Source organism: Shewanella sp. 10N.286.51.B7 (assembly GCF_002873615.1).
GTDB classification, from domain to species: domain Bacteria; phylum Pseudomonadota; class Gammaproteobacteria; order Enterobacterales; family Shewanellaceae; genus Shewanella; species Shewanella electrodiphila.
In genome coordinates, this window is the sequence record NZ_MCUF01000031.1 from 1 (window position 1) to 57671 (window position 57671).

General features: G+C 41.0%; 48 protein-coding genes and 1 tRNA gene (1 of these 49 running past the window's edge). 18 read left to right on the top strand and 31 right to left on the bottom strand.

Annotated features, from left to right (window positions below; genetic code table 11):
• Positions 1-379 precede the first annotated feature (379 nt).
• Complete coding sequence (locus BCU84_RS09150; RefSeq protein WP_102527789.1) at positions 380-829, top strand: DUF4124 domain-containing protein; 450 nt, start codon at positions 380-382, stop codon at positions 827-829.
• Between the two features lie 111 nt (positions 830-940).
• On the opposite strand, the gene BCU84_RS09155 is transcribed toward BCU84_RS09150, so the two are convergent.
• From BCU84_RS09155 to rluD, 4 genes are all read right to left on the bottom strand, one after another.
• On the bottom strand, positions 941-1255 hold the full coding sequence (locus BCU84_RS09155; RefSeq protein ID WP_102527790.1) for a hypothetical protein: 315 nt from the start codon (positions 1253-1255) through the stop codon (positions 941-943).
• 183 nt (positions 1256-1438) lie between these two features.
• A complete protein-coding gene (gene clpB, locus BCU84_RS09160; protein WP_102527791.1) occupies positions 1439-4012 on the bottom strand; it encodes an ATP-dependent chaperone ClpB in 2574 nt (857 codons plus the stop codon).
• 141 nt (positions 4013-4153) lie between these two features.
• Positions 4154-4915 carry a peptidoglycan editing factor PgeF gene (gene pgeF, locus BCU84_RS09165; protein ID WP_198589555.1) on the bottom strand — a complete coding sequence of 254 codons (762 nt, stop codon included), beginning with the start codon at positions 4913-4915 and terminating at the stop codon, positions 4154-4156.
• A 23-nt stretch (positions 4916-4938) separates the two neighbouring features.
• Positions 4939-5913, bottom strand: a complete 975-nt coding sequence (rluD, locus tag BCU84_RS09170) for a 23S rRNA pseudouridine(1911/1915/1917) synthase RluD (protein ID WP_102527792.1) — start codon at positions 5911-5913, stop codon at positions 4939-4941.
• A 125-nt stretch (positions 5914-6038) separates the two neighbouring features.
• Between rluD and BCU84_RS09175 the strand changes: the two genes are divergently transcribed.
• Positions 6039-6800 (top strand): outer membrane protein assembly factor BamD, encoded by a 762-nt coding sequence (locus tag BCU84_RS09175; RefSeq protein WP_102527793.1) that lies wholly within the window; start codon positions 6039-6041, stop codon positions 6798-6800.
• A gap of 172 nt (positions 6801-6972) precedes the next feature.
• Here BCU84_RS09175 and BCU84_RS09180 read toward each other — a convergent pair whose 3' ends face one another.
• Genes BCU84_RS09180 through BCU84_RS09190 form a run of 3 tightly spaced genes read right to left on the bottom strand, consistent with a single transcriptional unit; the run spans position 6973 to position 11005 of the window.
• On the bottom strand, positions 6973-8034 hold the full coding sequence (locus tag BCU84_RS09180; RefSeq protein WP_102527794.1) for a 3-oxoacyl-[acyl-carrier-protein] synthase III C-terminal domain-containing protein: 1062 nt from the start codon (positions 8032-8034) through the stop codon (positions 6973-6975).
• Positions 8025-8798, bottom strand: coding sequence for a hypothetical protein (locus BCU84_RS09185; RefSeq protein ID WP_102527795.1), 774 nt, complete (start codon positions 8796-8798; stop codon positions 8025-8027). Before BCU84_RS09185 ends, BCU84_RS09180 begins: the two co-directional genes overlap by 10 nt.
• On the bottom strand, positions 8795-11005 hold the full coding sequence (locus tag BCU84_RS09190) for an MMPL family transporter (protein ID WP_102527796.1): 2211 nt from the start codon (positions 11003-11005) through the stop codon (positions 8795-8797). The genes BCU84_RS09185 and BCU84_RS09190 overlap by 4 nt, the downstream gene beginning before the upstream one ends.
• A gap of 292 nt (positions 11006-11297) precedes the next feature.
• On the opposite strand from BCU84_RS09190, the gene BCU84_RS09195 reads away from it, so the two are divergent.
• Positions 11298-11373: transfer RNA gene (locus BCU84_RS09195), tRNA-Phe, on the top strand.
• A 132-nt stretch (positions 11374-11505) separates the two neighbouring features.
• On the opposite strand, the gene recJ is transcribed toward BCU84_RS09195, so the two are convergent.
• The 4 genes from recJ to brnQ all read right to left on the bottom strand — a co-directional run bounded on the left by recJ (position 11506) and on the right by brnQ (position 16563).
• Positions 11506-13230, bottom strand: a complete 1725-nt coding sequence (gene recJ, locus BCU84_RS09200; RefSeq protein WP_102527797.1) for a single-stranded-DNA-specific exonuclease RecJ — start codon at positions 13228-13230, stop codon at positions 11506-11508.
• Between the two features lie 91 nt (positions 13231-13321).
• Entirely contained in the window at positions 13322-14050 is a 729-nt protein-coding gene (gene dsbC / locus BCU84_RS09205) for a bifunctional protein-disulfide isomerase/oxidoreductase DsbC (RefSeq protein ID WP_102527798.1), read from the bottom strand.
• A gap of 165 nt (positions 14051-14215) precedes the next feature.
• Positions 14216-15118 (bottom strand): site-specific tyrosine recombinase XerD, encoded by a 903-nt coding sequence (gene xerD / locus BCU84_RS09210; protein ID WP_102527799.1) that lies wholly within the window; start codon positions 15116-15118, stop codon positions 14216-14218.
• 101 nt (positions 15119-15219) lie between these two features.
• Positions 15220-16563: a branched-chain amino acid transport system II carrier protein gene (gene brnQ, locus BCU84_RS09215; RefSeq protein WP_102527800.1), complete on the bottom strand. Its 1344-nt coding sequence runs from the start codon at positions 16561-16563 to the stop codon at positions 15220-15222.
• A 476-nt stretch (positions 16564-17039) separates the two neighbouring features.
• On the opposite strand from brnQ, the gene BCU84_RS09220 reads away from it, so the two are divergent.
• From BCU84_RS09220 to BCU84_RS09245, 6 genes are all read left to right on the top strand, one after another.
• Positions 17040-17891, top strand: a complete 852-nt coding sequence (locus BCU84_RS09220; protein ID WP_102527801.1) for a methyltransferase — start codon at positions 17040-17042, stop codon at positions 17889-17891.
• A gap of 91 nt (positions 17892-17982) precedes the next feature.
• Complete coding sequence (srmB, locus tag BCU84_RS09225) at positions 17983-19206, top strand: ATP-dependent RNA helicase SrmB (RefSeq protein WP_102527802.1); 1224 nt, start codon at positions 17983-17985, stop codon at positions 19204-19206.
• Between the two features lie 294 nt (positions 19207-19500).
• Positions 19501-20703 carry an efflux RND transporter periplasmic adaptor subunit gene (locus tag BCU84_RS09230; RefSeq protein ID WP_102527803.1) on the top strand — a complete coding sequence of 401 codons (1203 nt, stop codon included), beginning with the start codon at positions 19501-19503 and terminating at the stop codon, positions 20701-20703.
• Positions 20703-23843 carry an efflux RND transporter permease subunit gene (locus tag BCU84_RS09235; RefSeq protein ID WP_102527804.1) on the top strand — a complete coding sequence of 1047 codons (3141 nt, stop codon included), beginning with the start codon at positions 20703-20705 and terminating at the stop codon, positions 23841-23843. Before BCU84_RS09230 ends, BCU84_RS09235 begins: the two co-directional genes overlap by 1 nt.
• 304 nt (positions 23844-24147) lie before the next feature.
• Positions 24148-24840, top strand: a complete 693-nt coding sequence (locus BCU84_RS09240) for a TatD family nuclease-associated radical SAM protein (protein WP_102527805.1) — start codon at positions 24148-24150, stop codon at positions 24838-24840.
• Between the two features lie 109 nt (positions 24841-24949).
• On the top strand, positions 24950-27181 hold the full coding sequence (locus BCU84_RS09245) for a PAS domain-containing protein (RefSeq protein WP_102527806.1): 2232 nt from the start codon (positions 24950-24952) through the stop codon (positions 27179-27181).
• A 360-nt stretch (positions 27182-27541) separates the two neighbouring features.
• Here the strand turns inward: BCU84_RS09245 and BCU84_RS09250 are convergent, their stop codons facing one another.
• From BCU84_RS09250 to tkt, 9 genes are all read right to left on the bottom strand, one after another.
• The gene (locus BCU84_RS09250) at positions 27542-28933 is read right to left on the bottom strand and encodes a hypothetical protein (protein WP_102527807.1); all 1392 of its coding nucleotides are present in this window, start codon (positions 28931-28933) and stop codon (positions 27542-27544) included.
• An 84-nt stretch (positions 28934-29017) separates the two neighbouring features.
• Positions 29018-29572 (bottom strand): hypothetical protein, encoded by a 555-nt coding sequence (locus tag BCU84_RS09255; RefSeq protein ID WP_102527808.1) that lies wholly within the window; start codon positions 29570-29572, stop codon positions 29018-29020.
• Positions 29565-30323 (bottom strand): hypothetical protein, encoded by a 759-nt coding sequence (locus BCU84_RS09260; protein ID WP_102527809.1) that lies wholly within the window; start codon positions 30321-30323, stop codon positions 29565-29567. The genes BCU84_RS09255 and BCU84_RS09260 overlap by 8 nt, the downstream gene beginning before the upstream one ends.
• A 446-nt stretch (positions 30324-30769) precedes the next feature.
• Positions 30770-31510, bottom strand: coding sequence for a DUF481 domain-containing protein (locus tag BCU84_RS09265; protein ID WP_102527810.1), 741 nt, complete (start codon positions 31508-31510; stop codon positions 30770-30772).
• Positions 31511-31636: 126 nt separating this feature from the next.
• Positions 31637-32980, bottom strand: a complete 1344-nt coding sequence (locus tag BCU84_RS09270) for an MATE family efflux transporter (RefSeq protein ID WP_102527811.1) — start codon at positions 32978-32980, stop codon at positions 31637-31639.
• A 316-nt stretch (positions 32981-33296) separates the two neighbouring features.
• The gene (gene fba, locus BCU84_RS09275) at positions 33297-34361 is read right to left on the bottom strand and encodes a class II fructose-bisphosphate aldolase (protein ID WP_102527812.1); all 1065 of its coding nucleotides are present in this window, start codon (positions 34359-34361) and stop codon (positions 33297-33299) included.
• Positions 34362-34618: 257 nt separating this feature from the next.
• Positions 34619-35794: a phosphoglycerate kinase gene (locus tag BCU84_RS09280; protein WP_102527813.1), complete on the bottom strand. Its 1176-nt coding sequence runs from the start codon at positions 35792-35794 to the stop codon at positions 34619-34621.
• Between the two features lie 86 nt (positions 35795-35880).
• The gene (epd, locus tag BCU84_RS09285; RefSeq protein WP_102527814.1) at positions 35881-36903 is read right to left on the bottom strand and encodes an erythrose-4-phosphate dehydrogenase; all 1023 of its coding nucleotides are present in this window, start codon (positions 36901-36903) and stop codon (positions 35881-35883) included.
• Between the two features lie 130 nt (positions 36904-37033).
• Positions 37034-39028: a transketolase gene (gene tkt, locus BCU84_RS09290; RefSeq protein ID WP_102527815.1), complete on the bottom strand. Its 1995-nt coding sequence runs from the start codon at positions 39026-39028 to the stop codon at positions 37034-37036.
• A 579-nt stretch (positions 39029-39607) separates the two neighbouring features.
• Here tkt and metK point away from each other — a divergent pair.
• A complete protein-coding gene (metK, locus tag BCU84_RS09295) occupies positions 39608-40759 on the top strand; it encodes a methionine adenosyltransferase (protein ID WP_102527816.1) in 1152 nt (383 codons plus the stop codon).
• Between the two features lie 212 nt (positions 40760-40971).
• On the opposite strand, the gene BCU84_RS09300 is transcribed toward metK, so the two are convergent.
• Both BCU84_RS09300 and BCU84_RS09305 read right to left on the bottom strand, forming a co-directional pair.
• A complete protein-coding gene (locus BCU84_RS09300; protein ID WP_102527817.1) occupies positions 40972-41535 on the bottom strand; it encodes an MAPEG family protein in 564 nt (187 codons plus the stop codon).
• Positions 41536-41648: 113 nt separating this feature from the next.
• Positions 41649-42248, bottom strand: a complete 600-nt coding sequence (locus BCU84_RS09305; RefSeq protein ID WP_102527818.1) for a flavin reductase family protein — start codon at positions 42246-42248, stop codon at positions 41649-41651.
• Positions 42249-42587: 339 nt separating this feature from the next.
• Between BCU84_RS09305 and BCU84_RS09310 the strand changes: the two genes are divergently transcribed.
• Entirely contained in the window at positions 42588-43337 is a 750-nt protein-coding gene (locus tag BCU84_RS09310) for a GNAT family N-acetyltransferase (RefSeq protein ID WP_102527819.1), read from the top strand.
• A gap of 34 nt (positions 43338-43371) precedes the next feature.
• Here the strand turns inward: BCU84_RS09310 and BCU84_RS09315 are convergent, their stop codons facing one another.
• Genes BCU84_RS09315 through BCU84_RS09325 form a run of 3 tightly spaced genes read right to left on the bottom strand, consistent with a single transcriptional unit; the run spans position 43372 to position 44615 of the window.
• On the bottom strand, positions 43372-43791 hold the full coding sequence (locus tag BCU84_RS09315; RefSeq protein WP_102527820.1) for a hypothetical protein: 420 nt from the start codon (positions 43789-43791) through the stop codon (positions 43372-43374).
• 51 nt (positions 43792-43842) lie between these two features.
• Positions 43843-44403: a GNAT family N-acetyltransferase gene (locus tag BCU84_RS09320; RefSeq protein ID WP_102527821.1), complete on the bottom strand. Its 561-nt coding sequence runs from the start codon at positions 44401-44403 to the stop codon at positions 43843-43845.
• Positions 44400-44615 (bottom strand): hypothetical protein, encoded by a 216-nt coding sequence (locus BCU84_RS09325; RefSeq protein WP_102527822.1) that lies wholly within the window; start codon positions 44613-44615, stop codon positions 44400-44402. The genes BCU84_RS09320 and BCU84_RS09325 overlap by 4 nt, the downstream gene beginning before the upstream one ends.
• Positions 44616-44789: 174 nt before the next feature.
• Between BCU84_RS09325 and BCU84_RS09330 the strand changes: the two genes are divergently transcribed.
• Complete coding sequence (locus BCU84_RS09330) at positions 44790-45209, top strand: META domain-containing protein (RefSeq protein WP_102527823.1); 420 nt, start codon at positions 44790-44792, stop codon at positions 45207-45209.
• 94 nt (positions 45210-45303) lie between these two features.
• On the opposite strand, the gene BCU84_RS09335 is transcribed toward BCU84_RS09330, so the two are convergent.
• Both BCU84_RS09335 and BCU84_RS20990 read right to left on the bottom strand, forming a co-directional pair.
• A complete protein-coding gene (locus tag BCU84_RS09335) occupies positions 45304-46641 on the bottom strand; it encodes a dicarboxylate/amino acid:cation symporter (RefSeq protein ID WP_102527824.1) in 1338 nt (445 codons plus the stop codon).
• Positions 46642-46814: 173 nt separating this feature from the next.
• Positions 46815-47162, bottom strand: coding sequence for a hypothetical protein (locus BCU84_RS20990; RefSeq protein WP_241906404.1), 348 nt, complete (start codon positions 47160-47162; stop codon positions 46815-46817).
• Between the two features lie 107 nt (positions 47163-47269).
• On the opposite strand from BCU84_RS20990, the gene BCU84_RS09345 reads away from it, so the two are divergent.
• The gene (locus BCU84_RS09345) at positions 47270-47731 is read left to right on the top strand and encodes a GNAT family N-acetyltransferase (RefSeq protein ID WP_102527825.1); all 462 of its coding nucleotides are present in this window, start codon (positions 47270-47272) and stop codon (positions 47729-47731) included.
• A gap of 118 nt (positions 47732-47849) precedes the next feature.
• Here the strand turns inward: BCU84_RS09345 and BCU84_RS09350 are convergent, their stop codons facing one another.
• The 3 genes from BCU84_RS09350 to BCU84_RS09360 all read right to left on the bottom strand — a co-directional run bounded on the left by BCU84_RS09350 (position 47850) and on the right by BCU84_RS09360 (position 51745).
• A complete protein-coding gene (locus BCU84_RS09350) occupies positions 47850-49217 on the bottom strand; it encodes an L-serine ammonia-lyase (RefSeq protein ID WP_102527826.1) in 1368 nt (455 codons plus the stop codon).
• A 129-nt stretch (positions 49218-49346) separates the two neighbouring features.
• Positions 49347-50639, bottom strand: a complete 1293-nt coding sequence (locus BCU84_RS09355; protein WP_102527827.1) for a serine/threonine transporter — start codon at positions 50637-50639, stop codon at positions 49347-49349.
• A gap of 320 nt (positions 50640-50959) precedes the next feature.
• Positions 50960-51745, bottom strand: a complete 786-nt coding sequence (locus BCU84_RS09360) for a ribonuclease H family protein (RefSeq protein ID WP_102527828.1) — start codon at positions 51743-51745, stop codon at positions 50960-50962.
• Between the two features lie 125 nt (positions 51746-51870).
• On the opposite strand from BCU84_RS09360, the gene yjjX reads away from it, so the two are divergent.
• From yjjX to BCU84_RS09385, 5 genes are all read left to right on the top strand, one after another.
• Positions 51871-52410 (top strand): inosine/xanthosine triphosphatase, encoded by a 540-nt coding sequence (gene yjjX, locus BCU84_RS09365; RefSeq protein ID WP_102527842.1) that lies wholly within the window; start codon positions 51871-51873, stop codon positions 52408-52410.
• 80 nt (positions 52411-52490) lie between these two features.
• Positions 52491-53531 carry an NADP(H)-dependent aldo-keto reductase gene (locus BCU84_RS09370; protein ID WP_102527829.1) on the top strand — a complete coding sequence of 347 codons (1041 nt, stop codon included), beginning with the start codon at positions 52491-52493 and terminating at the stop codon, positions 53529-53531.
• Positions 53532-53652: 121 nt separating this feature from the next.
• Positions 53653-54876, top strand: coding sequence for a cysteine desulfurase (locus tag BCU84_RS09375; RefSeq protein WP_102527830.1), 1224 nt, complete (start codon positions 53653-53655; stop codon positions 54874-54876).
• A 210-nt stretch (positions 54877-55086) separates the two neighbouring features.
• Positions 55087-55470 carry a SufE family protein gene (locus tag BCU84_RS09380; RefSeq protein WP_229368577.1) on the top strand — a complete coding sequence of 128 codons (384 nt, stop codon included), beginning with the start codon at positions 55087-55089 and terminating at the stop codon, positions 55468-55470.
• Between the two features lie 41 nt (positions 55471-55511).
• Complete coding sequence (locus BCU84_RS09385; RefSeq protein WP_102527831.1) at positions 55512-56699, top strand: membrane dipeptidase; 1188 nt, start codon at positions 55512-55514, stop codon at positions 56697-56699.
• A gap of 112 nt (positions 56700-56811) precedes the next feature.
• Here BCU84_RS09385 and katB read toward each other — a convergent pair whose 3' ends face one another.
• Positions 56812-57671, bottom strand: partial view of a catalase KatB gene (gene katB, locus BCU84_RS09390; RefSeq protein ID WP_102527832.1) — the 3' portion only. 601 nt of this gene lie beyond the right edge of the window; only the last 860 of its 1461 coding nucleotides appear in the window; the start codon falls outside the window, past its right edge — the gene reads right to left on this strand; its stop codon occupies positions 56812-56814.

Here is a 57671-nt window from a genome sequence, read left to right on the forward strand (position 1 = left end):
AATTTGAAGCGGTTAAAACCCTCTCAAATCAACCTGACTCAGTGTTTCGCTATTGCGCTCTGCCGTGTCAGTGGATGCGCATTATAGGCAAATCAGATTTTCGCGCAAGGGCTTTTTTGCAGTTTTATTGCAAACTCAGTTCAACTGAACAATAGTTAGCCATTATGAAGTGTTTTTCTACTAAAACGCACCGTTTACTGGTTTAGAGGGGGATTTGACGTTTATCAAGTTCGGTTCAGATAGTGACTCTGTTGCTGTTGATTTCCATTTATAGCAGCAATAAGCATCAACAATATCTACTTAGCTATTGGTTTTATCGGCTATTTAGCCTATTTTATTTTTATTAGGGAAAATTACGCTTCACCATCTAGGAAAATCTATGTTCAATTTACGTCTATTTGCTTTATTACTTTGTTTGAGTGTTAGTCATGTTAGTTTTGCTACCGTTATTTATACTTGGGTAGATAAAGATGGTGTGTCTCATTACAGCCAACAACCCCCTGAAGATGTAGATTCTAAAAAAGTATACAGCGAAGACATCGAGCCTGCTCAAGTGGGTTATGTTCCCGTATTACCTAATACACCGACTTCAAGTCAAGCTTCTTCACAATCTGACTTAGCTCAAAAAGCAGCTCTTATTAAAGAAAAGGATGCCGAGCAAGCTGCCTCAATCTGTGAAAGTGCTAAGCATAGTTTGAATGTGTTAAATAGTTATCATAATTTGCATCGCACTAATAAAGAGACTGGAGAGGAAATAGTCGTAACAGAGGAAGAACGTTTAGAGCAGATAGAAAAGAGTGAAGAACGCATTAAGCTATTTTGTCAGTAAGATTTCGCTGTGTAATTTAGATCAAAATAGAAAGGAGCCTCGGCTCCTTTTTGATATCTACTAATTACTCATTAAAGACGAACAATCTAACTCACTGTCATTATTCAAACACTAACCAGCATTACCAACAGTGTACATAGATTTGAATTCTCCATTGCTGCATGTTTCAGTACCTGATCGCCAGCCATCTTCAAATGGGTCAATGCCTTGTAGCGTTTTATCCTTCATTGATTCCAGTGATTCGTTAGATGTGTTTTGTGCGATAGCGCTTGTACAGCCCCTGTTATAACCAAAATGATAAAGACTATTGTATTCAACATTGCCGACACCGATAACTTCTGTGCCATCGCTTCGTTCTGGTGAGCTACTGCAACCTGTTGCTGCAATCGAGACTAACGCGATACATAATAAGACGGTTCTTTTCATGTTATATCCTTTTGATTTGAATTGAGGTGACTTTACCTAGTGCGCCTTTAATTAAATTAGTTCAATAATTAGCCACCATCAAGTTATGTCAACCTCGTATTTAATGCTCATTCACTTATTTACTGAGCAAAAAATACAAAAGGAACCATTCAGGTTCCTTTTTAAGTTTCATTTGCTATTTGATTATTGCTTAAATGTCAGCAAGCCATCTTCAACATCAATTAAAATCGGTTTACCCGGAAGCAACTCCCCTTTTAATAAATAATGTGCCAATGGATTTTCGATTTCCTGTTGTAAAGCCCTTTTAAGAGGGCGTGCACCGTAGGTCGGATCAAAGCCAGCTTCAGCAATCAGTGCCAATGCGTTTTTAGAAATAGACATAGTGAAGTCTTTTTCTGCTAAACGATGCTTAAGGTTTTCTAACTGAATTTCGGCAATGTGAGCAATATGCTCTGCAGCCAAAGGATGGAACACTACGGTTTCATCTATTCGATTTAAAAATTCTGGCCTAAAGCTTTGGGTTACCACATTCATCACAGACGATTTCATTTGCGCATAATCTTGAGATGCAAAACCATCCTGAATAATATCAGAGCCTAAATTCGAGGTCATAATGATCACGGTATTTCTAAAATCTACCGTGCGACCTTGACCGTCAGTTAAGCGGCCATCATCTAATACCTGAAGTAAAATATTAAACACATCAGGATGCGCTTTCTCCACTTCATCTAATAAAATGACCGAATAAGGTTTACGGCGAACGGCTTCAGTTAAATAGCCGCCTTCTTCATAACCTACGTAGCCCGGAGGCGCGCCGACTAAACGAGATACTGTATGTTTTTCCATAAACTCTGACATATCGATGCGAACCATTGCAGACTCTGTATCAAATAAGAACGTCGCCAGCGATTTACACAACTCTGTTTTACCCACACCAGTCGGACCTAAAAACAGGAAAGAACCAATAGGACGGTTGGGATCTGCAAGTCCTGCTCGGCTTCTTCTTATCGCATTCGATACAGCTTCTACTGCTTCGTTTTGGCCAATAACTCTTTGATGCAATGCCTCTTCCATTTGCAATAATTTATCACGCTCACCTTCAAGCATTTTCGTCACAGGTATACCTGTGGCTTTTGATAACACTTCGGCAATTTCGGCATCGGTGACTTTATTACGTAATAAGGTCATATCTTGCATCTCAGCTTGTGACGCTAAATCGAGTTGTTTCTCTAATTCAGGGATACGGCCATATTGCAGCTCTGACATGCGGGTTAAATCACCTGCACGCTTCGCTACTTCCATATCCATTCGAGACTGCTCTAGATCAGCTTTAATATGCTGAGTGCCCGCAAGGGCGGCTTTTTCTGTATGCCATATTTCATTTAGTTCACCGGCTTTCTCTTCAACTTGCTTAAGTTCTACCTGCAAGTGAGATAAACGTTTACGGCTCGCTTCATCTTCTTCTTTAATTAACGCTTGTTCTTCTAGCTTTAATTGAATTGCTCGACGATCCAGCCTGTCCAATGCTTCCGGTTTCGAGTCTATTTGCATCCGGATGCTTGAAGCGGCTTCATCAATAAGATCAATCGCTTTATCTGGCAGCTTTCTGTCTGAGATATATCGATGCGACATACTTGCTGCAGCAACAATAGCAGGATCGGTAATCTCAACATGATGATGCAATTCATAACGCTCTTTTAAGCCTCGTAAAATAGCAATCGTGTCTTCTACATTTGGCTCTTCTACAAGCACTTTTTGGAAACGGCGTTCTAACGCTGCATCTTTTTCGATGTACTGACGATATTCATCTAAGGTTGTCGCGCCAACACAATGTAAATCGCCACGGGCTAAAGCTGGCTTGAGCATGTTACCAGCATCCATCGCCCCTTCACCTTTACCTGCACCAACCATAGTGTGCAGTTCATCGATGAATAAGATGACTTGGCCTTCTTCTTGCGCCAATTCGTTTAATACAGCTTTTAATCTTTCTTCGAATTCACCACGGTATTTTGCACCAGCGATCAATGCGCCCATATCCAGAGACAACACGCGCTTATTCTTAATGCCTTCTGGTACTTCGCCGTTAACGATGCGCTGAGCTAAACCTTCAACGATAGCGGTTTTACCCACACCAGGTTCCCCAATTAATACCGGGTTATTTTTACTACGGCGTTGCAATACTTGAATCGTTCTGCGGATCTCTTCATCACGGCCAATCACAGGATCAAGTTTGCCTTGCTCTGCACGCTCTGTGAGATCGACAGTAAATTTATTTAATGCTTGGCGCTGATCTTCAGCGTTAGGGTCATCTACTTTCTGGCCACCACGAATTTGTTCAATAGTCGTTTCCAGTAATGCCTTTGTAGCGCCAGCATCTTTTAGGCACTTACTTAAGGCATCATTACCTTCAAGAGCCGCCATAACAAAAAGCTCTGACGAGATATATTTGTCTTTGCGTTTTTGCGCTAGCTTGTCACACAAGTTCAGTAGTCGAATTAGGCCTTGGGATAATTGGATATCACCGCCCGTACCTTCCACTTGCGGCAGTCGCTCTAACTCCTGACTCAAAGATGAACGTAAACCGCTGACATTGATACCAGCTTGAGTGAGTAAAGGATGGATTGAGCCTGAATCTTGATTTAATAACGCCATCATCAAATGAATAGGTTCAATAAACTGATGATCGCGCCCTAATGCCAATGATTGGGCATCTGAAATGGCGATTTGAAACTTATTGGTCATACGATCGAGTCTCATACGGCCTCCTACACAATTTAATAAAAACGAAATGTTTTGATAATTAAAATATGGGGATGTTTATCGATAATTCAATATAGACACTGAAATTCAATTAAATATAGGTAGATTAATTGATTCAGATCAAATCGACAAAACAGATTAAGACTTTAACCAGATAAGCGAAGCCATTCGACCTGTTTTTTGATCGCGGCGATACGAAAAGTAATCGTGACTTGAAAAAGTACAGATATCAGCGCTAAAGACTTGGTTGACCCCAAGTAATGTTAAGCGATGTTTTGCCAAGGAAGCTAAATCAGCGAGGTATTTATTCGAATCAATTTGGAGATTATTAGCAACAGGCTTAAAAAACTGCGACGAGTCAGGATGTTGCTCTACAAACTGATGTTTTACTTCGGCGCCGACTTCAAACGCTTCAGGGCCAATAGCTGGACCAAGAAAAGCCATAATATCTGTGGTTTCGCAATTAAATTTATCAACTGCAACTTCAATCACGCCATCACATAAACCACGCCAGCCTGCATGTACTGCAGCAATTTCAGTACCCTGTTTATTACACAGCAGTACAGGTAAACAATCAGCGGTCATGATTGCTAGAGAAATATGCGCTGAAGATGAATAACTGCCATCAGCTTTAGGCGGGAGTTTGTTTGCTAAAGATGCGACTGATAAATTTGAGCAGTCAATGATTTCAGTGCCATGAACCTGTTCGAGCCATAACAATGGAGAAGCAATCAATAACTGTTGTTGAATTAAAGCGCGGTTGGCCAATACATCTGAAGCAAGATCACCGACATGTAAGCCTAAATTAAGGCTGTCGAAGGGAGGCTTACTAACACCGCCATGACGATGGGTCATGGCGATGCCGACATTTTCAGGAATTGGCCAACTGGCTTTATACACGATTTAGCCTTTAATCAATAAATTTACAGGTACTCAATCGGGTTTTCTTCAGTATCTTTACGCATTGCTTTGGCCAGCATCTGCATATCTTCTGGAATAGGCGCCTGCCACGACATGATTTCATGTGTGAAAGGGTGCGCTAACTCTAAACGTACTGCATGCAAAGCCTGACGATTGAAGTTTTTCAAGATATCAAAAAACTCAGGGCTGGCTTTCTTAGGCGGACGAGGACGACCACCGTAAACCGGATCGCCGACAAGTACATGGCCAATGTAGTCCATATGCACACGAATTTGGTGAGTACGACCTGTTTCAAGGCGTAGTCTTAAACGAGTATGTGCTCTGAATTTTTCAGCAACGCGGTAATGCGTCACTGAAGGACGGCCGCCCATGATCACTGCCATTTGTGTACGACGAGTTTCATGACGTTCAATCGGCTCATCAACAGTGCCACCAGCAGTCATAGTACCAATCACAATCGCTTCATATTCACGAACGATGTCACGGGCTTGCAAAGCTGTTACCAAATGGGTTTGCGCTTCAACCGTTTTCGCCACAACCATTAAACCAGTCGTGTCTTTATCTAAACGATGGACAATACCCGCACGTGGTACGTGCTCAATGTCAGGGCAATGATGTAATAACGCATTTAATAATGTGCCGTCAGCATTACCAGCACCAGGGTGAACCACCAGGCCAGCTTGCTTATTTACAACAATAATATGCTCATCTTCATAAACGATATTAAGCTCAATATTCTGTGCTTTATCTTTTACTTCTTCCTCAAGCGTTGCTTCTACCGCAATTAACTGCGACTCTAGTACCTTCTCACGAGGTATATCGACAACAACGCCATCGACAGAAACTGCACCAGATAGGATCCATTCTTTGATGCGTGTACGGGAATAATCAGGGAACAATTCAGCCAAAGCTTGGTCTAATCGAAGACCTGTTTGGATTGCTGTGATCTCGCTTTTTAGGTTAATCTCTTGTGTCATAGGAACCGTACCCCTTTTTTGGGGTCCAAAGTGAATGTGCTATCTGTTACAATCGGATTGTTTTCTATTTTACAGTGAAATGGAAAAATTCTTAACAACAACTTATAAAAGAATTGAATTTACATATGTCTAAATTTGCCAAAGGCGCCGCCCTAGTATTGTTTTCATTAGCTTTATCGGCTTGTAGTACCTCAAAAGGTTTTGAAGATGAAGACCTAAATGCTAGGTCTCCAGAAGGACTTTATGCCCAAGCAAGGACCTCAATGGAACTTGGTAACTATTCTAAAGCGGTAAGAACCCTTGAAGCTTTAGACTCTCGCTACCCATTTGGACCGCACAAAACTCAAGTACAACTTGATATGATTTTTGCGTATTACAAGATGGATGACGTGGCATCAGGCATTGCCAATATCGATCGTTTCTTACGATTAAATCCGACGCACCCTGATATTGATTACGTCTATTATATGCGTGGTTTAACAAATATGCAGGCTGATAATTATCTTTTCCACGATATGATGAATATTGACCGTACCGATCGTGACCCTAAAAATGCGCAAGATGCATTTAAAGATTTTGATCGTTTAATCAAAAGTTACCCTGATAGTAAGTATTCTGCAGATGCACAACAACGCATGCAGTATCTAAAAAACCGCCTAGCGCAATACTCAATTAAAGTGGCTGAGTATTATATCAAAATGGAAGCTTGGAGTGCCGCAGCAGTTCGTGCTCAGTCCGTTATGGAGCAATTCCCAGGTACGCCAGCAACTGAACGTGCACTTGAAATTATGTCAGAAGCTTACGGTGAGTTAGGCCAAGATCAGCTAAAACAAAATGTATTGACTGTTATTGCTGCTAACTTTCCTGATAGCGAACAACTCAAATAAGTCTGATTACAGGCTGTCATTGATTATTAATTATTGATTATTGATTATTGATTATTAATTATTGATTATTGACTATTGACTATTGACTATTGACTAAATAGCTAAACAAAAGCCCGCAATGTTTATCGCGGGCTTTTTAATGTCTAATGTTCAAATATTAACTTTTTAATGATTATTGTGTTTCGCGGTGCTGATACACAAAACCACCATAAAGGTATTTGGTTGCTTCTGCGCCGAGTACCGCTACTTTGTCACCATCCTGTAATTTCCCCGAATGGATTAAGTTCGATAAACTCACCCAAATAGCCGCTGAGCCAAGATTACCAAACTGTTTAGCATCATTGATAACTCTATCTGGCGTGATCCCTAAAGCTTCAGCCATTAGCGCATCAATATGACCATTCGCTTGGTGAGGTAAAATATAGGCAAAATCATCTAATTGGTAGCCACGGCTTTGCAGTGCTTGCCAGCCAAGTTCAAATAGCTGACTTCCCTGCTCTCTAACCGCATGGATATTATGATGAAAACGCGCCATGCGCTTTTCGCCTACATCGTTAGAGCCACTATCCAAGTAAAACCCTGGTTGTCTTTGATGGCCAATCTGCCCCAGATAAATATCAGATATTGTCGATTTTCCATCTATAGCGGGTGCTAGCACAACCGCTGCAGCGCCGTCGCCCATTTGCACATAATTCACCAGTTGCTCAGTATCAATAAATGATTTATCCATATCAAAATATACCGAGCCTGTTTCAACGCCCACTATCGCAACAGGCTTTTGATTTACCGCACAAAAAGCCGACGCAATTTGTAAACTATTGGCAAAACCAGTACAAGCTTGTCTTAACTCCAAATATGGTCCGTGATAAGCCATAACATCTGCAAGCCAAGCCGCATTAGGCGGTACTTGGGTATGAGGAGTACAAGTATGAGTTAATAAGTAATCTAGCTCATCAGCATTCATATTTGCGTTTTGTAATGCTCGCTTTAATACTTGCTCGCTTAATTCAATGCTGGTTGGTGAAGCGGAGCTCGTCGCTGTAGCTAAGTCTCGTACTAAATGGCGACCTTCAATACCGAGTCGTTTAACGATACTTTTAGCTTTTCGGGCATTTAATCGGCCAGATTGCTGAGATAAACACGCCAATAAGGTTTCATTATCAATATTGCTGCCAGGTAACTGATGAGCAATTGAGTATACAGATAAGTTGTGTTGGGCAAATTTTACTGCCATTTTTCCTCCAGTTTCTGTTGCAGAGAATCTAAACAAATTCCCATGTGCTCAAAAGCACTGCCTTGGCTAGTTAATAACTGAAATAAGTTCTGGGTAATAAACGCTTGTTGCTGATGAAAATCAGCATGGCTCGCACCTAACTCAATGGCATGATGACGACTGATATAGACATGTTTTGCTTCATCTTTTTTAATTAAGCCGCATAACTGACTAAAAGGATGGTTTATACCTAGGTGGCTTTGCTCGAAAGCTTGCATGATTTGGGTGACACAAGTATCCAATATCGCAATACGAACAAAGTGCTGACTATAATCATCAACACGGCTAAGACTGCTATAGAACCGTTTAGCGAGGCGCTGCACTTTTCTTACTGAATCTATTTCAGGTAGCTGCTCTGCAACACTTTGCAGTGCAATGTCATGTCGACACTCGTCAGATTCCACCTCCATCAATGACAATACCAATTGATGTGAGTCTGCACCTGTAACTTGATTGATTGAATTAGCACTCAGTCTCGCAATTTCCTGATTAAACACCAGCTGTGCAGACTGCTCGCCGCAGAGTAATAGCGGCAATAAGTTTGCCATATATTCCATTTGTGCATCATTAAACGGGATGACTGACTGACCTAATTGCTCGGCCCAAACCTGTAAGCGATGCGCATTTTTCCCCTGCTGCATTCGAGGCGCAGCTCGTTTACCAAAACAACGTTTAAGGCTAATGTTTTCGCTCTTACCCATACTTCTCATACCCGCATAGCTCATGCTAAGTAGCGCCTCCATTGATGGTAAATAACCGGTAATACTAAAACGTCAAATAGCCAAGCTAAGACAATGACCAGACAAGACAATAGACTCAGCTGAGCTATAGGGGCAAAATCTGAGGCCAAACCAATACCAAAACCCAATACCAAAGTTAAACTAGTAAAACTAATCACTGGAATAATGGCAGCATATCTAGGCCAGAATGATTCAAACGAAGCGGCCTTATTAGGCTGCGGCAGTTTTAATAACAGATGTAAGGTGTCATCTACAATAATCCCTAACATGATCCCCAATACAACAGCGCTACCAATACTGATATAGCCCCCCATTAGCTGCCAAGCAGCAAACACCCAAAGTAATGGTAAAAAGTTAACGACTAATCCGATTGCCGCAAACATCATACTGCGCTTAATAATCCCTAAGATCATACTGAGGAGCACAAGTGCAATGGCAAATGACCACAACATATTTTTGGCATTATCAATGGATAAGTGAGCAAATAGCAGACTGCTACCTAACGCGTGGCTTACTCCAATATCAGTTTGATTATCAATGAGCCACATTGATACACGCTGTTCAAAATCGATCATTTGCCTCGCCGTTAATGGCGCAAGATAAAGACTCACTAAACTTGATTGATAATCTGTGGAGATTTCTGCTTCAAGGCCAAGTTGCTCCACTGAGTTTTGATTGATTACGCGCTGAAACTGGCTTTGGTTTAGACCTGCACTTTTTACCCAGTCACCAATATGGGTGACTCTTTTTACTTCAGGTTGTTGCTTTAAAAAACGTGCAAACTGATATAAAAAGGCTAAATACTGTTTATCGTAAATTGCCTGTTCTTTAGTACTGATCTCGTAATGAATCAGATTTACACCATCAAAGTATTGCTGCATTTTCTGCTTTGATTGACTGAAAGGATTATCTCTGGGGAAATAACTAAATGGGTCATCATTCAGCTCAAGCTTAGAAGCGCTTATCAGTGACAATATAGATATCACCGTGACTATAATTAACATTAACTTAGGGACTTTAGTGCTATTTTTCGCGATGGCTTCAACCGTTAACAATGCACTGTTAAATGGCTCGTTAACTGATTTATTTTGGGCTTTGCTGACAATAATAACCAAGACACTGTGACAAAGCAGATAATGACACACAACGGCAACCGACACTAAAACACCAAAACTTTGAATAGGTGGAGATGGACTAAAGCTTAATAAGGCAAACCCCAACATGGTTGTCAGCGTCGCATAAAACAAAGGTTGTTTATTGTGCTCAAAACTAAATTTAACTGGCTCTGCGATACCCTGTTTAATTCCCTGCTGCCACGCTAAATATAGGTGCGCAGAATACGCTAATGACAAGGTAATAATGATCACAGGAATAAAAGCACTAATCGCTGCAATAGTGAGATTTAACCACCCCGCAAGCCCAAGCGTGATGAATAAAGTGATGATGCAGTTTATTGCGATTGCCAATAACCAAACTCGTGTTCGAATAAATAACAACGCCATTAGTGCAATAATCAACAGCAAGCCAGGTGCAAACCAAGTTAAATCATGACGTAACACTTTAGCGTACTGCCAATTCAATGCTTGCTCTCCACTAAGGTATGTTTTCACTGAGTCACTGCTTTCAATCCTCTCACTGCTCCAAAAACCATTCGCCTTAGCTAATAAATTATCTATGGTTTTTTCTCGCCATAAAGTTGCATTAGGGTAATTATTTTTTTCTCGTTCACTGAATTGAATGCTCAACACAATGGCTGTGCCAGTTTCATTTATAACCAGTGGTAGCCTAGGATGTTTCTTGTAAGCGAGTAATTGAGAATACTGAAGTGAAGTATCAGCCTTATTTTGATGAGCGTTAGCACCAGTGTTTAAGTCAGCAATAAATGACCCATAACCACCAACACTTATAATCGTGCTATCAGCTTGTAACTGATTGATAAAATTAATTAGCTCAGACTCTTGTTCTACTTGGCGCCAATCTTGTTGGCTCTCTAATAACAAAAGCAAACTATTGCGCTGTGCAAACCTTTGTTGCATTTGCTGCAGCGCAATAAACTGAGCATCATCATGAGCAAAATAGTCATTAAAGTTCACATCAAGGTTTATTCTAAGCATGCCTAATATGCTGACTAAGATCAGGATAAATACAGCCAGTCCTACCCATAATGGATATTTAAGCGTTCGATTGATCATTGATATTTGCCAGCTCAATAGCGAGTACCTAATGTGAATATGCGAGGTTATTTATAGTATTCAATCAATAAGACCTCTTTACGGTGATTTTCTATTCAATCAGACGTAAAAATTATCCTTTGTATTATATATATTCAATTTATTGCTGTTTGAAATGGGTCCGTTCATCGTTCAAACATTAGCTGAACATTTGAGCCTTTTGCGGGATTCTTGGTCAAACAAGCTTAAATATTCACTTAAGCACAAAAAAAAGTTGACTCTAGACCGCAAAAAACGTTTAATTGCGTCCGTCGCCCGAATAGCTCAGTCGGTAGAGCAGAGGATTGAAAATCCTCGTGTCCCTGGTTCGATTCCGGGTTCGGGCACCATATTTAGATTTGGTGGCTAACGCGACTAAATAACAAAAAAGCCTCGCATTGCGAGGCTTTTTTGTATCTGCGATTTAACGCCCTAACTCAGCGCAGGGTTAGCCTGCGCTGACTGAGCTGTAGAAAGGATGTTTAAGCAGGCTCGATATAATCCACCAACATCTGCACCGTCTGATTACCTCTAAACTCATTCACATCCAGCTTATAGGCGACTCTTGCATGTTTAATCGTGGCATCTGGCCATATTGCTAAATCGACATTAAAAGCAATGGCATCCATCATCAAAGAACCACAGTCTGTTTCGAGCACCAATTTAAGATGTTTCTCTCCAACAATTCTTTGCTGAATAACACTAAAGTAACCGTCAAATAATGGCTCTTCAAATGACTGGCCCCAAGGGCCTGACTCACGTAATAAGAAAGCCGTCTCAAGATTCATAAGTTCTGTTGGCAATTCACCATCCGATAAGACTTCACCAGTTAATTGTTCTGGCTTTAGCATCTCTCTCACGGCTTTATCATAAGCGGCTTCAAATTCGGAAAACGCATCTGCTCGTAGGGATAACCCAGCAGCCATTGCATGGCCACCAAATTTAATGATCATCCCAGGGTGACGACTATTTATCAGTTCGAGCAAGTCGCGCATGTGTAAGCCTTTAATTGAACGCGCAGAGCCTTTTATTTCACCTTCGCCAGCATCAGCAAACGCAATCACAGGTCGGTGATATTTGTCCTTGATCCTTGAGGCTAAAATACCAATCACCCCTTGATGCCAATCATCTTGAAAAATCGCTAATCCCCAAGGCAATTTCGATTCATCTAAGGTCAATTTTTGTAAGCTTTTAAGTGCTTCTTGCTGCATTCCGGCTTCTAATTCACGGCGCTCGCCGTTTAAGCCATCAAGTTCATCAGCCATTCTGCGAGCTAGCATCATGTCTTCACATAATAAGGTTTCGACACCTAGAGCCATTTCATCAAGACGACCTGCAGCATTTAGTCTTGGGCCCACTGCAAAACCAAAATCTGAGGCGACTATTCGTTGTGGGCTGCGTTTAGCCACTTCTAACAAAGCTGTAATTCCCACTCGGCAGCGACCCGACTTTACGCGTTGCAGTCCCGCCTGAACTAAGATGCGGTTATTACTATCTAGGGACACAACATCAGCGACTGTACCCAGCGCTACAATATCGAGTAAGCTGCCTAGGTTAGGCTCGGAAATTTGATGGGTTTGATACCAGTCACGCGATCTCAGCTCAGTTCTCAATGCTGACATTAAGTAAAATGCGACTCCAACACCTGCAATCGATTTGCTGGCGAACTGACACCCATGTTGATTTGGATTCACAATCGCATCAGCATCAGGCAAACTTTTTCCAGGTAGGTGATGATCAGTCACCACCACTTGCATGCCCAGCTGTTTAGCAGCAGCAACGCCGTCAATTGATGAAATACCATTATCAACAGTAATAAGTAATTCTGCGCCTTTTGACTGGGCAACCGCGACAATTTCAGGACTTAATCCATAGCCATAATCAAAACGATTAGGAATTAAGTAATCAATCTTAGTTGCGCCCATCATACGCAGTGCTAATAAACATACACTCGTTGATGTCGCGCCATCAGCATCAAAGTCACCAACGATTAATATCGACTTTTGCGCTGCTATTGCATCAGCGATAATGACTGCAGCTTCAGATAAGCCCATCATAGTTTCAGGTCTAAGTAGCTTAGATAAACTTAGCTCACAACCCGTTAAATCAACATTACGGCGAGCATAAAGCTGTTTTAATAAAGGATGGATAGTTGCAGGTAAATGACTGTCATCTACTTCAGCACGGCGGACAATTTTGTGAGCCACAAATAAACCTTATTTTTACTATAAAAATCGACAATTAAAGATTACAAAAAAGGCGAGCCAATGGCTCACCTTTTATTTTAAACAACCCAAATTAGAGGTTAGTTTTAATTGTGTTCAATAATGCAGAAGGTGGTTGGTAACCTGGCACTAAAATACCATTTTCTAACACGATTGCTGGCGTACCATTAATACCAAATGCCTGACCTAAACGATATTGTTCTTCAATGTTCGCATCGCAGCTTGCAGCTTTTACATTACCGCCAGTCTTAGCTTCGGTCATTGCTTTTAGTGGATCTGTTGCACACCAAACCGCTTTCATTTCTTCAGCATTTGCTGACGGAATACCAGCTCTTGGATACGCTAAATAACGAACCGTAATGCCTAAATCGTTATAGCCATCCATTTCTTGGTGCAATTTACGGCAGTAACCACAATCCACATCAGTAAAAATAGTCACCACATGCTTTTCGTTCTTGGCTTTGTACACCAACATGTCGTCTTCAAATGGTTTTAGCATATCAATACGTGGGCCAGCTAATGCAGCTTCAGTTAAGTTTTGCATGCCATTTTTAAGGTCATACATGTTGCCATGAATCAGCTTAGTACCATCCGGAGAAACATATAAAACACCACGATCGGTAAATGCTTGATACAGACCATCAATAGGTGATGATTGAATTTTCAAAACATTAACGCCAAGTACGTCTGACACTTGTTGTTTCAATTCAGTTTCATTGGGAATATCTGTTGCAGAAGCTGCCTGTAGCAGTGGGGCAACAGCTAGCGTTATCGCGAAAGAAAATGCTTTGGTTAACTTCATTAATAAATCCTATTGGGTAAAACTGAATGTCTCAGCTAATACATAGACCTGATATTGTCGGCAAAAGTTACAGCGAATATATGACTAAAGCAACCTTAAGTCCTTTATTGGTGACAACTGCCACCATATTTAACGTAACAAATCTTTATCGCGTGTTGTTGAACACTAGCCTCTGGGATGATGCTGACTATGTAATTGCTGCAATCGAGCTTTAGCCACATGAGTATATATCTGGGTCGTCGATAAATCGCTGTGGCCTAATAGTAACTGCACCACACGCAGATCTGCGCCATGATTCAGCAGATGAGTCGCAAATGCATGCCGTAAAGTATGGGGCGATAAATGACTATTGATTCCGGCGCGAATAGCATAGAGTTTTATCCGATGCCAAAACGTTTGCCGAGTCATCATTTGGCCACGCTTTGATGGAAACAATACATCACTTTGTTTATTGTTCAGCAATTCTGCTCGTGCTGCTAATAAGTATTGCTCGACCTCGGTCACCGCTAACTCACCTAATGGCACTAAGCGTTCTTTACCGCCCTTACCCACGATTCTCACTAGTCCTTGGCGTAAACTGATTTGCTCAAGGGTTAGACTCACAAGTTCTGTCACTCGCAGTCCTGTTGCATAAAGTAATTCCAGCATCGCTTTGTCACGGCATTCAACGGCATCTTCTACATTGGGCTCATCCAGTAACGCATCGATTTGGCTTTCACTTAGCGCATCAGGTAACTTACGCGCAAGCTTTGGCGACTCAATTAAGCTCGTTGGATCCACATCAATGCTCTGTTTTACAATTAAGTAACCATAAAAACGTCTTAGACTACTAAGCAATCTTGCAGTGCTGGTTTTAGCAAAATTTTTCTCAACCCGATAAGCCAAATAATCGCGGATGCTTGCTTGGTCCACATCAATTAAACAACGGCTTTGACTCAATACAAAACGCTCAAAGTGACGCAAATCGGTGCGATAAGATGCCAAGGTGTTATCGCTTAAGCCCTTTGTGGACCATAAGTCATCCAAAAAGGCGTCGATAATAGGGTCCGCTTGATATTTGTCTGTCACTGTTTTTCCTAAAAAAATGGCGTTATTTCAATTGAAATAACGCCATTAGTGTAACTAAAATTAACTTGTTTTGACAAAGATTGCCAAGCAATGACTTTTGGTTAGCTCGCAGCTACCGCTTGATCTTTAGCTGGGACAAATAAACATGCCACGATTGCAATACCAACAGGTAATAACCAAGCCATGCCTTCACTATGAAGTGGCATAAAGTTTAAGAAATTAATCTCGAATCCAGCGGCTTTAAGACCATCAAAAATACCGAAGAACAACGCAACCGATAGCACTAGACGGTGTGAAAACTCTGGACGAGCAAAACGCTCAGTCAAGAAAGTAATCGCCACAAGTGCAATCGCCACAGGGTATATCGTCATCAATACAGGAATACTGATATTAATGAGCTGGGTTAAGCCAACGTTTGCAACGGTTGCACACACTAAGCTGAAAAAGATAACGAATGCTTTATATGAAATCTTTGGTAGCAACTCATTAAAATACTCAGAACATGCTGTGATTAAACCAACTGCTGTTGTTAAACAAGCAATGCTCACAACCGCAGCTAATAGTACCGTCCCCATAGTTCCGAACTCATGGGTCACATAGTTTGTGAGGATTTGACCGCCATTTTCAGCGCCAGCTGCTATATCACCAGCCGTTGCGCCTAAATAGAATAGTGAAATATAAACAAAAGCTAGACCTGAAGCGGCGATAATAGCAGCACGAACAAGGTAACGAGTTTGCGCTTTAGATTCAGTAATACCTTTCTTACGAAGAATATCAATAATTAGCATACCGAAGATCACAGACGCTAATGTATCCATCGTGTTGTAACCTTCTAAAATACCTTTAGAAAGCGGACTATCAATATAATCACCAGTCGCAGCACCGATAGCAGCACTCGGGGTAACAATCACTGAAACAGCTAAACCAACCAACAAGAAAATAAGAATAGGGGTTAATACTTTACCAACGCTATCAAGCAATTTACCTGGGTATAGCGACAACACCATCGCCAAAGCAAAAAAGCCGATAGTGTAAAACAACTGTGCTTGATTCAGCGCCAGTGCGCCGATTTGAATCACAGCTTCTGCGTTATCTAAAAATGGGCGAGCGCCGATTTCAAACGCCACTAACCCTGTACGAGGTGCGGCGAATGCAGGGCCAATAATGATATAAATAGAAACTGCTAATGCAGTGGCAGCAAATGCTGGGAGCATTGCCATAACCTTACCGTTTGCCTTAGCAACCGCGATAAGACCAGCAAGAGGTAAACCCACTGCAGTAACAAGAAAACCTAACATTGCCAGCGTCATATTCTCGCCAGCTAACATACCTGCAAAAGGCGGAAAAATAAGGTTACCTGCACCTAAGAAAAATGCGAAAGTCATAAAGCCTAAGCCTAATGTATCGCCAATACTCATATTACTGTTTTGCACACAATGCCCCATCTTGTTGTTTTGTTTTTTAACAAACTTAAGTGATTCAGTGCTAATTAGCTACTGCTAATCAAAACCCACCTGTAAGAATGTAAACTTAAAATTACACTTTATTTTATTAAAAACTACTCACAAATGGTTATTAAAAAGCCATTTTCTCGTTTTTAGAACACTCATTTGTGAGTCGTATTTCTTTTTCTACCATTTAACTGCGTTTAGCGCCTTTAAACGGGTAGGAACTAATATCAAATAGCGTATAGATAAACAAGCGCAAAACCAGCACAAAGTAAAATTAAACCTCATCTGAAAACAAGCTTAAAACCCATAAAACATTCTCGCTACAGTGCAACCACATAGCACAATCTCAGCAACATCAATGTAACGCTATTTAGGTGGGGTTATAAACTAAAAGCAGGTACCATAAACCTCTGTGTACAACACAGCCTAAAGACCAAGTTGCACTTAACCCTGAAACAGAATTAGACCCAATGCCATTTACCTTTAAGCAATTTCACATTGATGATAGCCACTGCGGAATGCCCGTCAGTACTGACGGCGTCATATTAGGCGCATGGGCAAAACTATCAACAGATAACACCAAAGGTCCATATCGAGTGTTAGATATTGGAGCAGGAAGTGGCTTACTGTCTTTAATGCTCGCCCAGCGGTTACGTAATCCAAGTGCTGAAATAATTGCAGTAGAACTCGATGAAGGTGCGGCGCAAGATTGCCAAAGCAACTTTAATCAGAGCCCATGGACTTCACAGTTAACCGTTCAACACACGAGTATTCAGCGATATAGTCAAGAATTGCTCAAAGCAAACCTTCCTCTTTTCGAAACCATTATTTGTAATCCGCCCTATTTCGAAAATGGCCCACAGTCAGATGCCAAACAACGCGCAACGGCAAGGCATACAGATACACTGAACTTTGAAACCTTGCTCACACAGGTTCAATTGCTGCTTGCAGAACATGGGACAGCAAGCTTTATCATTCCAGTGCAAAGTGAAACAGGTTTTTTAGCTGCACTCGCCTGTTCTCAACTTGAAATATCAGACAAAACTCATATCAGCACTGTTGAAACTAAAGCGCCGAGTCGATTGCTATTGGCAATTAAGCATCAAGCCTGCTTAATTGAATCAACAGCCTCATCAGAAACAAAAGAACTATCTCAGGATCAATCTCAACCTCGGGCTCAACCTCAATCTCGACATCAGGCACAAACTCGGGCTCGGCCTCAATATGAGCCAATTACATCAAACTTAGTCATTGCTGACGGTAAAGGTCAATATACTCAAACAATGATCCAGCTTTGCCGTGACTTTTATTTGAAACTTTAAGGTTTAATCTGCTTTTGGCTAATTAGTATCTCGCTGAGATTAACAACTTAGGTTATAATGTCTGGCTATCAATCAGTGAGACCCAAAGCGCATGCTATTTGAAGATTTTGACCTAGATCCACGCCTATTAGACTCTCTAAAGGCTATGGGACATTTAAGCCCGACGACCGTTCAACAACAAACATTGCCAATGGCGATGGAACAACGGGATATTTTAGCTAAAGCGCCTACAGGTACAGGTAAAACTGCAAGCTTCTTATTGCCAGCTTTACAACACTTGATTGACTTCCCGCGCCGCTTTAACGGTCAAGCCAGAATATTGATTCTGACGCCGACCCGCGAACTTGCCAGCCAAATCCACCGTTACGCTTGCCATTTAGCCACCGATCTCGAATTAGATGTTGGTATTATTACTGGTGGCGTTCCTTACGGACCGCAGGAAGAACAACTTGAAGAAAACATCGACCTTTTAATCGCTACTCCAGGGCGTTTAATGGAATACCTCGATAAAGGTCAATTTGAAGCGACTGAAGTTGAAATATTGATTATTGATGAAGCAGATCGCATGTTAGACATGGGATTCTCGTCAGTGGTAGAAACCATTGCCATCGAAGCTCAAGGTCGTAAACAAAACATGCTATTTTCTGCCACTCTAGAAGGCAGCGGTGTTGCTCGTTTTGCTCACGTATTATTAGAAGACCCTGTCACCATTGACGTTGAGTCTCCTCGTAGCGAAAAAGCCAAAATCCACCAATGGGCGCATTTAGCCGATAACAATGTGCATAAATTTGCCTTGTTATGTAACTTGCTTCAGCAAGAAGAAGTTAAGCGCACTATTGTGTTCGTTAAAACACGTGAAGTCGTCGCCAGCCTCGAAGGCTTGCTATTAAAAGCAGGTATTCCTTGCGCATTCTTACGTGGTGATATGGAGCAAAAGAAACGCTTCCAAGCATTAAGTAAGTTCAGTAAAGGTGAAGTCAACATTTTACTTGCCACTGACGTTGCCGCACGTGGTATTGATATTGATGGGATCACTCACGTTATCAACTACGATATGCCTCGTTCTGCTGATGCCTATGTTCATCGTATTGGCCGAACAGCTCGTGCCGGTGCCAAAGGTACTGCTATCTCATTAGTTGAAGCTCATGATATGCGTATCGTTAGCAAAATTGAACGCTATATTGAGCAGCCATTGAAGCGTCGTTATATCGATGGGTTAAGACCAACGCACAAAGAAGCAAAAGTCCCAGGTAAGAAGAAAGACAAGAATAAGATTGCAGCGAAAAAATCGAAGAAGAACAAAAAGAAAAAATAAACCTGCGATGCAAAGCTGAAATAAGCTAATTTTTATCAAAGCCCTGAATTGTTTACTCAATTCAGGGCTTTTTTGTGGTCATAAATCAATTTGGTAGCGTATTGCTCTGTTTAATCGTGAAATAAATTTTCTGAAACATTTAATTCACAACTAACGCTTTTGCTTCAATTCGTTGTCTGTTAATTTAGAGTCTATATTGCTCTAAGTCTTTAATATTTTAATAAGAAAACTAAGTTTCTAGCAGAGTAGTCCTTTAGAGCCAACAATGTCGTTTTAGTATGGATACGTTTATCAATGAAAAGAATATTAAGAATCCTCTCTCCGCTGTTTATTCTAGTGGTATTTATCGGCCTCGCAGCCGTCTTGCTGAGTACTCAACAAGCGCCTGAACAAAAAGAAGAACAAGTTAAAACACCTATCATTGATATCTTGACCGTTGAACAGCAAACAGTATCGTTAAATTTGCCATCATATGGTGTTGTCAGTCCTAAATATAAAACTCAATTAGTCACTGAAGTACAAGGACGACTGGTGAGTTTAGACCCAAGCTTTGTTGCTGGCGGAATTGTTCAGCAAGGGCAAGCTCTCGCTCAAATAGAACCTTCTGACTATCAAGCTGATTTCATTCAAGCAGAAGCGACGTTGGCGCAAGCTAACGCAGCACTAAATGAAGAGATTGCCCGCGGTGAAGTGGCAAAAATTGAATTCAAAGACTTTGATAATGGCTTACCGCCTGAGTTAGGTTTACGTATCCCGCAGTTAAAGAAAGAACAAGCCAACGTTAAATATGCCAAAGCCGCTTTAGCGAGAGCGCAGCGCAACTTAGAGCGCACCGTTATTCGCGCCCCTTTTGATGGCATCATCAAAGCTCGCAATGTTGATTTAGGTCAGTACGTTTCATTAGGTACCAATTTAGGTGAGCTTTACGATATTAGTATTGCTGAAGTGCGCCTACCGTTAACCAACAACGACCTAGCTTATTTAGAGTCTGTCGATAACCCTGATACTTCGGTGATATTAAGTGCTTCACTGGCAGGTAAATCATTTACATGGAATGGCAACATTGTCCGCAGTGAAAATGTTATAGATGAACAAAACCGCATGGTCTACTTGGTTGCTGAAGTAAAAGATCCGTACCTACGTAATCAACGCAGTGAAGATGAGCTACCACTTAAATATGGCAGTTTTGTCACTGCAATCATTAAAGGTCGCACGGTCGACGGTATTGTTAAATTACCACGCTACGTGGTTCGTCAAGACCAAGTCGCCATTGTCAAAGACGATAACACCATTGAAATCCGTAAAGTGAATATTGTTCGTACAGACATTGAGAATGTGTTTATCAAAGACAGCTTAGCAACGGGCGAGCGCGTTTCGATTACTGACATTAGTAACTTGGTTTCAGGTCAAAAAGTGAAGTTACTCGGTGAAGAGTCTGAAGAAGTGGAAATAGAGTCGGCAGATCCCGAAGCAATATCATTGGCAGGTGAGCAATAATGGATACCAATAAAGGAATTATTGCTTGGTTTGCTCGCAACAATGTTGCCGCAAATCTGCTGATGTTTGCCTTGTTAATTGGTGGACTATTTAGCTCATTGCTGATTAACAAAGAAGTGTTCCCAACATTTGAACTCAACTTGCTCAATATTTCAGTCGCCTACCCTGGCGCTGCACCGCAAGAGATTGAGGAAGGGATTAACATAAAAATCGAAGAAGCCATTCAAGATATCAACGGCATTAAGAAGGTCACTTCTGTCGCCAGTGATAGTGTCGGCTCTGTGACAATTGAAGTTGAAGACGGCTATGAAGTGCAGCAAGTTCTGGATGAAGCTAAACTACGAATAGATGCTATTTCAACTTTCCCTGATAACATTGAAAAGCCCAATATTTATCAAATAAAACCTGAGAATAATGTTATTTGGGTGTCGGTGTATGGCGATATTAGCCTGCACGAAATGAAGGAAATGGCTAAAACCATTCGTGATGACATTACAGATTTACCTGCAGTAACACGCGCACAAGTTACTGGAGTGCGCGATTATGAAATCGGTATCGAGCTATCGGAAGATAAACTGCGAGAATATGATCTCACTTTCTCTCAAGTCGCTCAAGCGGTGCAAAACTCATCTATTGATTTACCTGGTGGCTCAATTCGAGCTCAAGATGGTGATATTTTACTGCGCACCAAAGGCCAAGCATATACAGGTGAAGACTTCTCTAAAATCGTAGTCACAACACGCCCTGATGGTAGCCGAATAATGCTACCTGAAGTCGCGACGATTAAAGATGACTTTGAAGAACGTTTAGAATACACCCGCTTTAATGGCAAACCCGCAGCCATTATCGAAATTACCAGTATTGACGATCAAAATGCATTAGCAATATCTGAACAAGTTAAAAGCTATATAGCAGAAAGAAAGACCACCTTACCGGCCAATATTGAACTCGATACTTGGGGGGATTTAACCCACTACCTTGAAGGTCGTTTAAACATGATGTTGTCGAACATGTTTTACGGTGCTTTATTGGTGTTTATTATTCTGGCGCTGTTTTTAGATCTTAAGTTAGCATTTTGGGTCATGGTCGGCTTACCAGTGTGTTTTCTTGGTACCATCTTATTGATGCCATTAGAGCCGTTTAATCTATCAATTAATATGCTGACCTTATTTGCCTTTATTCTGGTGTTGGGGATCGTCGTCGATGATGCCATTGTCATCGGCGAAAGTGCCTACAGTGAAATTGAAAAACACGGTCAATCTCTCGATAACGTCGTCAAAGGCGTGCAAAAGGTTGCTATGCCCGCCACTTTCGGGGTACTCACAACCATTGCGGCATTCATTCCAATGATCATGGTATCTGGGCCGATGGGAGTGATTTGGAAATCAATTGGCATGGTGGTGATTTTAGCTTTGGCCTTTTCGCTTATTGAATCAAAGCTTATTTTACCTGCGCATTTAGCGCACATGAAAGTGAAGAAAAAGCGCCCGCCAACCAATGTATTTTCAAAGTTCAAAGTAAAACTGAACGAAAAACTACAGTACTTTATTCACAATAATTACCGCCAATTTTTAGGTAAGTGTATTACCCATCGTTACAATGTCGTCGCAGCCTTTGTTGGAGTATTGATCTTATCTTTGGCATTGGTAGGAAGCGGTAAAGTGCGTTGGGTGTTTTTCCCAGATATTCCGTCAGACTTTATTCAAGTACAACTTGAAATGGAAGAAGGTAGCTCTGAACTTAACACCCTTGATGTTGTGCAAAAAGTAGAAGAAGCCTTATATGCAATGAACGATAAATTTGCCCAAGAGTCAGGCTCAGATGTGGTTAAACACAGTTTTATTAATATGAGTTCGAGAAGCTCAGCATTTATCTTTGCTGAATTATCAAAAGGCGAAGACCGTGAGATTGATGGCGTGACAATCGCTGCTGAATGGCGTGCACAATTACCTGAGTTGCTATCGGTTAAAAAACTCAATATTGCTGCCAGTACAAATGATGCCGGAGGCGATATTTCCTTCAGATTAACTTCAAGCAATTTAGCGCAGTTGTCTGAGGCGTCAAAAGAATTAAAAGGTAAATTAGCCACCTATGAAGGTGTCTATGATATCTCTGATAACTTTTCATCTGGCAGCCAAGAAATTCGTCTAAATATTCGTCCTGAAGCTGAAGCCCAGGGGCTCACTCTGTCTGATTTAGCTCGCCAAGTTCGTTATGGGTTTTATGGCTATGAAGCCCAGCGTATTTTGCGTAACAAAGAAGAAGTGAAAGTCATGGTGCGCTATCCGCTTGAGCAGCGTCGCACCATTGGTCACCTTGAGAATATGCTTATTCGTACGCCCCAGGGCGTTGCAGTACCTTTCTCAACTGTGGCAGATATTGAACTAGGTGAGTCGTTCGCGTCTATTACCCGTGTTGATGGTCGCAGGGCGATTACGATTACCGCTAACGTCAATAAAAATGCGGTTGAGCCGTCAAAAGTTGTCAGTGAAATTCAAGAGGATTTCTTACCTGAACTCACCAGTCAATATACAGAAGTCAATGCTTCTCTTGATGGCGGTAGTCAAGATGAGCAAGACGCCATGTTAGGTTTATTGCAAGGTTTCTTCTTTGCGATGTTCACCATTTATGCACTTATGGCAATTCCGCTTAAATCATACACTCAGCCGATGATTATCATGTCGGTTATCCCATTTGGGATGATTGGCGCATTGTTTGGCCATTATCTACTTGGGATATCCATGAGTGTATTGAGCTTGTGTGGCATAGTGGCATTAGCTGGGGTTGTGGTTAATGACTCATTAATTTTAGTCGACTTTGTTAACCGAGCCCGCAAAGAAGGTTACTCAGTTTTAGACTCAGCCATTGACTCTGGTTGCTATCGTTTTAGGGCCATTATCTTAACCTCAATGACCACGTTTGTCGGCTTAGTGCCCATCTTGCTCGAGAAAAGCTTACAAGCAAAAATTGTCATCCCGATGGCCACATCACTGGCATTTGGTATTTTATTCTCAACCGTAGTAACGTTGATTTTAGTCCCTGTGTTGTACATCATTTTAGAAGATGTCAAAAGCGTACTTCGCCGATTATTCATTTGGTGGTGGCAACCTAAAAAGGACGATGATGAAGCCTACAATTAACCTAATGCTTGAAACTATTTCTAGGCTTTAAATACTAGTTTTAGGCTTTGAACACTAGCTCTAGACTTTAAACACTAGATCTAGGCTTAAACACAGTAAAGTAATTCATTAAAAGGGAGCGAAAGCTCCCTTTTTATTCCTTAAAGCTCCCCTCTTTAATTTCTCCAACGGCATGAGTTGTCTCACCTTAATGAATTGAAAGGCTATTATAGTTAAGCTTTATTTATGCGAGCCGCAAAACAGTAATCAAGTAGAGTTAAGGCTAAAATGAGCGTTTTACAGTCAGGCTTAACATGGCAAAATTATGACAGAAACACTCAACTCCGAAATAGTCAACGCCAAAAATCACAATCAAGAATTAATAGAATCTACTGAGCCCTATAATTCAAGTGAGCCCCATGATTCAACCTTGGTTTACGATATTCGTCAAAGCCGCTACCTGAATATTACCGGCCGCTGTACCTTAAGGTGTCAATTCTGTCCTAAACACAATGGTTCTAAGCAGGTTCACCAATATGAACTGTCTTTAGACAAACAAGTAAAGCCAGCTGATATTATCCCGCTTTTAGGTAAGGTAACTGACTTTGATGAATATGTGTTTTGTGGATATGGCGAGCCAACGCTTAATTTAGAAACCCTGATAACGGTTGCCACATACATCAAGTCTGAAGGCGGTAAAACTCGTCTAAATTCTGATGGACTGGGCAATCTATTTCATCGAAGAAACATCCTTCCAGAACTCTCAGCTTGTATTGATAGTTTATCTATTTCACTTAATGCGGACACTGAAGCGCTTTATATCCAACACTGTAAACCTAAACTCAAAGGCGCTTATGACGCACTGCTAGCCTTCATTGAGCTTGCACCACAATATATTCCTCAAGTTCAAGTCTCAGCCATTAATGGGCTCGATCAGGTCGATATTGCGCGATGCCGAGAAATAGTCGAACAAAGAGGCTGTGAGTTTAAGCAAAGAGAACTGGATATTGTGGGTTAATCTAGCGCTTTTTTAGTAATAAAATCGTTAAAAAAGCTTTACTGAGGTCAACCTAGTAAAGCTTTCGTGATAACATCAGCCTATCGGGACAGTTAATATAAGTAAGTGAATGTTTAAAAGACAAACCAATAAAAACGTCTCAAAATTTCTGCTCATTTCAGCGCAAGATATCCATTGGAGTCGTCAACAGGTCTTGGCCTTAGCAAGTCAATTGTCTGTGATGATCATCAGCGTCATTATTTTTACCACCCTATTACTCAGCTTGGGCGAACGTCGCTTACAAGAGGATTGGGCCGATAAACGTTACAGTGAATTGCAAACTGTAGGTACACTGGCGTCAGATAAAGTTAACTTCCTTAAGTTTCGTACCCAAGCCTTTGCTAATGGCGAGTTGATGAACCAGTATTTAACAACGCCAGCTGAACTTCAAAAAGAACGCTTACTCGAAAATTGGTCTGGGTTACTGACTCATATTCCAGAACTATTGGGACTCACCTTATTTGATCCTCAGGGTAATATCCGTATTGCCACCACCCCAGCCTTTGATAACATCTCGCTTCCTGAAGTCGTGTTAAGTAAAGATAAAATCATGGGCGGTAATGATATTTATTCTTCTCAGATTCAATTTGTACCTATCAATGGCAAACTGGTTCCTTTTGTTTTTCAGTTAGCATGGATTGAAAACCCGGATCAAAGTATTCGTGGATATTTAGTCACTTACAATTCCATTACCGAAGTACTGCAATCGATTAAACCCGCTTTCTTCAATCACGATACACCGCTATTGTTACTCGGCGAAGACGGTAAATTATACGCAGGTGATGAACAAAACAGTCCACTCAAGAAAATGCCCAATGCTTTAGGTGGCAGTTTGCAACAAAGTTATCCGTCTATTTGGCAACAAATGGCCAATACCAATTTTGGTCAGTATCACAATGATGTCGGTACATTTGTGTTTCTTAAAATTGAGCTTGCTGCCCATCACCCTATCATTAGGGAATATTATTTATTGTCATATATTCGCCACGAAGATATTGCAGCAAGGTTTGAGCGGTGGCGTTATATCCTAATGAGTTTCGGCGTCATTATTGCGGCATTAGCCAGTGCATTACTGTTTACTCGTCACCGTTTTCAACTTGAGAAAAACGCCAACACGAACAGCATTACCCTGTCCAGCAGTCTGTTCAATAGCCATCAAAGCTGTTTATTGGTAAATAACAGCGGAAGAGTCATTAAAGCCAATAAACAAGCCGCTGAAACCTTGTCTTTAGACATCGACGAGCTACTAGAAAGAAGATTACAGCGAATACTGCAACTAGAAGACCACACTTATCAAGCATTAGTACAAGCAATGAATGGCAATAAACCTTGGTCTGAAGTCATCAGCTTTAACGATCAAAATTGCACCATTTACGTTTATGCTCAACCAGGTACAACTCACTTAAAAAGTGAACACTATTGGGTGATTACCTTTGAGAATGTCACCGAATTAAGCACAGTAAAACAGCAAGCCTATAGCTATCAGTTATTGTCAGAAAGTGATGTAGCGACAGCATTGACCGATGCAAATGGTGGGCTTATTAAGTTTAACCATAAATTCAAAAAACTGTTAGATGTCGAAGAAGCGAGTAAAGCTAATATTGTTGATTTATTAGGCGAAGAAATAACTCAACAATGGACCGACATTACCAGCCGCTTAAGTTTACAAGGAAAGTGGAAAGGCCAAATCATAGCCAACACAGGCACACGATTTGCTAATAGTTTAAAAGCCAGTATTCAAGCAGAACATTCACTTGATGGTGATATAGAGTACCTAGTGATTACCTTACAGGTATTAAAACAGCAGATATTATCTAAGCAACTCCCATCACAGCAATCGCCATTAAGTTCGATGATATTGCCATTAGCCGAATTAGAAATACATTTTAGTACGTTAACAGAGCCTAATCGCGAGCAAACTTGTTTAATGATTATGGATATTAACCCTGAAGGATTAATTAGCCATATCAGCGATATTGATCATCTTGAAAAACGTCAAAAAGACATTGAGATTCAGTTGCTGATTGATTTGCCTACAGGTTATCAAGTTGCCCGTTGGCGTTTAGGTTCATTAGTGATTTTATTGCCGTTGAGTGATTCAATTCAAGCGCACAAATATGCAATGAGTACGATGGATAGATTAGAGCAAAGCGACTTAAATGAAGGGATTAATATCGGCATTGCTGGTTACCCTGAACAGCAAAGTTTTGAAGACTATTTAGCCAACGCTGAAGTTGCATTGAAACGCGCTAAGCAAACGGGTGATCAAAACATCTGCCAAGCTTTTACTCGCAAGGCTTAAATTTATTCGCAACACATAAAGTACAGAGCGGATAATTTGCTTATCAATCTGCCAGAACCTGAACTATATATTAGGCGGAACTATATATTAGGAAGGAACTGTGTATTAGGGCTGAACTAAAATTGCAGCCCTTGTGTTTCATTATGGTATTGCCTAAAGCTGTTTAATTGAAATAGCCTAAAGCTGCTTGATTGATATTGCCTATAGCAGTTTAATTGAAATAGCCTAAAGCTGTTTAATTGATATTGCCTATAGCAGTTTAATTGAAATGGCCTAAAGCTGCTTGATTGATATTACCTAAAGTGGTTTAAGTATATTGAAAGCTTAAGTTAACCTGATAAAAACAGCTAACACAGCGACTTAATCACCCATCTCTAATAAGTTTGCTGGTAACTTACTACGAGTAATTTCAATAATGTTAGAACGGCTCATAACGACCTTATAACGGGCATATTCTAACGGCCCTTTGCCATCTTTTAACACCGCGACCAAATTGACTTGATAACGGCGCTCTACCGATTCATTACTGACTTTTCCGTCCAGTTCTTTATAGATTTTGGCTTTGCCGCGCTCTAGGTGTCTTGCAAATGGCACTAAGCTAAAGTTAACTTGCTCTTGAATTTGCGAGTAGCCTGCTTCAAATTCTTTATTAGTGACTTTGGTGGCAATACGGTAATGCAACACCTCTGCATCAACCTTGTTTTGGCTATGCCGCTGCTTCATTATTTCAGCGACTTCTGCAGGAATATCCTGCGGGCGAGTGAAATCGAGCCAAACCAACTGTTTAGCAACCACCGTTTTAGTCGAGGTATCTCGAAGAATACGACTCCAACGTGGACGCCCACGTTGAATAAAGCGCCATAGGGCATTGCGCACATCTTCTTTAAAAATTTCCCTAAAACCATAAATAATCGCTAGGGTAACGATTAAACTCATGGTTAAGCCGCTAAAGACGCCCTGTGCTTTAATAATCAACGTTGAGACGACCAACATAACCAAGGTTGTGGCTAACCCTGTCACGAACTTCTTTAGCCCTACTCCGAGGGTTTTTAGCTCTTCTTTAAGTACTACACCTTGTTGGATCAAGCGGCGCAGTAACAACATCTTATTTGAAATGCGGTTTGCATCTTGCTTTGTACCTGCCGAATTGTACTTTTTTTCCTCTTCACGGTAATGATTTTCAGCACGACACAAGTTAACTATCTGCTCTTTGATATCACTGTAATCAGCATTTCGAGGCCGATAAGCTAGTGTTTTAAGTAATTGCTGTTCACAAAACCAAGACAGATAGTTATCAGCATTAGCAAAATAAGATTGCCACTTTTCTTCGCTGGGTTCATTACGACGAAATTTCTTTAATAATTGTGTAACCGATGTGCCAAGCTCTGCTAATGCAGGATAAAACTCTGCGGCCTCGGTAATTTGCCTTAATTCCTTTGCATCAGTTTCAATAGCAACGGCAAATTGATAAGCGAATAAATTAAGGTAGAAGCGGAACTCTTCTTTAGTGCGTTTATTAATACTCACAAAACGGTTTTGCACTAAAGGTAAATGCAGGCCCTTAGAATAATAGGAACGACGCCCGACAATGGCGCTATGATAATACTCTTCTTCATCTAAGGTTTTATCGCCAATGCCCATTTCTGTTGGCAAATAAAAATATAAATCGAGTGCACGCTGATGCCCAACCTCCATCTGATGGCTGAACTTAATTGATAATGCTTCTTCTTGTTTTACTTTGATTTTTGCCACTGAGGAGAACTCAATAACGGAGAATATAGTTACTATAACGAATTTAGCGAACAATGAGAAAGGGGGATATTAACAACTCATGCTTTATTCGTGCAATTGGCAAGCCCAAAGGGTGCTAAAAGGAGTAAACTTTACCAAAATAAAGCCGTTGTCTGCGTCCATCTCTAGCACTTGAACGTTAACACTCACTTGGTTACCAACAGCAAGGTTCTCTTTTGATTCATTGAATTCATTGGCTAAATAACTCTGAAATGATGAATTATCAGATACAAACTTAGCATCTGTTATATCTAAATCTAGCTGATACAATAACTTACCAATTTCAAGCTCTCTTAGCTGGCCTTTTAAAGATAAACGTTCACGTGATGATTCAGGTTGCTCGCTAAAATAGTCTAAATAAATTTTCTCATCATTGAATGTCAATGAGAGATGTATCGAGATTTGAGGGGTGTTAATCACAATATTATCATTGGCTGTCATTGCGTGAATTTTTGTACTGCAATCAAATGCCGACACTTGACGCGAATCAGCAAAAGACTCCAGTATTAAAATACTAATACAAAACAGAACTGTACTCGACAGAATAAAAACAGCGCGCCCAAGCTTAGTCATTAGAAATTGTGCTAGACGATTAGCCACAAATATTCACCTCTTTTAACCAATCTTGGTTCACAACAGTCATTTGTGGATCTTCTTTTATCACTCTAATATTTTCAAAATGTAACCCATCCTGATCACGTTTTTTCAAAACAACGCTAATTGTTCTATTATCGCGAGCAATCGACACTAAAAGTGAATCCCAATCCATCACATCACACTTTGATAATTCGCTTAACGCATTTTCAGAACGAGATATAAAATCGCCATGATAGTCCTCACTCCCTTCAGACTCGTAAGCATAAAGCTTAGCTAAGCTACCAGCAGGAGTGATAAATTCAGCGCTAAAATCTGGCACTCTAAAGCCCGAGTCTTTTAGATTTGAGTGGACAAAATAAGACGCAATTATTGTCATAAGAATAACGAGAATGTAATGTGCTTTTGAAATAACTTTAGTGGGGGAATCTAGCAAGCTGGTACGATTTACTACCACATTGCTATATAAAATGGCCCCTTGATCTGCAATTAATTCAATTAGGCCACGATGAGGTTCACCAAAGTAATCTTGGAAGTTTTCTACAAGTTGTTCCATTTCCGTAAGAGATAAACTGTGTAAATAGCCATCATGCTCTTCTGGAAATGACAGTGATTCTATAGGTACAACATGGCCACGATGCTTTGCAAGAATGCTTAACACCTTGTACTCATTATAATTGAGTTGCCATTTAGTAGCATTAGATTGATTAATAAGCTCTTTTTGCTCATCATCAAACCAACAACACCCGATTTGCATTCCTATATTATCTCTTTAGTCAATATCACCAATTATTATACGCTAGCCAAAAAAGATAGTTTGTGATCAAAACAGACGATAGATAGCCTAGATTTAATTTCGTGAACTAGCCCTCGTAATTTCGTAAGAGTTCTTTGTCAGAAACAGCAAAACGGATACAAGTGTTAACCATTTTAACAAAATAATAATATTTACCAGAGACTTATAAGATTAAAAAGCACTCAAACAACCTCCCCTATCTAAGCAGAGATCATAAGGCAAGCCTCCATTTATGTTTATACAAAGTAAACCTAGCCCTCAAATGTAACATTCATAACGCTAATAACATTAGAGCGGTACACGCTTGGTAAAAGTAAAACCGTTTCAAAAAATAGCGACAAAAAAGCCGAGTTTTCCTCGGCTTTTATAGGTTCACACAAATGTTTACCGGTGATATCCCGAATACATTAGAATGCGTATAACAGTGTCATGTTTGTTTCAGTATCAGTGCTTTTGAAACCTTCTAAAGGCTCACTGTTGTAACGAACAATCACAGCAAACTTCATCGCTAACGCACCGATAATGTTAGCTGTTAACGCAGACTCAGAACGTCCCTCTAAATAATCACCGTAATCAGCAACGAAGAGTTGAGTAAACTTAGAGCTTTCTGTTATTTCATAAGAAAAGTTAAGTGCACCATGAGCAACTACACTATCTTCAGTGTCATAGCCCAATGCTAAAGACTGTTCATCATCTAGCTTTTTATAAATGTAACCAGGACCAATTTCAGCACTTAAAAATGTTCTACCCGTATCGATAAATTTATGACCATAACCGGCTGAACCAATTGCTTTATAATCAAAACCAGTAAAAGGATCGGCTTCGTAGTTTGCTGTGATATACATGTAGTTCTTTTCATCAAACTTATAATCACCTTGGATACCAGCATAGTAACGTTTTGCCGTGTTCTCACCAGAATCTTCTTTATATAAGCCTTCTAGTAAGTAAGCATTTTCCCAGTTACCCAGCTCTTGTTTAAGGCCAAGACGGGCTTTAAAAGAAGAAGTATCAGTGTTACCCGTTGTTAACGTTGCACCTAACTCAGCTTCACCAGCAAACGTCGCATCACCTTCAACAAAATCAGCACCAGCATGGGCCGCAAATGGCATGGCAAGTGTTACAGCTGCAGCAAGTAGCAGTTTTTTCATGTCATCAAATCCTTTATTTACAATTAATTCAAGTTCACTCCAGAAATCGAACCGAATTCTAACACTTTGGTATCAAAAATGAAAAAACTACTGTGCATTTAATATTTAAACTCCAAATGGCGGTTTTTAAGCAGATAACAAGCTCTTACTTTGCCAGCGGCCACTCCGCCAGCGCCATAACATGGTTAATCCCCTCACCCATTCGTCTATCGCCAAGGCCATCCAAATGCCGACCAAGCCTAAGTCGAGGTAAATACCAAAGAAGTATGCACCAGGCACAGCTATACACCACATAGATATAAGACCAGCAAAAAAGGGGAAGCGTGCATCACCACTAGCTCTCAGAGCATTAATTACCACTAAGTTGAAGGTTCTCCCTGGCTCCATCAATAAAGTCAGAAGAAATAATTGCCCAACCATAGCGAGAATATCTTGATCATCTGTGAAAAAGGCCACTAACCTTTCCCCCATTAAGGCGGCAAGAATTGCAACAATCGTCGTTAGAACCAGTCCAATTTTGAGTGCTCGATACATTTGTGTCTCAGCAGCTTGGTATTGCTTGGCACCAATCATATGGCCAATCATAATTTCATTGCCAATACCGATAGATAAACCGAACAAAAGAATGAACATACAGACTTGAAAATAAAGCGCTTGCGCTGCAAGGGCTTTATCCCCCATCAAACCAACAAAGGCTGTCACCACCATAAATTGCAGCATCCAAGAGATATTTTCCCCAGCCGCAGGTAAGCCAATATGGAATACTTTGGCTAGCAAATGCTTTTTAGGCTTAATAATTTCAGTTATCTTAAGCGGAATTTGGGTGTACTTAACAAATAAGTATGCCATCAAAGACATGCCGACGAGTCGACCCACTACGGTACTAATAGCAACCCCAGCGACGCCCATTTGAGGTATACCGAACCAGCCGTATAGCAATAATAAGTTGCCCAAGAAGGTAATCACGTTCATTAATAAAGTGACCCACATGGCTTGCTGAGTAAATCCATGGGCACGCATCCCAGCAGCTAAGCACATTGCCATCGCTTCAGGGATCAGACAGATACCAACGATTTGCAAATATAACTTAGCATCGGGAATTAACTCTACCGGTAAGTTCATCAGGTGCAGTATTAGCCCCGCGCCAAAAAATACTCCAAGCGCTGCTGCAACCCCAACCATTAAATTAAACCCAATAGAGGAATAAACAACATCGCGGGCTGTTGATCGATTTTTAGCCCCCAAATATTGGGTAATGACCACACTTGCGCCAATACTGACAAAACTAAATAAGGTAATGGATAACTCAAAGACCATATTACCAACAGATAACGCTGCCACCCCTTGATAGGAAACACGGCTAATCATTAACGTATTTAACGCTGCGGTTAAAAAATGTAGCGCAAAATCGAAAAATAATGGCCAAGTCAACGCGAATAATGAGAGTGGTTTGTCTGATTTTACGTGCATGTTAGTACTTCAGTAATGGTTAAAGGTGAGCATATTCCATGACAAGGTTAACGACTCAAAATGACAGTTAATATGTCTCTAATTAAGCTGAGTCAGTTTTATTCCATTTTTAAGGGCGGGGATAATGCGTTATAAACGCCTTTGATACAAGTTGTTTCATCAAAATTTGGCCATAAAAAAACCAGCGTTGACCGCTGGTTTTTTGAAGCTTTATTAATCAATTAGTTAACTGATAAGTGTTGTTACTTTCACATATAACTAAAGACTCATGTAACTAAATGCTCATATAACTAAAGACTCTTGTAAAAGTCAGCCATTAGTTAATTTGAGGATTAAGTTCACCTGACTGATACGCTTTATACATTGCTTGTAGTGACTTAGGCTTGATCTTAGAGCCCATGCCAGCACAACCAAATGCTTCGTAACGTGTTGTACAGATATCAGCCATTGCTTCCATAGATGCTTTTAAGAATTTACGTGGATCAAATTCTGATGGATTTTCAGCAAGGAATTTACGTACTGCACCCGTTGAGGCTAAACGTAGATCAGTATCGATATTCACTTTACGCACACCGTGCTTAATACCTTCAACGATTTCTTCTAACGGCACACCGTAAGTTTCAGGGATCGCGCCGCCGTACTGGTTAATCACTTCTAACCACTCTTGCGGTACAGAAGAAGAACCGTGCATAACTAAGTGAGTATTAGGAATACGAGCGTGGATTTCTTTAATACGGTCAATACGCAACACATCACCAGTAGGACGTTGGCTGAACTTGTAAGCACCATGGCTGGTACCAATTGCAATAGCCAATGCATCAACATGAGTATCAGCAACAAAACGTGCAGCTTCTTCTGGCGTAGTTAACATTTGATCCATTGTTAGGATGCCCGCAGCGCCAATGCCATCTTCTTCGCCAGCTTCACCGGTTTCAAGGCTACCTAAACAACCAATTTCACCTTCAACAGACACACCACAAGCGTGTGCAAAAGCAACAGTACGACGCGTTACATCCACGTTGTAATCATACGATGCAGGTGTCTTACCATCAGCCATCAAAGAACCGTCCATCATTACTGAAGACATACCTAATTGGATAGAACGCTGACAAATATCAGGATCGGTACCATGGTCTTGGTGAATACATACTGGAATATCTGGATATTGCTCAAGAGCAGCAGCCATCAAGTACTTAAGAAACTGAGGACGAGCGTACTTACGTGCGCCAGCTGATGCCTGAACAATCACAGGGCTGTCAGTTGCTTCAGCAGCTTGCATAATTGCACGCATTTGCTCAAGGTTGTTTACGTTGAATGCTGGAACACCGTAATCGTGTTCTGCAGCATGGTCTAACATTTGACGTAGAGATATTAAGGCCATTTTTTACTCCAAAAATAGGGTGATGTCTCACCTAGGTCGCTATCGCTTTGGATTGATTTTTATACCCTATGACACTTCAAAGCCAGGTTAACTATCCGTAAATAGCCAACGTTTCAATAAAGAACACGGGCGGTTTTTTTTCTAATAATTATATTTTTCTTACTGCAATCTTTCCGTTTTAGCCCGTCAGCCATAGTGCCAACTCTTTGGTTAGCATCTAAGTGACGAAATGGCTAAAACGTTTTTTATACTTGCTGTTAAGCACCACGCTGTTCAAGCATGGTTACTGCAGGTAATTCTTTTCCTTCAAGGAACTCAAGGAAAGCACCACCACCTGTAGAGATATAAGAGACTTTATCAGCAATATCATATTTATCTACTGCTGCTAATGTATCGCCACCACCTGCAATAGAGAATGCACTCGAATCGGCAATCGCCTGCGCGATACGTTTAGTACCTTCGCCAAATTGGTCAAATTCGAATACGCCAACTGGGCCATTCCACACAACAGTGCCTGCTGCTTCAATAATTTTAGCTAATGCTTCTGCGCTATCAGGGCCGATATCAAAAATCATATCAGTATCAGATACATCACTAACAGATTTTAATGTAGCTTCAGCTGTTGGGCTAAATTCACTCGCTACAACAACATCAGTCGGTACAGGGATATCGCCGCCACGGCTTTGTGCGTTTGCAACTAAACGTTTAGCTTCATCCACTAAATCAGCTTCAAATAATGACTTACCCACTTGGTGGCCAGCTGCCGCGACGAATGTGTTCGCAATTCCGCCACCGACAACTAACTGATCAACCTTAGTTGATAAGCTTTCAAGAACGGTCAATTTTGTTGATACTTTTGAACCACCTACAATAGCAACCATTGGACGGGCTGGATTATCTAATGCTTTACCCAGAGCAGATAACTCGCCCGCTAGAAGTGGGCCAGCACAAGCTACTGATGCATGAAGTCCAACGCCATGAGTCGATGCTTGCGCACGATGCGCTGTACCAAATGCATCCATTACGTAGACATCACATAATGCCGCTAGTTTTTTAGCTAAAGCTTCATCGTTTTTCTTTTCGCCGACGTTAAAACGTACGTTTTCGAATACTACGACTTCACCAACTTTAGCTTCAACACCATCAAGGTAATCTGACGCTAAACTTACAGGGCAATCAAGTGCTTCATTTAAGTAGTTCACCACTGGCTGCATAGAAAACTCAGGGTTAAACTCGCCTTCAGTTGGACGACCTAAATGTGACATCACCATCACAGCTGCACCTTTTTCAAGCGCTAGCTTAATTGTTGGTAAAGCAGCACGTAGACGAGCATCACTCGTTACAACACCATCACTGACAGGTACGTTTAGATCTTCACGAATAAGCACACGCTTATTGGTTAAATCTAACTCACTCATATTGATAATAGCCATTAGACTTTCCTTATAATTTAAAAACAAAACTGCTTTTGCTACTGAGCGCTTTACCCACAGAGATAAAGCGCTCAATAACAATAAAATTAGTTATCTGTTTGCTTAGCTAATATCATTGCTAAGCTGGTGTCGAGCATTCGATTTGCAAAACCCCATTCGTTATCACACCAAAGTAATAACTTGACCAAGTGGCCGTCGCTCACCCGCGTTTGAGTGCCATCAACAATACTGGAGCGCGGGTCGTGGTTAAAATCACACGACACCAATGGCGCATCGGTATAGCCTAGCACCGCATTAAATAATCCGCTGGCTGCATGCTCTAAAACATGGTTTATCTTGGCAATATCTACTCGCTCATTCAATGTCACCGATAAATCAATTGCGGTGACATTAATAGTGGGCACTCGCACTGAAATCGCTTCAAACTTGTCTTTCATGTGCGGCAAAATTCTTTCAATGCCGCGAGCAAGTTTTGTATCTACTGGGATGATGGATTGACCCGCTGCACGTGTTCTGCGTAAATCGTCATGATACGCATCAATAACTTGTTGATCATTCATCGATGAATGGATAGTCGTTATTGCGCCGCTTTTCACCCCGAAGTGATTATCTAGCACATCAATGACAGGCACAATACAGTTGGTGGTACATGACGCATTTGAAACAACTGTATGGTCAGCTTTGAGTAAATCATCATTGACACCAAATACAATAGTGGCATCAACATCAGCAGAAGAAGGGTGACTAATCAGGACTTGTTTGGCACCGGCTTTTATATGCGCTTCGCATTCTGCTCGATCGCCTAAACTACCACTGCATTCATAAACGATATCAATATCGAGATCTGACCAAGGCAGTAAATTCGCGTCAGGCTGATGGAACAATTGAATCACATCATCGCCGATGACGAGCTGTTCATCTTTTAACTTAACCGTATTTTGAAAACGGCCATGAGTCGTATCATATTGAGTGAGGTGACTGATTGCGGCAGGTTTGGCAAGTTCATTAATTGCCACGATCTGGATTTCTTGACGTTTACCCGACTCGTATAGTGCACGGAGGATAGAACGACCTATACGGCCATAACCATTGATAGCGACTCGGATCATTGAGGGTTAAGCTTCCTCTTAACAGTACTCAGTAAAAAGCAGATAATAAAACGGCCTGCAAGTGATTGCAGGCCGCATTATACAGACTTAAAGGGTAAAAGTTTACCCTTATTATTTAACTGTATATTGGTTAAACCAGAGCATTCACTGTGTTAACCACGTTTTCAACGGTAAAGCCGAAGTGCTTCAATAAATCGCCGCCAGGTGCAGACTCACCAAACGTAGACATACCGACTACAGCGCCGTTAAAACCAACATATTTGTGCCAGTAATCAACATGCGCAGCTTCAATAGCAACACGTTTCAGTACGCCAGCAGGTAATACTGATTCTTTATAAGCTGCATCTTGCTTATCAAATACGTTAGTAGATGGCATAGAAACAACGCGAACTTTTTGACCTTTTTCAGTCAATGCTGCAGCAGAATCAAGTGCTAGCTGCACTTCACTACCTGTAGCAATTAGAATCACTTCAGCAGTACCTTCACAATCAGACAGTACATAACCACCTTTAGCAACATTAGCTAATTGCTCAGCTGTACGTGCTTGTGCCTTAAGGCCTTGGCGACTAAAGATAAGTGAAGTAGGCGCTTTACGGTTTTCAATAGCAGACTTCCAAGATACAGCAGTTTCCGCCGCATCACATGGGCGCCATACAGTCATGTTTGGCGTCATACGTAAGTTAGCAAGTTGTTCTACTGGTTGGTGAGTTGGTCCATCTTCACCTTGACCAATTGAATCATGGGTATAAACGAACACGTTTTGAATGCCCATTAATGCTGACATACGTACTGCATTGCGAGCGTATTCCATAAACATCATGAACGTCGCGCCGTAGTTAATGAAACCACCATGCAAAGAAGCACCATTCATAATGCCACTCATACCGAACTCACGCACACCGTAGTAGATGTAGTTGCCCGCAGGATCGTCTTGAATACCTTTTGAACCAGACCAAAGAGTCAGGTTTGAACCCGCTAAGTCAGCAGAGCCACCTAACAGTTCAGGTAACATTTCGCCGAAGAAACCGATGGCGTTTTGTGAAGCTTTGCGACTTGCAATGCCTTCTGCTTTATCTTGGCATTCTTGAATAAATGCGTTGGCTTTTTCTTCAAATTCTGCAGGAAGCTCGCCTGTGATAACACGACGTTTGTATTCAGCTGCTAGCTCAGGGAAAGCGGCAGTATAAGCTGCAAATTTCTCGTTCCAGCTTGCTTCGTTTGAAGCGCCAGAATCTTTTGCATCCCAACCTTCATAAACAGTTTCAGGGATTTCAAATGCACCGTGATCCCAACCAAGGAATTCACGTGCTGCAGCGATTTCAGCATCACCCAGTGGTGCGCCGTGACAATCATGACTACCTGACTTATTTGGCGAACCAAAACCAATGGTCGTTTTACAACAAATCATTGTTGGCTTATCAGTAACAGACTTCGCTTCTTCAATAGCTTCGCGGATTGCATCACTATCGTGTCCATCAACGTCTGCGATAACGTGCCAGCCGTATGATTCAAAACGTTTAGGCGTGTCATCGGTGAACCAGCCTTCAACATGACCATCAATAGAAATACCATTGTCATCCCAGAAAGCCACAAGCTTACCAAGACCTAAAGTACCTGCTAATGAACATGCTTCATGAGAAATACCTTCCATCAAACAGCCATCACCTAAGAAACAGTAAGTGAAGTGGTCAACGATATCGTGACCAGGTTGATTAAACTGAGCAGCCAAGGTTTTTTCAGCAATCGCCATACCGACAGCGTTACTGATACCAGCGCCTAATGGGCCCGTTGTAGTTTCAACACCTGGCGTATAACCATATTCAGGATGACCAGGGGTTTTAGAATGAAGCTGACGGAAGTTCTTCAATTCTTCAATAGGTAATGCATAACCTGTTAAATGCAGTAAAGAGTAGATAAGCATTGAACCATGGCCATTTGATAATACAAAACGGTCACGATCAACCCATTCTGGGTTGTTTGGGTTGTGCTTAAGGAAGTCATTCCATAGCACTTCAGCGATGTCAGCCATCCCCATTGGTGCACCTGGGTGGCCAGAATTGGCTTTTTGAACAGCATCCATGGTTAATGCACGGATTGCGTTAGCGAGTTCTTTACGAGATGACATGCTCTCTCCTGCTTGTTGATGATGAGGTCTAGCGGGCAATTGTGGGGACATATTTTCCCCTACTCAGCGATGGGACGCAAATTATTATTAGATATAAGTCGCAATTTTTTGCATCTGACTACCAAGCCCCAGCTAAATAAGATATTAAACGGCTTAAATTTATATCATGTTAGCGCTAACATTTATATAACTTTTTACACCCATCCTCAACATTCCATTAAAGAATGCCTGATCCAAAATCACCGTACTGCGTACTAAACGATGTGAATATTTATTGCCAATAAACGTATTAAAACAGTCAAAATTAATAATACTCAACTAAAATAATTGTTCTATTACCGCCCATTTAAACCTTAAGGTTGGAGCTAAAAAGTTAAATAACTGCATAAATTTCATAAGATTAATTTATTGATATCTAAAACAGTCAAAAATGGATTTTTATAAATATTTGAATGATTGCACAATTATTAACTTATATTAGTTCTAAGGGGTGTTATCCAATCCGATTTGAATTATTATAGACGTCTAGATGTAGATGCTTCTACACGTTCAAATTCCAAAAGACGAGATTTACCAACTATGGCAAACCACTTGTTCACCTCTGAGTCAGTCTCAGAAGGTCATCCAGATAAAATCGCCGATCAGATTTCTGATGCGGTATTAGACGCAATTTTAGAGCAAGACCCTAAAGCACGCGTTGCTTGTGAAACTTACGTTAAAACCGGTATGGTTTTAGTCGGCGGTGAAGTCACAACTTCTGCTTGGGTTGATATCGAAGAAATCACACGTAAAACAGTACGTGAAATTGGTTACACCCATTCAGATATGGGTTTTGATGCTGATTCTTGTGCGATTTTAAATGCCATTGGTAAACAGTCTCCAGACATTAACCAAGGTGTTGACCGTAGCGATCCAGCTGAACAAGGCGCGGGTGACCAAGGTCTTATGTTTGGTTACGCGAGTAACGAAACCGACGTATTAATGCCTGCACCGATTACTTACGCACACAAATTAGTGAAGCGTCAGTCTGAAGTGCGTAAAGATGGTACTTTACCTTGGTTACGTCCTGATGCGAAAAGCCAAGTCACTTTTGCTTATGAAAATGGCAAAATCAAAGGCATCGATGCTATCGTGCTTTCGACTCAACATCGTGAAGATGTGACCCAAGAAGACTTGATTGAAGGCGTGATGGAAACCATCATTAAGCCTGTTTTACCATCTCAGTGGTTAAACAAAGACACTAAATACTTCATCAACCCAACTGGTCGTTTCGTTATTGGCGGACCGGTAGGTGATTGTGGTTTAACAGGCCGTAAAATCATCGTAGATACCTACGGCGGTATGGCTCGTCACGGTGGTGGTGCTTTCTCTGGTAAAGACCCATCAAAAGTTGACCGTAGTGCTGCATATGCTGCGCGTTACGTTGCTAAAAATATCGTTGCTGCAGGTCTTGCCGACCGCTGTGAAATCCAAGTGTCTTATGCAATTGGTGTTGCAGAGCCAACATCTATCAGCATTGAAACATTTGGTACTGGTAAAGTATCTGAAGATGTATTGATTAAGCTTGTACGTCAGCACTTTGAGCTACGTCCATACGGTTTAACAGCAATGCTAGACCTTGCACGTCCTATCTACCAAGGAACAGCTGCATACGGTCACTTCGGTCGTGAAGAGTTCCCTTGGGAAGCAACTGATAAAGCTGAAATCTTACGCGCTGATGCAGGTCTATAAGTTTTAAACTTATTGACTGCTGATGCCAAGTAAATTGTTTACGCTAAGTTAAGCAATAAAAAAACCGTCAATTGACGGTTTTTTTGTGCCTTTAATTTATCTCACTTGATATCTAGAGTTCAAAATAACTATGTACAGTGCAAGATAGATAACTATTGGCAGTGCAAGATAGATAACTATTGGCAGTGCAAGATAGATATGTACACTACAGGCTAGGTGAAAGTACGATAGAAAAGATAAATGATAATCGCGCCCACAGTTAACACCGATGGATAAAAGGTCAAGCTAAAGCCGATAGATCTTGCCCCCGCCCCTTTATCATAACCGCGCATAAACAATATTCGGCCGATAAAAAATAATACCGAAATTAATCCAATTAACGACATATAGTCAGCGGGCATAATGAAAGCCCATAAGAAATACACACTCATCACAATACAAAATTGTTCTAAGGTATTTTGCAGAACACTTTGCAAGCGCCTAACTCGCTCTGATTGCTCATAATAACTGCTACCATCAATATCTTTCGCACTGAAAAATCGATGCTTAGCAACACGCCCCACAGCAATGATTAAGCTTAACGTTGGTAAAATCATCCCATAGGCATAAATAACCAACCTTTCAATTAATGATTGTGGCTCACTATATTCAAAAGGGTTTGCTAGTGCGCCATAAATCACCACAGCAAAAGACACAAGCATCCCTATTACAATACCTTGAGTGACATCACGTTGCTTACTGGTAAGTTTATTGGTAATTGAACTTGAAATTGGCATTATCTCTCCCTGTCATTAATGCTCAATTGCTAAAAAATGACCTCGATGATCCTTCATTAATATGGTCATATACCGATATTCGCACTCCAACAGGAGCATCACTAATTCAAAATTTATCGATTTAGCTGCACTTTGTCTCTTGTTAAACTATAGTCATTACCCGCCATTCTGCCGATGGCATCCAACATTTCACTGTCGATTTTAAAGTCAGTAACAGCATCATCGCGCACGTGAATGGCAACCACATCACCTAGTACTAAATGGCCTGACATAGGATCCTGCCCTAAATCTACAATTTGATTTAGTCTACATTCAAAACTGACAATCGCTTGCTTCACTCTATGCGGAGCGACTATCGATGAAGCCAGTTTCTCAACACTTGCATATTCAAACTCATCTTCAGTTGCGGGGATTTGATGGCAGGTTTGATTCATCATCGCTAAATCTGAATAGCTGACACTATTAATCACAAATTCTTGCAGTTCACGAATATTGACTAAAGTGTCTTTCTCAGCCCCTTTATCTGTGCTCATAGGGTTAAAACACAAGACTGGTGGATTAGCACTTGCTACAGTAAAAAATGAAAAAGGTGCTAAATTATTGACCCCTGATTTTGATACTGTTGAAACCCAAGCAATGGGTCTTGGGCTGACACCACCAATAAGCAATTTATAAACTTGTTGCGGTGTTAATGATTCTGGCAAAAATTCCATTTATGTCTCAAGTTGTTCTAAACATCAACTTAGCTAATCGAGCTCGGGTAAACTGATGAAAATCATATGCTAAATAAGTTACTTACTAAGCTATCACCCTATAATTGTTCAAACAAGCCCAAATCTTCCCACTCAAAATAAAACAAGTCATTAACATAATTTATCAGCAAAACTGAGCATATTATGCTCAACATTTAACGCGCAGAAGGTAGTGATGTTATTGAACGAGGGCTAGATCATTGAAATTTAGCTATTCATATCAGCTAAACTGATGATTTGTTATGATGGCGAAACACAAAACTCAGATTACTTATAAAAATTGACAGGATCATTGTGCCCATGCCTGAGTGGTTTTCCCCTCCAGCGTTTCTGCTCACTCATAAGCAGAAGCCTAAACACAACCTTGAAAAAAGCCATGAACAAACTCCCAAACAAGACAATAACCAGATTTTACTCGCCCAAATGCAGTGGTCTGAAATAAAACTTTTTTATCGCCAACATTTAAGTTACTCAAAACCCAGTATTAACGATCGCATCGCACTCATAAGAAATAGCAGTACAAAAGGTGCTTATCGCAAACTGCAAAATGATAGCGTAGTAAATGCTGGCTTGAGTGGAGCTCTAAGTGATGTTCTAAGTGATGATTTGAGTGATGATTTGAGTGATGATTTAAGTGATGATTTAAGTGATGATTTGAGTGATGATTTAAGTGATGATTTGAGTGATGATTTATCTGAATTGAATCAAGGCATAAACATAGAGGTTGAAGCCAAAGATTCATTGGGTTCACTGGGTAAAATTGAAGCCAGCATTCGAATTAAACCTATCGGCAAGTGTCAATTGGTCACTGGATTAGTCGTCGCACAAATTGCACGAGGACAAGGGTTTGCTCATCAATTACTGGAATATATAAAACCTGAATTATTACCCGAACAAGCTTATGTTTTTGCGATTCCCGAACTTGAACCATTTTATCAAGCTTATGGTTTTATCGTTTGCCACAAACCTGATAATGATATCCAACAATTATTTCTTAAGTACCAACAGCCAGATAGGCCCTTAATTCTGATGAAGCTTGTTTCAAAATAAGGCGTTCAATTAGCATTTGAACTTAACGACCTGATTAACAATGATCGAAGTGTGAAGTTTCAACACACATAAATGAAATCTGCTGCAGACTAAGAATAGGCACATTAACCGACTTGCCTGAAGATAAATCAATAGGTTCAGCATCTGTTGCTATCAGTTTTATGGCCTCTTCATAACCATTTGTGCGGCCGCACACAATATTACCAAACTCAGTTTCAACAATATAATATGGCTTCAAGTTGAGTGGTGACTTGCCCTCAGCGCTTGAACTGCTTTTGTCCTTCGCTTGTGAAATGAAGAGTTGAGGGTTAAGTTCAATTTCAAAGGCTGAATAATGCTTTTCCAAAGCCGCCAAAACACCAACCACAATTTTTAGGTTTTCAAACGCTGCCAACCTTAAATGCAGATAAGGTTGAAATACTTGTTCAAAGGTTATCGATTCAGAATGTGCCATAACGGGATTACTCAATTTAAAAGATTAATAAAAAGATTAGAGTGATTAGGGCTAGTTTTTCATCACTAACAAATAGTAATCACGTTGTTGAAAGCTGAAGTAATCCACGACTTCCATTGGCGATTTCTTAGTGTGCGCGGCAAAGGAGAGCGCATTTTCTTCAGCAATAAATGTCACCATAAAGCTGTATTTGGCTGAAACTTTACGTTTAAGTTGTTGCACTAATTGCTCAAAGATACCCCGACCACGATAATTGGGGTGTATCCATATTGGTCCATACTGGCAGCTATTGTTTGAGCTTAGTCGACTAAAGCCGACTTCAATATCATTCATTTTGCGTAGTACGTGGGCATAAATTCCCCAAGCTTGAAACCATGACCATGGACCCGCAATAACGTAACCAATAATAGCTGTGACAACATTTTCATTTTCTGTTGTTTCAGCCAACATAATCCAGCCTTTTTTAATCAACTCACTTATTTGTATTTTAGAAAAACACTGACCAGACATCACGTCTGCAGAAGAAGATAATTCATCATTCATATACTGCTTTTCAAGCTGAGCAATAGCATTAGCATCAGCTTCATTTGCTAATCGGTATTTGATATTCATTTAGAAGCGTTATCACCATTTTGTTTTTGCGCCCAATCAAATACTAACGCAACAGGGTAAGGTGCCATGATTAATAAGCCAACGCCAATTAAACTGGCAACAAGCAACATGCCGCTGACTTCGTTGGCGAAGTCAGTAAAAAGGTACAAGCTCGCACCTATGCCAACAGACAATAACCCAAGCATATGCATCATCTTAAAAATCTTACTCATTAGCGCAACTCTTATTAAGAAATAAACCGAAAGATAAATTGATTTGAATACCTAAAACAGCAACTTTTATACGTTAAAAGATTAAATCTTGTTGAAAGTGAAAAATAACCGCAAAACACAGTATATACTATGGATATTAATACGTATTAGCATCCTTATTGGAATCAATCCATCATGATAAAAACCATTTTCACTGCTTGTTTGGTTATTTTCGGCCTTAGTGCTTGTCAAAGCAACAGTCATCAAGCTGAAGAAATCAATATAGTAGGTAACTGGCATGTGGAGTCAGCATTATCTGAAGCCGTAATCAATCACAGTCCTGCTGAAATCATTTTCGCCGCTGACGGCAAACTATCAGGTAATAATAGCTGCAATCAGTTTTTTGGTGAGTATGAACAAGAAGAAAACCAATTAACACTTTTACCAGCAGGTTCAAGCATGATGGCATGCGTTGATGTACTGATGAAGCAAGAACAGCGCGTGATGAAAGCGATGCCACTCGTCACTAACATCACAATATCAAAATCAGGCAAATTATTATTAAAGTCTGATGCGGGTGCTAACTTATTAGTGTTAACCAAGAAAGAAGATTAAATCTCATGATAAAAAAGAGCCGTTTCATCAATTAATCAATGATGAAACGACTCTTTTTTGTTTCTCGAAACGAATAAAACCAGTCAATAGAGCGCTAACTCGTTCGAATATTATCTTCTACTTTCTGCTTCATATCGACCTCAGCGTGTTGAGCAATAATCGCTGATTGCTCCATATCTGCATTGTAATGCTCTACATCAATCTCATCTTCAGAGCGGGCAATAATCGTTGTTGCAACTAAATCACCAGATACGTTAACCACTGTTCGCGCCATATCTAACACGCGGTCGATACCGGCAATAATCGCTACACCTTCTAGCGGTAAACCAACTGTGGTTAATACTAATGTTAACATCACAAGACCCGCACCAGGTACGCCAGCGGTACCTATAGACGCAAGCGTTGCGGTTAATATAATGGTGATGTAATCAACCCAAGTTAAATCAATACCAAATGCTTGAGCGACGAACAACGCCGTTACACCTTGATAAAGTGCGGTGCCATCCATGTTGATTGTCGTACCAAGCGGTAATACGAAACTTGAAATTTTCTTGTTAATCCCTAAGTTTTCGCTAGCACATTTCATACTTGCAGGTAATGTGCCCGCAGAGCTTGAAGTGGTAAATGCCACCGCCATTGCATTGCCGATGCCTTTGAAAAATTGAATCGGATTCAGTTTACCGAATGCACTTAACACTAGGCTGTAGAAACCTAAGATATGCAAAGCACAACCAACATAAACGGCAATAATCACTTTAATTAATGGCAGTAACATATCAAGGCCATACTCGCCAGCAACCCAAGCCATCAAGCCAAAGACGCCATAAGGAGCCAGCTTCATGACAAGATCAGTTAGCTTGAACATGGCTTCTGCTAAACTTTCAAATACTCGAATAGCGGGCTTACCGTGATCGCCTATCAATACCAGTGAAATACCCAAAGCAACTGCAAATACAATCACCTGTAAAATCTGACCACTTGCCAGCGCAGCTACAGGGTTAGTGGGTACGATATTAATCAAGGTGTCCATTAAGGTGGGCACTTCTTTCACTTCATTAATGATCTCACTAGTTTGTAAACCAAGTCCGGCTCCCGGCTGCATGATATTGCCAACCAATAAGCCAATGCTGATAGCAATAGAGGTTGTACCTAAATAAAATGCAAAGGATTTAAAACCAATTCGCCCCATCTTGGCGGTATCTTGCATCGAGGTAACCCCGACAATTAACGAACAAAATACTAGCGGCACAATGAGCATTTTAATGGTGTTAACAAATAAAGTACCAATCGGCTTAAGATAGCTTGCATCTTCGCCTAAGCTGACCCCAGCAATAATACCTAACACCATCCCGATAAGAATTTGTAACCATAACGGAACTGACATCCAGCGAGACCAAACTCGACTTGGCAGTGACGGAGCATGTTTTGACATGATGTAAACCTTGCAGATTGAGTAAGTGAGTTGTAATAAATTCGCGCCGAACGGCATATTGAGTTGATTTATGGCAATAATCAGCAGAATCGGCGCGGCATACTAGCACGACAATTACAATCAGATGGGTGATCTATATCATCTTACGCATCGCTAAAGCTTAATAAATAGCATTAGGCCTCGAAAATACACTCAACTCGCTCTTTTCCTACTTTTATAGGATAAAGCGCCGCAGGTGGGCGCTCTCTTTCAATCAAGTAACTCCAATAGTCATCATCAAAGCCTGCAAAAAGATTATCTTGCTCCCCACGCGCTCTTAATATTAGCCACCACCACACAATGGCCCATAACCCAAAAGTCATTAAGGTCAATGTAAAGTGCAGCACATGGTTAATTACCGGCTGTGAATTAGGAGTAGCTGCAAGATATGAAGCCTGCAATTGCTCGTTAATGGCGTAACTAATACGATTAGGATGCGCAAAGTAGCGGTATACTCTGAATTGATATTTTGATTTATTCATAGCATTCTCTCAAACCATACAAGATGAGTATTAAGCATAGCAGCTTAGACTTTAGTCGAATAAAAATGTCGTAAAAATATGCAACTCTTTCGCATCAAGGAGCCACAATGAAAATAAGAAAAGGCCAACTATCAGATTTAGCAGCATTAGTTGAATTTAACCAAGCCATGGCAATGGAGACAGAAAACTTGTCATTAGACAATGCACTGCTTACCAAGGGCGTCGACACTATGCTTAACAGCCCAGAAAAAGGCTTTTATTTAGTGGCTGAAATTGAGGGGGAAATTGTTGGCTCTTTAATGGTGACACTTGAGTGGAGTGACTGGCGCGCAACTAATTATTGTTGGATTCAGAGTGTTTATATTCGTCCACAAAATCGTCGCCAAGGGATCTATGCCAAGCTTTATCAAACTGTAAAAACCAAGGCAGCTGAAATGGGTGGTGCAGCAAGTTTCAGATTATATGTGGAGCACGATAATCTAGCTGCGCAGAAAACCTATGACTCATTAGGTATGGAGCAAAGCCACTACCTGATGTACGAAGAGCTTGCTGAAGGCTCAAAGGCATAACGTACAGCGAATAGAAATAACGCAATGAAGTGGACAATCTCGTAAACAAAAAAGGCTTTCATTTGAAAGCCTTTTTATTATTTAGAACACTAAACGAAGCAGATAAAACGGCACACATTTACGCACACAAATTAACCACTTTAATCGCTAAGCCGCCTTGGCTGGTTTCACGATATTTAACATGCATATCTTTACCAGTTTCATACATGGTAGCAATCACCTTGTCTAAGCTCACTCTCGGTTCTGAATTACGACGAAGCGCCATACGCGATGAGTTTATCGCTTTAACAGATGCAATAGCATTACGTTCAATACAAGGTACTTGAACTTGGCCTGCAACCGGATCGCAAGTTAGCCCCAAGTTATGCTCCATACCAATTTCGGCAGCCATACACACTTGTGCAGGTGAGCCGCCCATCAGTTCAGCTAAACCAGCTGCAGCCATTGAACATGCAACGCCCACTTCGCCTTGACAACCAACTTCAGCGCCAGAAATCGATGCATTGCGTTTATAAAGCGAGCCTACTGCAGCAGCGGCTAAAAAGTAACGGCTGCATTCTTTGGGTCCAACTTTTTGGATAAACTTGTTGTAGTAAGCCAGTACCGCAGGAATGATCCCAGCTGCACCATTGGTCGGTGAGGTCACAACCCTGCCACCAGCCGCATTTTCTTCACTGACCGCTAATGCAAATAAATTAACCCAGTCGATGATTTCCATCGGGTCATTGCTCACTTTTTCACTGCGAAGTAACTCTCGATGTAATGCAGGAGCGCGACGTGATACTTTCAAAGGTCCAGCTAAAACGCCTTCAGTATTACAGCCCTTTTCAATGGCATCTTGCATGGTTTTCCACACTAAACTAAAACCTGAATACATGTTTTCTTCGCTGCGAAAACATAATTCATTTTGCTTCATCAAGCCGCTGATGCTTAATCCAGACTGCTGACAATGAGCAACAAGCTCATCGGCAAAGTTAAAGTGAAACGGCACTTCAACACCATTAGAATGACTTTGGTTAAAGTCTTTTTCTTCAACAATAAAGCCGCCACCAATAGAATAGTAGGTGTTGCTATAAACACACTTATCACCACTCCATGCATGTAGCTTCATGCCATTCTCATGCAATGGCAAAGTATCAGGGTGGAATATTAATGCATCATGTGGAAAATCAACGTGGTGAATGGCATCACCAATAATGATTTCTTGGGTTTTCTCTACCTGTGCAATAAAAGGTTCAATGCTTTCAATTTCTACCGTTTCAGGTTCATTACCAGCAAGTCCCATAATAATAGCAATATCAGTATGATGACCTTTACCAGTTAAAGACAATGAGCCGTAAACATCAACGGTAAACTTAGTGATTTGTGTTAGTTGACCTTGCTCGATTAAATCATTAATAAAACAATTCGCCGCTTTCATCGGCCCAACGGTATGAGAACTAGAAGGACCAATACCAATCTTAAAGATTTCAAATGCACTAAACATAAATAAACCTCAATGCTCTACTGGCAAAGCAGCACAGCTTAAAACAAGAAAAAGAGGAGCACAGATTGCACTCCTCGAATAACCACTCACAACTAAAATGAACGGCTTAATACTGTTGATTAAAAGCGATTAGCTCATTAAACCAAATAGAATTGCCGTCATTGCTAACAGACCTGCAATCACAACAAATACGTTGCTGATACGACCACGATACGCTTTCAAAGCAGGCACTTTATGCACAGCATACATTGGCATTAGGTAAAGAATTGCCGCAATAATTGGACCACCTAACGCTTCAATCATGCCTAGAATGCTAGGGTTAATTACCGCAACAATCCAAATGCTGAAGAACATGAAGCCTAAGATGAATTTATTCAATTTTGCATCAGACACTTCTTTATTACTGCTACGTAATTGTTTAGTGATCATGCCTTTTAAGCCTTCAGTCGCACCTAAGTAATGACCAAAGAAAGAAGAGATAATCGCAATGAATGCAATGATAGGACCGAAGTAGCTAACAAAGCCGCTTGAATGAACATTGGCTAAGTAAGACAAAATAGCTAAGTTTTCACTTTTTGCTTCAGCAAGTTGTGCAGGGCTTAAAGACAATACACAAGAGAATACGAAGAGCATGACGAAACCAACAAGCATCATTGACGTGTTACGTAAAATCACGTCGGCTTTTTTGGCTGCATTGTCACCATGTTCACGTTTAAGTGACACTGAGAACTGTGAAATAGCAGGTGAATGGTTAAATGCAAACACCAGTACTGGAATAGTTAACCACACAGTACCAAGGAATTCACCAGCAGAAGGCACAACTTGTAATGCATCTAATTTCCAATCAGGGATCAGGTAGAAAGACATAAATGCAAGAATAGCCACAAGCGGATAAACTAAGAACTGGGTCACTTTCAACATGAATTTTTCACCCGCAACCATTACTGACATCATGCCAATAATCAGTACTGCAGATAAAATAATGCGTGGAGGTGAAGCAAAACCAAGCTGGTTTACGATGAAGCTATCTACCGTGTTAGTGATACCAACACCATAAATAAGCACAATAGGGAAGATAGCAAAGAAATACAGGACAGTAATGGCTTTACCTGCACTGACACCAAAATGCTCTTCAACCACTTGAGTGATATCACTACCAGGGTTTTTAGAAGAACAAACGAAGCGAGATAAACCACGATGAGCGAGGTAAGTCATAGGGCCGATGATGATTGCCATTAACACTAATGGCCAAAACCCACCCATACCAGCATTTATCGGTAAAAATAAAATACCTGCACCAACAGCGGTACCAAACAAACTAAGCATCCAAGTAGTGTCTTGGCGTGACCAGCCTTTTACTGGGGTTTGCTCTTCTTGAGCTGCAACTGCAACATCCTGCGCATTGATTGAATCTCTTTGCATAAAAATGACCTTAAATGAGGTAACTAATTTCACGGCGAAGAATATAGAATTCTAAATAGCGAAATATGATCTAGGTCATTTTTTGGCTCGACTTCCAAAAAATAATAAGCATTTTGCGAGCAAGATAGTCAACTGGTACGATCAGATAACAAAGTCATTAACAATGCTTAATATAAACATTAACAAAAGCACTAATAAAGCAACACCTAAAATAGCTGTAACTCTTATTTTATGTACGCTACAGCCACATTAAGTGATTTTTTATAAGTACGATAATACAGTTGAAATAAATATTATTGAGAATGTATATCCTTAAAAGGTTAACCCGTTCTAAGCGCTAAAATGGCACTTAAGTCAATCGGCTTATCATAGAGGGTAAAATCCGGATTCTTCTTATCGATGGCGTAAATTGACATGCGATCGGCAAGCTCATTACCTTCAATACCGATATGCGCTGCCACGTGAGCAATAGCCATGTTTTCTTTTATGCGATCATATAATTCATGGGCTTGTTGGATCACCTCCAAATTAGCAATATCTCCAGCAACTTTGCGTTTCCAACCTTTTGACTTCCAGCCGTACGCCCAGTTGGTAATACAGTTAATTGAATACTGTGAGTCACTCATTACCTTAACGCTTTGTTGTGCATTAATGCTTTTCTCAGCGACTAACAACGCTTGATATAAAGCATTTAGCTCTGCGCTGTTGTTGGTTCCGTTAGCATTATATAGCCCATACCATAACTCGCTGATTTGGCCTTGACGATAAACCGCCATACCAGAACCTGCTTTACCTGGGTTTGGCTCACAGCCGCCATCGGTAAATACGATGGTATCGTGAGTACTTAGATCGACCAGTTTAGTTTTGATCGATTCCACAGCATTACTTTTTACAGGCTTGTTATTACTGGCCGAGCCCGCTTTTGCTGTTGCTTTACCCATACTGCTAGCCGGTGATGCCGCAAATGCCGCTTTCGCTTGTGCCTCTGTAGGAAAAGACTTGTATTTCGCTTGGGGAAATTTATCTACCTGCTTTTTAGTGTAATCCCAACTGGTAAACACGCCCGTTTCTCGGCCTGCCCATACCACATAAAACTTCTTTGCCATGATGACTCTCTATATAAATCAGGTAATATGCTTAATGTGTCCAGTGTATCTTATGGCGCTATTAAAAATAACTCACCAAACAAAAAACTATGTCTGAACCTACTCATCTAGAAATTGAAACCACTATGAAGCAACTCATTATTTCCGTCGGCTCGAAAAACCCAGTTAAAGTTAACGCGGCTAAAGTGGCTTTTAGTCAATATTTTCCAGATCACAACATCATATGTCAGGGTATTCATGCGCCATCTTTAGTCGCAGATCAACCCATGACTGAGGCAGATACAAAACTAGGCGCAATAAACCGAGCCCAATATTGTCAGGCGCAACAGCAAGATGCAGATTTTTATATTGCCATGGAAGGTGGTGTAGATAATTTTGATCACGGCCCAGCCACATTTGCCTATATGGCCATTTTGCATAAGCAACAGTTGTCTGTTGGCCGAAGTGCTTTGTTGCCACTACCACTTAAAGTGTACCAGGCACTCGAGCAAGGTGAAGAGTTGGGACACGTCATGGATAGGTTGTTTAATACCAACAACATTAAACAAAAAGGCGGCGCCATTGGCTTACTCACACAAGGACTAGCCACCCGTGAGAGTATCTATACTCAAGCCATTATTCTGGCCATGGCACCTTTTATCAATGCTGATATATTCAGCAATTAACGCTTTGTCCTCATTCGTCACTTTTTTTTATTGGCAAACATTGCTAACGTCAAACTAACTGCATTCCATAGGAGATATAAATGGAATATCAACGCATTCCGCATTCTAGCCTTGATGTTAGCAAGATATGTTTAGGCACCATGACGTGGGGAGAACAAAACTCCCAAAGTGACGCTTTTGAACAAATGGATTACGCCATTAATCGCGGCGTTAACTTTATTGATACTGCTGAAATGTATCCCGTGCCTCCTAATGCTGAAAAACAGGGTGAAACTGAACGCATTATTGGTCATTACCTTTCACAGCGAGATAACCGTGACAATTTAGTCATCGCCACTAAAGTGTCAGCGGCAGGGCCTAAAAGTGACTTTATTCGCCCTAACATGGCACTAGATTGGGTTAATATTCATCAGGCTGTCGATGCCTCACTCGCACGCCTGCAAGTCGACACTATCGATTTATATCAATTGCACTGGCCTGACAGACACTGTAATTTTTTCGGTGAGTTTTTGTATGACCACTTAGATGATGAACAGCAAACCCCTATTTTAGAAACTCTTGAAGCATTAGCTGAAGTTATTCGTCAAGGCAAAGTACGCTACATAGGTGTATCCAATGAAACCCCGTGGGGATTAATGCAATACCTACGTTTAGCTGAAAAACATGGCTTACCGCGTATTGTCAGTGTGCAAAACCCTTATAACTTGCTTAATCGTAGCTTTGAATTAGGTATGTCTGAAATCAGTCATCGTGAAGAACTGCCATTACTGGCCTACTCTCCACTCGCATTTGGTGCCTTAACAGGTAAATATGAACATAACCAATGGCCAGAACAAGCAAGGTTAACCGTCTTTAAACGCTTTGCGAGATATAACGCGACGCCAATGGCACTCGAGGCAACCCAAGCTTACGTCGACTTAGCTCGTGAATTTCATTTAAGCCCAGCACAAATGTCATTGGCTTTCGTCAATTCGAGACGGTTTGTGGCTTCAAATATTATTGGCGCAACCAACCTTGAGCAACTTAAAGAAAACATAGATAGCCTTGATGTCAGTCTGACACCTGAATTGCTAGCAAGAATAAACCAGCTATCGAACCTTTATCGTATGCCCTGCCCATAAGCTAAAAGCCAGTTAAAGCTATTGTATACTTGCATTAAGCGTCACTTTCTATGAAGATCGTGACGCTTTTCTTTTTTTGGGTTAATGCCCAGTGTGATACTTCATTAATAATGAGCCTGCAATGACAATAGCGTTTGAACATGATGCGATAAGAGCCCAATTTCCTACATTAGCCCAGCAATTGGACGAAAGCCCTCTGTGCTATTTAGATACCGCAGCTACCAGTCAAAAGCCACAATCAGTCATCGATGCTATCAATCACTACTATCAATTCGACAATGCCAATGTTCATCGCGCTGCTCATCAGTTATCCGCCCGTGCGACGAAGCATTATGAAACCGTACGCGAACAAGTAAAAAGTTTTATCAATAGCGCTAAAGCTGAAGAGATCATTTTTACTCACGGCACCACTGAGTCAATCAACATGGTTGCTTATGGTATAAGTCAGCAAATTAGCGCAAATGATATTATTTTGGTGGATAGCGCTGCGCATCACGCCAATATTGTGCCTTGGCAAGAACTCGCTAAACGCACAGGCGCGACCATAAAGCCCATTCCACTGAATGACAATTTATCAATAGATCATTGCGCTTTTGAGCAACTATTAACTCTCTCGCCTAAGCTTGTCGCATTAAGTCATGTCACTAATGCCTTAGGCACAGTCAACGATGTAGCAACCTTAGTACAAAAAGCAAAATCAGCAGGTGCCATAACATTGGTTGACGGCGCACAAGCCATTGCTCATTTTGATATAGATGTTCAACAAATTGATTGCGATTTCTATGTATTCTCAGGTCATAAAATGTATGGCCCAACGGGCGTAGGCATCCTCTATGGCCGTTTCGCGCAACTTGATCAATTAGTGCCTATGCTGACCGGCGGTGAGATGATCAAAACAGTTAGCTTTACGGGTACAACATTTGGCAGTTTGCCTAATAAACTTGAAGCTGGAACACCTGCAATATCAGCAGTCATCGGTTTAGGTGCTGCAATCAGTTTTATCAATAGCCTACCTAAAGCGCAAGTCAGACAACATGAGCAATCTCTGCTGGAGTATTTACAACAGCAACTAACACAATTAGGTGACATCACCCTATATGGCGCAAACGCTAATAATACTGGTGCTATTGCATTTAATCTTGCTAATGAACACCATCAAGATGTGGGTATCTTGCTAGACCAGCAAGGTATTGCAGTTAGATGCGGGCATCACTGTGCGATGCCATTAATGGACCTTTTGGCCATAAAAGGTTGCTGTCGAGCATCCATAGGGATTTACAACAATAAGCAGGATATTGACCAATTCATTACTGCACTCGTCAATGTCAAAGCATTACTCTTATAATCAAGTAATAGATAGCATTTATGTCATCAAGTAATTGAGAGTATTTATATCATCAAGTAATTAATTGTGTTTGCAGTAATAAGACACCAATAATACCCATGAGTAAACGATCCATTTAAGAGGCTTTCCTTGAATACAAATAGCACATCTGACACCGCAATCTTACAACCTGCAGCAAGCGCTTTTTTACCATTAGATGAGAAAGTCTCACTGGCGGTTATTGCGATTGAAAATGCTAAGAATTGGCAAGATAAATATCGCCAGATCATGTTGGTAGGTAAAGTACTTGCACCATTAGCTGAAGCCTATAAAGTAGAAGCGGCTCAGGTGAAAGGTTGTGAAAGCCAAGCCTGGTTGTATCACCATCAACTTGAGTCAGCACACTTTTTTTGTGCCGACAGCGATTCACGTATAGTTAAGGGTCTTATTGCTATACTGCTAAGTGCAACCCATGGGAAGACCACCAGCGAAATTGCTAATTTCGACTTAGAACAGTATTTCACGCAATTAGGATTAAGTGGTCAACTCAGTCCATCTCGTACCAATGGGTTAACCGCACTAGCCAATGCTATTAAGCAATTTGCCGCAACATAATCAAGTTAACCATGATTACAAGCGTCTAAAAAGGAAACCACATGACAATAAGCGCTTGTAACCAAAGCCGCCGAACACTATTAAAGGGCATAGCAGCAGCCTCTTTACTATGCCCGCTTTACAGCTCATCTGTACTTGCGCAATCCAAAAAACGACTTTATATCGATGGGCTCAGTTTCTTACCCGAAAACCTTGATGATGTACGCGCCTCAAAACTCGATGCCTACATTTGCGATATTTCAGATATTGAAGCCATTACCCAAGCTGATGGTACCACCAACTATAAGCGCAGTTATAAAGCTTGTATCGCCAGTATTAAAAAGGCAGAAAAAATCGTTAATGATAACCCGACGATTTTAATGCAGGGCTTAAGTGGTCGCGATATCGCCATTGCCCGAGAAGAGCAGCGCACTGCAGTTTACTTTCAAATTCAAGGCGCTGACTGTGTTGAAGACGATAGCTTTGACGATAATGAAGGCGAAAACAGCGAGCATTGGCAGCATTTAAATGAATTCCATCAGCACGGGTTACGTGTTCTACAACTCACCCACCATTATGGCAACCGCTTTGCTGGCGGCGCGCTCGATAATGATGGTACTCAAGGATTAAATAAACCGCTGACAACAGATGGCCAGCAATTAATTAGTGCGCTAAACCAACGTAATATTTTGATTGATGTGAGTCATTCAAGCCCTCAAACAGCACTTGATACCGCAAAAGCCAGCACCATGCCTATTGTGCAAAGCCATGGCGCTGTTCGCTCTATTGTGAATAACGCTCGCTGCTCACCCGATGAAGTCATTCGAGCGATTGCCGATACAGGTGGTGTGTTTGGGGTATTCATGATGAGTTTTTGGCTCACAAATGAGCCTGTACCCACTCTTGATGATTACATTCGTCAACTTGATAGAGTCGCCAGAATTGGTGGCGTAAACGCTGTAGCCATCGCCAATGATTACCCTCTACGAGGTCAAGAGAACTTATTAGCATTAGATAATAACAATGCAGAAGGCGTTAAACAGTATCACGCTTGGTGGCAAAGTTTAGCTGAAAAGAATGTCTTGGGCTTTGAAAGTCTACCGCAACATGTGGTTATTCCTGAACTCAACAATATCGATAGAATGAGCCGTATTGATGATGCGTTAGCAAAAGCGCGCTATAAATCGAGCGATCGAGACCGCTTCTTAGGTGGCAACTGGCAAAGAGTGTTAAATCAAGTACTGGTTTAACCCTATGCTTTTTCAACAAAAAATTAAATCTACATTGTTTAATTGCTAAAAATTAAGTAATAAAAAAGGAAGGCTCAGCCTTCCTTTTTAGTTTTTTAAACCTACAAATTAACTAAGCTTGTAAAAGCGCGTTAACTCGTTGACCATAATCTGCGTCTGCTTGAGTAAAGTGCGCAACCATTTTCTGTTGTACATCTGCAGTCACTTGACTCAACGTTCCAGCAATAGTTTCAACTAAACGTTGCTTCTCTTCTTCACTGAAAATACGGTACAGGTTACCCGCTTGCGTATAATCATCTTGGTCGTAACGGCTATATCTGTCAGCTTCGCCATCAAGTCTTAACGGTGGCTCTGCAAATTGACTCGTATCTTTAAGACCACCATCTACCGTATTAGGGCCATAGTTTGCGCTTGAATCAGCACCGGTTTGCGAGCCATTGTAAGGACATTGAGTCCCAGCCATTGCACCAGCACGTTGATGATGATTGGCTTTAGCTGCGTGCGGACAGTTCACAGGTAACTGATTGTAGTTAGTCCCGATACGGTAACGCTGAGCATCTGCATACGAGAACAAACGTGCTTGAAGCATTTTATCTGGCGATGCGCCCACACCTGGTACAAAGTTACTTGGTGCTAGGGCAACTTGCTCAACTTCAGCAAAATAGTTTTCAGGCATGCGATTCAATTCTAGTTCACCAATTTCAATCAGTGGGTAATCAGAATGCGGCCAAACTTTAGTTAAATCAAATGGGTTGATAGCATACGTATTCGCTTCTGCTTCAGGCATGATTTGCACATTCACTGTCCATTTAGGAAAATTACTATCCGCAATGGCTGCAACCATGTCGCGCTGTGATGAATCAGGATCAATGCCTTTTAGCACGTCGGCTTGTTCACCAGTTAAGTTCACTACACCTTGCTGTGATTTAAAATGGAACTTAACCCAGAAACGTTCACCTTTTGCATTCCAGA

Coding starts and splice junctions, on each gene's coding strand:
- BCU84_RS09150 (WP_102527789.1), top strand. CDS start 380: ATGTTCAATTTACGTCTATTTGCTTTATTACTTTGTTTGAGTGTTAGT.
- BCU84_RS09155 (WP_102527790.1), bottom strand. CDS start 1,255: ATGAAAAGAACCGTCTTATTATGTATCGCGTTAGTCTCGATTGCAGCA.
- clpB (WP_102527791.1), bottom strand. CDS start 4,012: ATGAGACTCGATCGTATGACCAATAAGTTTCAAATCGCCATTTCAGAT.
- rluD (WP_102527792.1), bottom strand. CDS start 5,913: ATGACACAAGAGATTAACCTAAAAAGCGAGATCACAGCAATCCAAACA.
- BCU84_RS09175 (WP_102527793.1), top strand. CDS start 6,039: ATGTCTAAATTTGCCAAAGGCGCCGCCCTAGTATTGTTTTCATTAGCT.
- BCU84_RS09180 (WP_102527794.1), bottom strand. CDS start 8,034: ATGGCAGTAAAATTTGCCCAACACAACTTATCTGTATACTCAATTGCT.
- BCU84_RS09185 (WP_102527795.1), bottom strand. CDS start 8,798: ATGAGCTATGCGGGTATGAGAAGTATGGGTAAGAGCGAAAACATTAGC.
- BCU84_RS09190 (WP_102527796.1), bottom strand. CDS start 11,005: ATGATCAATCGAACGCTTAAATATCCATTATGGGTAGGACTGGCTGTA.
- dsbC (WP_102527798.1), bottom strand. CDS start 14,050: ATGAAGTTAACCAAAGCATTTTCTTTCGCGATAACGCTAGCTGTTGCC.
- brnQ (WP_102527800.1), bottom strand. CDS start 16,563: ATGGGGCATTGTGTGCAAAACAGTAATATGAGTATTGGCGATACATTA.
- BCU84_RS09220 (WP_102527801.1), top strand. CDS start 17,040: ATGCCATTTACCTTTAAGCAATTTCACATTGATGATAGCCACTGCGGA.
- srmB (WP_102527802.1), top strand. CDS start 17,983: ATGCTATTTGAAGATTTTGACCTAGATCCACGCCTATTAGACTCTCTA.
- BCU84_RS09230 (WP_102527803.1), top strand. CDS start 19,501: ATGAAAAGAATATTAAGAATCCTCTCTCCGCTGTTTATTCTAGTGGTA.
- BCU84_RS09235 (WP_102527804.1), top strand. CDS start 20,703: ATGGATACCAATAAAGGAATTATTGCTTGGTTTGCTCGCAACAATGTT.
- BCU84_RS09240 (WP_102527805.1), top strand. CDS start 24,148: ATGACAGAAACACTCAACTCCGAAATAGTCAACGCCAAAAATCACAAT.
- BCU84_RS09245 (WP_102527806.1), top strand. CDS start 24,950: ATGTTTAAAAGACAAACCAATAAAAACGTCTCAAAATTTCTGCTCATT.
- BCU84_RS09260 (WP_102527809.1), bottom strand. CDS start 30,323: ATGCAAATCGGGTGTTGTTGGTTTGATGATGAGCAAAAAGAGCTTATT.
- BCU84_RS09265 (WP_102527810.1), bottom strand. CDS start 31,510: ATGAAAAAACTGCTACTTGCTGCAGCTGTAACACTTGCCATGCCATTT.
- BCU84_RS09270 (WP_102527811.1), bottom strand. CDS start 32,980: ATGCACGTAAAATCAGACAAACCACTCTCATTATTCGCGTTGACTTGG.
- fba (WP_102527812.1), bottom strand. CDS start 34,361: ATGGCCTTAATATCTCTACGTCAAATGTTAGACCATGCTGCAGAACAC.
- BCU84_RS09280 (WP_102527813.1), bottom strand. CDS start 35,794: ATGGCTATTATCAATATGAGTGAGTTAGATTTAACCAATAAGCGTGTG.
- epd (WP_102527814.1), bottom strand. CDS start 36,903: ATGATCCGAGTCGCTATCAATGGTTATGGCCGTATAGGTCGTTCTATC.
- tkt (WP_102527815.1), bottom strand. CDS start 39,028: ATGTCATCTCGTAAAGAACTCGCTAACGCAATCCGTGCATTAACCATG.
- metK (WP_102527816.1), top strand. CDS start 39,608: ATGGCAAACCACTTGTTCACCTCTGAGTCAGTCTCAGAAGGTCATCCA.
- BCU84_RS09300 (WP_102527817.1), bottom strand. CDS start 41,535: ATGCCAATTTCAAGTTCAATTACCAATAAACTTACCAGTAAGCAACGT.
- BCU84_RS09305 (WP_102527818.1), bottom strand. CDS start 42,248: ATGGAATTTTTGCCAGAATCATTAACACCGCAACAAGTTTATAAATTG.
- BCU84_RS09310 (WP_102527819.1), top strand. CDS start 42,588: ATGCCTGAGTGGTTTTCCCCTCCAGCGTTTCTGCTCACTCATAAGCAG.
- BCU84_RS09315 (WP_102527820.1), bottom strand. CDS start 43,791: ATGGCACATTCTGAATCGATAACCTTTGAACAAGTATTTCAACCTTAT.
- BCU84_RS09320 (WP_102527821.1), bottom strand. CDS start 44,403: ATGAATATCAAATACCGATTAGCAAATGAAGCTGATGCTAATGCTATT.
- BCU84_RS09325 (WP_102527822.1), bottom strand. CDS start 44,615: ATGAGTAAGATTTTTAAGATGATGCATATGCTTGGGTTATTGTCTGTT.
- BCU84_RS09330 (WP_102527823.1), top strand. CDS start 44,790: ATGATAAAAACCATTTTCACTGCTTGTTTGGTTATTTTCGGCCTTAGT.
- BCU84_RS09335 (WP_102527824.1), bottom strand. CDS start 46,641: ATGTCAAAACATGCTCCGTCACTGCCAAGTCGAGTTTGGTCTCGCTGG.
- BCU84_RS20990 (WP_241906404.1), bottom strand. CDS start 47,162: ATGAATAAATCAAAATATCAATTCAGAGTATACCGCTACTTTGCGCAT.
- BCU84_RS09345 (WP_102527825.1), top strand. CDS start 47,270: ATGAAAATAAGAAAAGGCCAACTATCAGATTTAGCAGCATTAGTTGAA.
- BCU84_RS09350 (WP_102527826.1), bottom strand. CDS start 49,217: ATGTTTAGTGCATTTGAAATCTTTAAGATTGGTATTGGTCCTTCTAGT.
- BCU84_RS09355 (WP_102527827.1), bottom strand. CDS start 50,639: ATGCAAAGAGATTCAATCAATGCGCAGGATGTTGCAGTTGCAGCTCAA.
- BCU84_RS09360 (WP_102527828.1), bottom strand. CDS start 51,745: ATGGCAAAGAAGTTTTATGTGGTATGGGCAGGCCGAGAAACGGGCGTG.
- yjjX (WP_102527842.1), top strand. CDS start 51,871: ATGAAGCAACTCATTATTTCCGTCGGCTCGAAAAACCCAGTTAAAGTT.
- BCU84_RS09370 (WP_102527829.1), top strand. CDS start 52,491: ATGGAATATCAACGCATTCCGCATTCTAGCCTTGATGTTAGCAAGATA.
- BCU84_RS09375 (WP_102527830.1), top strand. CDS start 53,653: ATGACAATAGCGTTTGAACATGATGCGATAAGAGCCCAATTTCCTACA.
- BCU84_RS09385 (WP_102527831.1), top strand. CDS start 55,512: ATGACAATAAGCGCTTGTAACCAAAGCCGCCGAACACTATTAAAGGGC.